The 57,671-nt window shown below is 70.2% G+C and carries 51 protein-coding genes (1 of these 51 running past the window's edge); 32 read left to right on the top strand and 19 right to left on the bottom strand.

The window, feature by feature from the left end:
* Positions 1–190, bottom strand: partial view of a LacI family DNA-binding transcriptional regulator gene (locus ACFE76_RS15470; RefSeq protein ID WP_375432664.1) — the start only. It extends 779 nt beyond the left edge of the window; the window shows 190 of its 969 coding nt (coding positions 1–190); it begins with the start codon at positions 188–190; the stop codon falls past the left edge of the window.
* 220 nt (positions 191–410) lie between these two features.
* Between ACFE76_RS15470 and ACFE76_RS15465 the strand changes: the two genes are divergently transcribed.
* Genes ACFE76_RS15465 through ACFE76_RS15450 form a run of 4 tightly spaced genes read left to right on the top strand, consistent with a single transcriptional unit; the run spans position 411 to position 5,414 of the window.
* A complete protein-coding gene (locus ACFE76_RS15465; RefSeq protein WP_375432663.1) occupies positions 411–1,709 on the top strand; it encodes an ABC transporter substrate-binding protein in 1,299 nt (432 codons plus the stop codon).
* 2 nt (positions 1,710–1,711) lie between these two features.
* Positions 1,712–2,602, top strand: a complete 891-nt coding sequence (locus ACFE76_RS15460; RefSeq protein WP_375432662.1) for a carbohydrate ABC transporter permease — start codon at positions 1,712–1,714, stop codon at positions 2,600–2,602.
* A complete protein-coding gene (locus ACFE76_RS15455; protein ID WP_375432661.1) occupies positions 2,602–3,468 on the top strand; it encodes a carbohydrate ABC transporter permease in 867 nt (288 codons plus the stop codon). The genes ACFE76_RS15460 and ACFE76_RS15455 overlap by 1 nt, the downstream gene beginning before the upstream one ends.
* A complete protein-coding gene (locus ACFE76_RS15450) occupies positions 3,465–5,414 on the top strand; it encodes a beta-L-arabinofuranosidase domain-containing protein (protein WP_375432660.1) in 1,950 nt (649 codons plus the stop codon). The genes ACFE76_RS15455 and ACFE76_RS15450 overlap by 4 nt, the downstream gene beginning before the upstream one ends.
* Before the next feature lie 253 nt (positions 5,415–5,667).
* On the opposite strand, the gene ACFE76_RS15445 is transcribed toward ACFE76_RS15450, so the two are convergent.
* The 4 genes from ACFE76_RS15445 to ACFE76_RS15430 all read right to left on the bottom strand — a co-directional run bounded on the left by ACFE76_RS15445 (position 5,668) and on the right by ACFE76_RS15430 (position 10,740).
* Positions 5,668–8,016 (bottom strand): beta-glucosidase, encoded by a 2,349-nt coding sequence (locus ACFE76_RS15445; protein WP_375432659.1) that lies wholly within the window; start codon positions 8,014–8,016, stop codon positions 5,668–5,670.
* 134 nt (positions 8,017–8,150) lie between these two features.
* Positions 8,151–8,813, bottom strand: a complete 663-nt coding sequence (locus ACFE76_RS15440; RefSeq protein ID WP_375432658.1) for a TetR/AcrR family transcriptional regulator — start codon at positions 8,811–8,813, stop codon at positions 8,151–8,153.
* A 389-nt stretch (positions 8,814–9,202) separates the two neighbouring features.
* Positions 9,203–9,841: an NAD(P)-dependent oxidoreductase gene (locus tag ACFE76_RS15435; protein ID WP_375432657.1), complete on the bottom strand. Its 639-nt coding sequence runs from the start codon at positions 9,839–9,841 to the stop codon at positions 9,203–9,205.
* Positions 9,838–10,740 carry an inositol monophosphatase family protein gene (locus tag ACFE76_RS15430; RefSeq protein WP_375432656.1) on the bottom strand — a complete coding sequence of 301 codons (903 nt, stop codon included), beginning with the start codon at positions 10,738–10,740 and terminating at the stop codon, positions 9,838–9,840. Before ACFE76_RS15430 ends, ACFE76_RS15435 begins: the two co-directional genes overlap by 4 nt.
* Positions 10,741–10,847: 107 nt before the next feature.
* Here ACFE76_RS15430 and ACFE76_RS15425 point away from each other — a divergent pair, with 107 nt between their 5' ends.
* Complete coding sequence (locus ACFE76_RS15425) at positions 10,848–11,744, top strand: LysR family transcriptional regulator (protein ID WP_375432655.1); 897 nt, start codon at positions 10,848–10,850, stop codon at positions 11,742–11,744.
* A 56-nt stretch (positions 11,745–11,800) separates the two neighbouring features.
* Here the strand turns inward: ACFE76_RS15425 and ACFE76_RS15420 are convergent, their stop codons facing one another.
* Both ACFE76_RS15420 and ACFE76_RS15415 read right to left on the bottom strand, forming a co-directional pair.
* A complete protein-coding gene (locus ACFE76_RS15420) occupies positions 11,801–12,109 on the bottom strand; it encodes a hypothetical protein (protein ID WP_375432654.1) in 309 nt (102 codons plus the stop codon).
* Positions 12,110–12,793, bottom strand: a complete 684-nt coding sequence (locus ACFE76_RS15415) for a DJ-1/PfpI family protein (RefSeq protein ID WP_375432653.1) — start codon at positions 12,791–12,793, stop codon at positions 12,110–12,112.
* 110 nt (positions 12,794–12,903) lie between these two features.
* Between ACFE76_RS15415 and ACFE76_RS15410 the strand changes: the two genes are divergently transcribed.
* The 5 genes from ACFE76_RS15410 (at position 12,904) to ACFE76_RS15390 (ending at position 16,874) form a co-directional block, all read left to right on the top strand.
* Entirely contained in the window at positions 12,904–13,938 is a 1,035-nt protein-coding gene (locus ACFE76_RS15410; RefSeq protein WP_375432652.1) for a GlxA family transcriptional regulator, read from the top strand.
* Between the two features lie 367 nt (positions 13,939–14,305).
* Positions 14,306–14,722 carry a nuclear transport factor 2 family protein gene (locus ACFE76_RS15405; protein WP_375432651.1) on the top strand — a complete coding sequence of 139 codons (417 nt, stop codon included), beginning with the start codon at positions 14,306–14,308 and terminating at the stop codon, positions 14,720–14,722.
* A 104-nt stretch (positions 14,723–14,826) separates the two neighbouring features.
* Positions 14,827–15,198 (top strand): SAV_915 family protein, encoded by a 372-nt coding sequence (locus ACFE76_RS15400; protein ID WP_375432650.1) that lies wholly within the window; start codon positions 14,827–14,829, stop codon positions 15,196–15,198.
* Between the two features lie 22 nt (positions 15,199–15,220).
* Complete coding sequence (locus ACFE76_RS15395) at positions 15,221–16,069, top strand: hypothetical protein (protein ID WP_375432649.1); 849 nt, start codon at positions 15,221–15,223, stop codon at positions 16,067–16,069.
* A 124-nt stretch (positions 16,070–16,193) separates the two neighbouring features.
* Complete coding sequence (locus tag ACFE76_RS15390) at positions 16,194–16,874, top strand: response regulator (protein ID WP_375432648.1); 681 nt, start codon at positions 16,194–16,196, stop codon at positions 16,872–16,874.
* Positions 16,875–17,049: 175 nt separating this feature from the next.
* Here ACFE76_RS15390 and ACFE76_RS15385 read toward each other — a convergent pair whose 3' ends face one another.
* Positions 17,050–17,658 (bottom strand): TetR/AcrR family transcriptional regulator, encoded by a 609-nt coding sequence (locus ACFE76_RS15385; RefSeq protein ID WP_375432647.1) that lies wholly within the window; start codon positions 17,656–17,658, stop codon positions 17,050–17,052.
* Between the two features lie 116 nt (positions 17,659–17,774).
* Between ACFE76_RS15385 and ACFE76_RS15380 the strand changes: the two genes are divergently transcribed.
* The 4 genes from ACFE76_RS15380 to ACFE76_RS15365 all read left to right on the top strand — a co-directional run bounded on the left by ACFE76_RS15380 (position 17,775) and on the right by ACFE76_RS15365 (position 23,137).
* The gene (locus ACFE76_RS15380) at positions 17,775–18,932 is read left to right on the top strand and encodes an MFS transporter (protein ID WP_375432646.1); all 1,158 of its coding nucleotides are present in this window, start codon (positions 17,775–17,777) and stop codon (positions 18,930–18,932) included.
* 203 nt (positions 18,933–19,135) lie between these two features.
* Complete coding sequence (locus ACFE76_RS15375; protein ID WP_375432645.1) at positions 19,136–20,581, top strand: sugar porter family MFS transporter; 1,446 nt, start codon at positions 19,136–19,138, stop codon at positions 20,579–20,581.
* Between the two features lie 324 nt (positions 20,582–20,905).
* The gene (locus ACFE76_RS15370) at positions 20,906–21,550 is read left to right on the top strand and encodes a hypothetical protein (protein WP_375432644.1); all 645 of its coding nucleotides are present in this window, start codon (positions 20,906–20,908) and stop codon (positions 21,548–21,550) included.
* Positions 21,551–21,634: 84 nt separating this feature from the next.
* Entirely contained in the window at positions 21,635–23,137 is a 1,503-nt protein-coding gene (locus tag ACFE76_RS15365) for a PepSY-associated TM helix domain-containing protein (protein ID WP_375432643.1), read from the top strand.
* Between the two features lie 14 nt (positions 23,138–23,151).
* On the opposite strand, the gene ACFE76_RS15360 is transcribed toward ACFE76_RS15365, so the two are convergent.
* Genes ACFE76_RS15360 through ACFE76_RS15340 form a run of 5 tightly spaced genes read right to left on the bottom strand, consistent with a single transcriptional unit; the run spans position 23,152 to position 26,897 of the window.
* Positions 23,152–23,787: a hypothetical protein gene (locus tag ACFE76_RS15360; RefSeq protein WP_375432642.1), complete on the bottom strand. Its 636-nt coding sequence runs from the start codon at positions 23,785–23,787 to the stop codon at positions 23,152–23,154.
* Positions 23,787–24,665 carry a hypothetical protein gene (locus tag ACFE76_RS15355; protein WP_375432641.1) on the bottom strand — a complete coding sequence of 293 codons (879 nt, stop codon included), beginning with the start codon at positions 24,663–24,665 and terminating at the stop codon, positions 23,787–23,789. Before ACFE76_RS15355 ends, ACFE76_RS15360 begins: the two co-directional genes overlap by 1 nt.
* Positions 24,665–25,528, bottom strand: coding sequence for an ATP-binding cassette domain-containing protein (locus ACFE76_RS15350; RefSeq protein ID WP_375432640.1), 864 nt, complete (start codon positions 25,526–25,528; stop codon positions 24,665–24,667). Before ACFE76_RS15350 ends, ACFE76_RS15355 begins: the two co-directional genes overlap by 1 nt.
* Positions 25,525–26,334, bottom strand: a complete 810-nt coding sequence (locus tag ACFE76_RS15345; protein WP_375432639.1) for a zf-HC2 domain-containing protein — start codon at positions 26,332–26,334, stop codon at positions 25,525–25,527. Before ACFE76_RS15345 ends, ACFE76_RS15350 begins: the two co-directional genes overlap by 4 nt.
* A gap of 8 nt (positions 26,335–26,342) precedes the next feature.
* Positions 26,343–26,897, bottom strand: a complete 555-nt coding sequence (locus tag ACFE76_RS15340; protein WP_375432638.1) for an RNA polymerase sigma factor — start codon at positions 26,895–26,897, stop codon at positions 26,343–26,345.
* 216 nt (positions 26,898–27,113) lie between these two features.
* Here ACFE76_RS15340 and ACFE76_RS15335 point away from each other — a divergent pair, with 216 nt between their 5' ends.
* The 3 genes from ACFE76_RS15335 to ACFE76_RS15325 are packed head-to-tail and all read left to right on the top strand — an operon-like array spanning position 27,114 to position 32,276.
* Positions 27,114–28,079, top strand: a complete 966-nt coding sequence (locus ACFE76_RS15335) for an ABC transporter ATP-binding protein (protein ID WP_375432637.1) — start codon at positions 27,114–27,116, stop codon at positions 28,077–28,079.
* Positions 28,076–29,428 carry an ABC transporter permease gene (locus ACFE76_RS15330; protein WP_375432636.1) on the top strand — a complete coding sequence of 451 codons (1,353 nt, stop codon included), beginning with the start codon at positions 28,076–28,078 and terminating at the stop codon, positions 29,426–29,428. The genes ACFE76_RS15335 and ACFE76_RS15330 overlap by 4 nt, the downstream gene beginning before the upstream one ends.
* 4 nt (positions 29,429–29,432) lie before the next feature.
* Positions 29,433–32,276, top strand: coding sequence for a bifunctional YncE family protein/alkaline phosphatase family protein (locus ACFE76_RS15325; RefSeq protein ID WP_375432635.1), 2,844 nt, complete (start codon positions 29,433–29,435; stop codon positions 32,274–32,276).
* A 63-nt stretch (positions 32,277–32,339) separates the two neighbouring features.
* On the opposite strand, the gene ACFE76_RS15320 is transcribed toward ACFE76_RS15325, so the two are convergent.
* A complete protein-coding gene (locus ACFE76_RS15320; protein ID WP_375432634.1) occupies positions 32,340–33,425 on the bottom strand; it encodes an acyltransferase family protein in 1,086 nt (361 codons plus the stop codon).
* Between the two features lie 103 nt (positions 33,426–33,528).
* Between ACFE76_RS15320 and ACFE76_RS15315 the strand changes: the two genes are divergently transcribed.
* Positions 33,529–34,794, top strand: coding sequence for an amidohydrolase (locus ACFE76_RS15315; protein WP_375432633.1), 1,266 nt, complete (start codon positions 33,529–33,531; stop codon positions 34,792–34,794).
* Positions 34,795–35,034: 240 nt separating this feature from the next.
* On the opposite strand, the gene hutH is transcribed toward ACFE76_RS15315, so the two are convergent.
* Positions 35,035–36,597 (bottom strand): histidine ammonia-lyase, encoded by a 1,563-nt coding sequence (hutH, locus tag ACFE76_RS15310; RefSeq protein WP_375432632.1) that lies wholly within the window; start codon positions 36,595–36,597, stop codon positions 35,035–35,037.
* 79 nt (positions 36,598–36,676) lie between these two features.
* Here hutH and ACFE76_RS15305 point away from each other — a divergent pair, with 79 nt between their 5' ends.
* Both ACFE76_RS15305 and ACFE76_RS15300 read left to right on the top strand, forming a co-directional pair.
* Positions 36,677–37,462 (top strand): IclR family transcriptional regulator, encoded by a 786-nt coding sequence (locus tag ACFE76_RS15305; RefSeq protein WP_375432631.1) that lies wholly within the window; start codon positions 36,677–36,679, stop codon positions 37,460–37,462.
* Positions 37,463–37,637: 175 nt separating this feature from the next.
* Positions 37,638–39,452: a hypothetical protein gene (locus tag ACFE76_RS15300; RefSeq protein WP_375432630.1), complete on the top strand. Its 1,815-nt coding sequence runs from the start codon at positions 37,638–37,640 to the stop codon at positions 39,450–39,452.
* A 160-nt stretch (positions 39,453–39,612) separates the two neighbouring features.
* Here the strand turns inward: ACFE76_RS15300 and ACFE76_RS15295 are convergent, their stop codons facing one another.
* The 3 genes from ACFE76_RS15295 to ACFE76_RS15285 all read right to left on the bottom strand — a co-directional run bounded on the left by ACFE76_RS15295 (position 39,613) and on the right by ACFE76_RS15285 (position 44,681).
* Positions 39,613–40,596 carry an aldo/keto reductase gene (locus ACFE76_RS15295; RefSeq protein WP_375432629.1) on the bottom strand — a complete coding sequence of 328 codons (984 nt, stop codon included), beginning with the start codon at positions 40,594–40,596 and terminating at the stop codon, positions 39,613–39,615.
* 77 nt (positions 40,597–40,673) lie between these two features.
* Positions 40,674–41,693: a DMT family transporter gene (locus ACFE76_RS15290; protein ID WP_375432628.1), complete on the bottom strand. Its 1,020-nt coding sequence runs from the start codon at positions 41,691–41,693 to the stop codon at positions 40,674–40,676.
* 225 nt (positions 41,694–41,918) lie between these two features.
* Positions 41,919–44,681: a S8 family serine peptidase gene (locus tag ACFE76_RS15285; protein ID WP_375432627.1), complete on the bottom strand. Its 2,763-nt coding sequence runs from the start codon at positions 44,679–44,681 to the stop codon at positions 41,919–41,921.
* Positions 44,682–44,885: 204 nt separating this feature from the next.
* Here ACFE76_RS15285 and ACFE76_RS15280 point away from each other — a divergent pair, with 204 nt between their 5' ends.
* Together ACFE76_RS15280 and ACFE76_RS15275 are read left to right on the top strand one after the other, a co-directional pair.
* Positions 44,886–45,821 (top strand): hypothetical protein, encoded by a 936-nt coding sequence (locus ACFE76_RS15280; protein ID WP_375432626.1) that lies wholly within the window; start codon positions 44,886–44,888, stop codon positions 45,819–45,821.
* Positions 45,822–45,907: 86 nt separating this feature from the next.
* The gene (locus ACFE76_RS15275; RefSeq protein ID WP_375432625.1) at positions 45,908–46,294 is read left to right on the top strand and encodes a hypothetical protein; all 387 of its coding nucleotides are present in this window, start codon (positions 45,908–45,910) and stop codon (positions 46,292–46,294) included.
* Positions 46,295–46,327: 33 nt separating this feature from the next.
* Here ACFE76_RS15275 and ACFE76_RS15270 read toward each other — a convergent pair whose 3' ends face one another.
* Positions 46,328–46,819 carry a DUF4383 domain-containing protein gene (locus ACFE76_RS15270; RefSeq protein WP_375432624.1) on the bottom strand — a complete coding sequence of 164 codons (492 nt, stop codon included), beginning with the start codon at positions 46,817–46,819 and terminating at the stop codon, positions 46,328–46,330.
* 84 nt (positions 46,820–46,903) lie between these two features.
* Here ACFE76_RS15270 and ACFE76_RS15265 point away from each other — a divergent pair, with 84 nt between their 5' ends.
* From ACFE76_RS15265 to ACFE76_RS15220, 10 genes are all read left to right on the top strand, one after another.
* Positions 46,904–47,515, top strand: coding sequence for a PadR family transcriptional regulator (locus ACFE76_RS15265; RefSeq protein ID WP_375432623.1), 612 nt, complete (start codon positions 46,904–46,906; stop codon positions 47,513–47,515).
* Positions 47,508–49,037, top strand: a complete 1,530-nt coding sequence (locus ACFE76_RS15260; RefSeq protein ID WP_375432622.1) for an MFS transporter — start codon at positions 47,508–47,510, stop codon at positions 49,035–49,037. The genes ACFE76_RS15265 and ACFE76_RS15260 overlap by 8 nt, the downstream gene beginning before the upstream one ends.
* A 36-nt stretch (positions 49,038–49,073) precedes the next feature.
* A complete protein-coding gene (locus ACFE76_RS15255) occupies positions 49,074–49,946 on the top strand; it encodes a GNAT family N-acetyltransferase (protein WP_375432621.1) in 873 nt (290 codons plus the stop codon).
* An 82-nt stretch (positions 49,947–50,028) separates the two neighbouring features.
* Positions 50,029–51,903: a glycoside hydrolase family 15 protein gene (locus ACFE76_RS15250; protein ID WP_375432620.1), complete on the top strand. Its 1,875-nt coding sequence runs from the start codon at positions 50,029–50,031 to the stop codon at positions 51,901–51,903.
* The gene (locus ACFE76_RS15245) at positions 51,893–52,939 is read left to right on the top strand and encodes a YihY/virulence factor BrkB family protein (protein WP_375432619.1); all 1,047 of its coding nucleotides are present in this window, start codon (positions 51,893–51,895) and stop codon (positions 52,937–52,939) included. The genes ACFE76_RS15250 and ACFE76_RS15245 overlap by 11 nt, the downstream gene beginning before the upstream one ends.
* Positions 52,940–53,165: 226 nt before the next feature.
* A complete protein-coding gene (locus ACFE76_RS15240; RefSeq protein ID WP_375432618.1) occupies positions 53,166–54,872 on the top strand; it encodes a nitrite/sulfite reductase in 1,707 nt (568 codons plus the stop codon).
* A gap of 325 nt (positions 54,873–55,197) precedes the next feature.
* Positions 55,198–55,887: a phosphoadenylyl-sulfate reductase gene (locus ACFE76_RS15235; RefSeq protein ID WP_375432617.1), complete on the top strand. Its 690-nt coding sequence runs from the start codon at positions 55,198–55,200 to the stop codon at positions 55,885–55,887.
* Positions 55,884–56,477, top strand: a complete 594-nt coding sequence (cysC, locus tag ACFE76_RS15230) for an adenylyl-sulfate kinase (RefSeq protein WP_375432616.1) — start codon at positions 55,884–55,886, stop codon at positions 56,475–56,477. The genes ACFE76_RS15235 and cysC overlap by 4 nt, the downstream gene beginning before the upstream one ends.
* Entirely contained in the window at positions 56,474–57,400 is a 927-nt protein-coding gene (gene cysD / locus ACFE76_RS15225) for a sulfate adenylyltransferase subunit CysD (RefSeq protein WP_375432615.1), read from the top strand. Before cysC ends, cysD begins: the two co-directional genes overlap by 4 nt.
* Positions 57,400–57,671, top strand: a 272-nt coding sequence (locus ACFE76_RS15220) for a GTP-binding protein (RefSeq protein ID WP_375432614.1), incomplete at its 3' end; no start/stop codon positions are given. The genes cysD and ACFE76_RS15220, both read left to right, overlap by 1 nt.

Below are 57,671 nucleotides of genomic sequence, written 5' to 3'. Positions count from 1 at the left end.
CGACGTGGTCGGTGCTCAGCACACCGATCGTGAACCCCGTCGAGGAGTGCGGCCGCGTCGAGGTGAAGCCCAGCTCCTTCGCCGCGCGCAGCACCCGGCTGCGGGTGTCGGCGGCCAGCTGTCCCTGACCGCTCAACGCCTTGGACACCGTGCCGAGCGACACCTCGGCCTTGCGTGCCACGTCGGTCATCCGCACGCGGTCGCCGGGTCTCCCTGTCATCACCGGTCCTTCCGTCGCTTCGCCCACTTCAGCAGGTTGCGGAAATCTTTCCGTACCCGGCCGACCCGGTCAACCCGTCAAGGCACCGACGAGAGGACCTTGACGAGACTCGACTACCGCCGTAGCGTCCCCTCACGAGCAAGATTTGCTGATCGTTTCGGAAAGATTTCCGCGCTTCGAAGGAGAAGGCATGCAGATCCGTAGGTTGACGTTGGCGATCGCAACCACCGTCCTCATCAGCTCGGCGCTCGGCGCGTGCTCGAGCGACCCCGACGCGGCCGACCCCGGGTCGGGCGAAAGCCCAACGGCCCCGGGCGAGAGCACTGCGACGATCACGATGTGGGCCCGTTCGGAGAACGTGGTCACCCCCAAGCTGGTCCAGGCCTACAACGAGAGCCACAAGAGCCAGATCAAGCTGACGATCATCCCCGGTGACGACTTCATCACCAAGGTCGCCACGGCCGCCGGGGCAAAGGCACTGCCCGATCTGCTCGTGTCTGACGTCGTGTACTCACCGAACTACGTACAGCAGGGTCTGTTCAAGGACGAGACCGAGCTCGTCAACAAGCTGCCCTTCAAGTCGAGCCTGGTGAAGGCGCACCTGGACGCGGCTACCTCGGACGGAAAGATCTACGCCGTCCCGTTCGACGTCGACTCCTCGATCATTCTCTACAACAAGACTCTCTTCAAGAAGGCTGGTCTGGACCCCGAGGCCGCTCCGAAGAACTTCGAGGACATCTACAACGACGCGAAAGCCGTACGCAAGCTCGGCGGCAAGACCTACGGCTTCTACTTCGGTGGCAACTGCGCCGGCTGCTTCGCCTACACCGCGATGCCGTACGGTGTCGCCGCCGGTCAGCTGCCGATCTCCCAGGACGGCAAGACCGCCGACATCGCCGGCACCGGGATCACCGAGGCCGCGGCTCTCTACAAGCGGCTGTTCGACGAGGGCATCGCGCCGTCGTCGGCCAAGTCGGAGAACGGCTCCACCTGGCCGGCCTCGTTCCTGGCGGGCAACATCGGCATCCTGCCGCTCGGCAGCGGCATCATCGGCTCCGCCAAGGAGGCGGGCATCGACTACGGCGTGGCGCCGCTCCCCTCGCCTGACGGCACCAGCACGGCGACCTTCGTCGGCGGCGACGTCGTCGGTGTGAGCGCCACGACGGAACACACCGCGGAGGCGGAGGCGTTCCTGACCTGGTCGCTCGACGAGACCGCGCAGGTCGAGGTCTGGGCCAAGAACGGGTTCCTCACGAGCCGCACCGACCTGGCGGACAACAAGTACAGCTCTCAGGTCCCGGGCGTGTCGGAGGTCATCAAGGGCCTCGCCAACGGGTACACCCCGGCTTCCACCCAGTACGGCGACCTCTTCAACAACGCCAACGGGCCCTGGCTGCAGGGGCTGCGTGGTGCGATCTTCAACAACGACCCGAACGCCCTGGCCGAGGCGCAGAGCACGATCCAAGCCGAGCTGACCGCGGGGAGCTAAGGGTGGCGAAGCGCACTCCTCGGAGCGCGAACCGATCCTCGCTCGCGGGGATCGGTTTCGTCACGCCGCTCGCCATCATCATCGTGGTGCTGTTCCTGGTGCCGCTCGGACTGCTCATCGTGATGTCGTTCTCGAACTGGCCCCTGCTCGGCACACCGAGCCCGGCCGGGCTGAAGAACTACAAGGCCATCGCGAGCAACCGGTTCTTCCTGGGTGCTATCGGGTTCACGCTGACCTACACGGCGATCATCACGGTGCTGGTGTTCGGCATCTCGTTCCTGCTCGTCGCGATCTCGAACGCGCCGCGCCGTGGATCGCAGTTCTACCGGACCGCGTTCTTCCTGCCGTACGTCGTCGGCACCTCAGCCGCCGCCCTCATCTGGTACGCGGCGATCAACGAGCAGAACGGCATCGCGAACCTGGTGCTGGAGAAGGTGGGGCTGACGGAGGGCCCGTTCGGCTTCCTGGACACCCCGGGCAAGGCCCTCTTCACCACCGTGACGCTGGTCGTCTGGAAGTTCCTCGGATTCCAGGTGGTGGTCCTGCTGGTGGGCCTGCAGGGCGTGCCGGGAGAGCTCTACGAAGCGGCGCGGATGGACGGGGCCGGGGTGGTGCAGCGCCTGCGGTTCATCACCCTGCCGTTCCTCAGGCCGACCCTCGCGCTGCTGCTGATCCTCTCGATCACCGGCTCGCTGCTGGCCTTCGACCAGTTCCAGGTGCTCACCCAGGGCGGGCCGGACAACTCGACCGTCACCTTGGTGTTCGCGGTCTTCAAGGCGGCGTTCCAGCAGTACCGGCTCGGCTCGGCTGCGGCCCTGTCGGTCGTGCTGCTCGTCGCGCTCGTCCTGGTCAACGGGGCGCAGCTGCTCCTGCTGCGCACGAGGGAGGACTGATGGCCCGGGTACGGCCGGCAGCGGTCCGAGCGCGCAGCGCCGCCGCGACCGGGAGCTTCCACCTCGTCAGCGGGGTCATCGCGCTGATCTTCTTGATGCCGCTGCTGTGGACGCTGCTGAACTCGATCAAGTCGCCGGCCGAGGCCAACCAGCAGCCGCCGACATGGTTCCCGCAGTCGTTCTCGCTGGCGAGCTACGCCAAGCTCGCCCAGTACGGCGAGGGGATCGGCGTCTACCTCGTGAACAGCATCGTGCTGTCCCTGCTGACGGTCGTGATCACGGTGGTGATCAGCGTGCTCGCGGGCTACGGGTTCGCCCGGTACACCTTCGCCGGCAAGCGGCTGCTCTTCGGGACGACGTTGGTGATCTTGATGGTGCCGTACGCGAGCATCCTGATCCCGCTCTACATCGTGATGGGCAACCTGGGGCTCACGAACTCGGTCTTCGGGCTGGCCCTGGTGCTGGTGATGTTCCAGCTGCCGTTCGGGGTGTTCTTGATGCGCAACAGCTTCGAGTCGATTCCGCGGGAGCTGGAGGAGGCGGGCTGGGTGGACGGCGCGAGCACCCTCAAGACCCTGCGGTACATCGCCCTGCCGCTGATCGTCCCGGGGATGGTGACGGTCGGGCTCTTCACCTTCATCGCCTCGTGGAACGAGTACCTCGCGCCCCTGATCTTTCTGAACGACGGGTCGCAGTTCACCTTGCCCCTGCTGCTCGTGTCCGTGCGGTCGAATTCTTTCGGCGTCGTCGACTTCGGCGCCCTGCAAGCCGGGGTCGTCATCGCGATCCTGCCCGTCCTGCTCGTGTATGTGCTCCTGCAGCGCTACTACGTGTCCGGCCTGATCAACGGAGCCTTACGCGGATGAACACCACGACCTCCACCACCGCCGCCGTAGGCGAGACGACGCCGCCCCCGGTAGGTCAACCTGCCGAGCCCCCGGCTGGATCGTCCAGAGCAGCGCTCCGGCGCCTTGGGCTCGGGGCGATTCGGCCGGCCGGCTGGCTACGGTCGCAGCTGGAGCTGCAGGCGCGCAACATCACGGGCCGGCTTGAGCAGGTGTGGGCCGACGTCGGGCCGGACAGCGCCTGGCTGGGCGGGGACGGCGAGAACTGGGAGCGCGGTCCGTACTACCTCGACGGGTTGGTCCCGCTCGCGCACCTGCTCGGTGACGCAGGACTGCAGGCCAAGGCGGCGGTCTGGGTCGAGGCGGTCCTGGGCTCCCAGCGCACGGACGGCTGGTTCGGCCCCGACACGAACGACGACTGGTGGCCGCGGATGGTCGCCGCCAAGGTCCTCACCCAGCACGCCGAGGCCACCGGCGACGGACGGGTGGAGCCGTTCCTCGCGCGGTACTTCCGCTATCAGCTCGATCACCTGCCGGGCCGACCGCTACGGTCCTGGGGCTGGGCTCGGGGCGCAGACAACACCCTGTCGGTGCACTGGCTGCATCGACGCACGGGGGATCCCTGGCTGCTCGACCTCGCGCGGCTGCTCGACGGCCAGACGCTCGACTGGGGCCGTTACCTGACCGAGGACCTGATCCGGGGTACGGCGACCCGGTTCGACCACCACACACACGGTCCGAACGTCGCGATGGGGCTGAAGAGCGACGCGGTGCGGTTCCTGAGCGACGGTGAGCTCGACCGGAGATACCGGACCGAACGGGCGTTCGGCGAGCTCGATCGCTGGCACGGGCAGGTGCACGGCTGGTTCTCAGGGGACGAATGGCTGGGCGGACGGGAGGCGGTCGCCGGCATCGAGACGTGCCAGGTGGTCGAGCTGATGTTTACCCTGGAGACGCTGGCCGAGATCTTCGGTGACGCGCGCTGGGGTGACGACCTCGAGTCGCTCGCGTTCAACCTGCTGCCCGCCTCCTCCGATCCGGAGATGCGGGGTCACCAGTACCTGCAGCAGGCGAACCAGGTGCGGGTGTCGGTGGACCGCCGACCCTGGTCGTTCTCCGGTGACGACGCCAACATCTTCGGTCTTGAGCCGAATTTCGGTTGCTGCACCGCCAACCTGCACCAGGGGTGGCCGAAGTTCGTCGACTCCTTGTGGATGCACGACGTCGACGGCGGCCTCGTCGCGGTGGCTTACGGTCCGGCCGTGGTCCGCAGCACCCTCGGCGGCACGCCCACGTCGGTGACGGTCGACACCGCCTACCCGTTCGAGGAGACGGTTCGCGTCACCGTGGAGCCGGACGCGGCGGTCGAGGCGACGGTGTCGCTGCGGGTGCCGGCCTGGTGCACCCGGCCGGAGCTGTGGCTGAACGGCGAGCCGCGGGACGCCGACGTCGTTGAGGGTTACGTTCGGATCCGCCGTGTCTGGCGGTTCGGCGACGTGGTGGACCTGCGGCTGCCCACCGTGCCGCGAATCGTCCGACGGGAGCGTCAGGCCGTCGGCGTCCGACTCGGCCCGCTGCAGCTCGTCTACTCCCCCGGCGAGAACTGGCAGGAGGTGTCTGGTGCTCCGGGCATCGGGGAGTGGACGGTGGCGGCGCGCGGCAGCTGGAACCACGCACTGGTGATCCCCGACGACCCGGCGGACTGGACGGTGCAGCGCTCCACCCCGAGCGATGTCCCGTTCGAGCCCCGCCATCCTGCGGTACGGGTACGGGTGCGCAGCCTGCGGGTGCCCTCCTGGCGGCCGGACGGCGGCAACGCGGGCACTCCGACCCTGGGCCCGGTGTCCGAGCCGAGCGGGGCGATGGAGATCGACCTGGTGCCGTACGGCAACGCCCGCATCCGGGTGGCCGAGCTGCCCGTGGTGACCACGGGTCCAGACGGCCGGCTTCCGGTCTCGGAGCCCTGAGGACTGGGCGGGACCGGCGCGGCCCGCGCTGCCGTAGTCGTCGTGCCGGCTGCCCTGCCTCGGGTCGCCGAGCCTGGGTCAGCGAGGAGGGGGCGAGACGTGGACCGGATCCCCTGAGGGAGACCGGCATAGACAAGGTGACCGACCACTGGACCGACCTTCACCGCCGGGTCTGCTCTTGACTGCCCGTACGGCAGACACCCACGCTGGGTGCCTTCCTGGGCGAGCAGCCCCTGAGGCGATCGCAGTCCTGCTAGAGCAGGTGCTCACCGGCCTCGACCGTCGTGGAGCAACGCAGGTCGCGGGAAGATCGGCCGACGTGAACGCCGAATGAGCCGGCCGACACGTGCCAGCGGTGCTCCACCGGGTCCCAGTGGGCAAAGGCGCGGGAGTCAAGCCGAAAGGTCACCGCTCGACTCTCACCGGCGGCCAGCTCGACGGCGGCGAACGCCTTCAGCTCGAGCGGCGGACGATCGACGGCACCCTCGACGGGACTGACGTAAAGCTGCACGACCTCTTTGCCGGCCCGACGTCCGACGTTGCTGAGGACAACCTTGACCATCGCCGTGTCGCTCTCGCTGCGCACCGCTCCGCTCGCCTGCACCGAGTCATAGGAGAAGTCGGTGTAACCCAGTCCGTGCCCGAACGGGAACGCAGGCTCCAGCTGGTGCCGGTCAAGATGGCGGTAGCCGACAAAGACGGACTCGGCGTAGACGAGCTGCCGGTCCGGGTCGGGCCTGGTGCCGTACGCGGAGTACTGGTCGGGCGAGGCCGCCAGCGTGATAGGCAGGCGGCCACCAGGCTCGAGGACCCCGGAGAGGACGTCGCCGAGGGCATCAGCGAAACCGTGCCCAGCGAACCACGCGTAGAGCACGGTCGAGGCTTTCGCGATCCACGGCATCGCCACGGCCGAGCCCGCGTTCACGACGACCACCGTCCGGGGGTTCGCCTCGAGGACGGCCTCCACGAGGGCGTCCTGCTCGCCGGGAAGGGTGGTCGTGGTGCGGTCAAGGCTCTCCGCCTCCACGTCCTCGCTCGTTCCCACCATCAGCACCACCGATGAGGCGCCCTCGGCCGCCCGGACGGCTCGCTCGAGCAGGTCGGCCGGCTGCGGCGGGCGGTGACCCACCTCGAGAACAGGAATGCCGATCGGGACGTGACGCATTCGCGCTTCCAGCAGCACGGTCTGGTGAGCGGTCAGACGAACGGTTCCCTGCCCGCGATCCTCGCTGAAGAGGGCGCCATAGACGTCGGCTTCCTCCGCCTGCGCGGTCAGCGAGGCGATCTCGACGCCGTCGACCAGCAGCGTGGTCGCGCCACTCCCCCGCACTGCCATCTCGTAGTCCCCCGACCGCTGCGGCGTCCACCACGCCGACATCCTCACCTCCCCTTCGACGCCGGCCGGCAGGGCGGGAAGGCCGTCGAACCAGCTCAGGAAGCTGCTGCGTCGAACCTCGCTGGCGACAGCAGCGGCTGCGCCGTGCCCGGAGAGATAGTCGACGGTCAGGCCTTCGCTTGGTTCTGCCCCAGTGGACTGCACCTCGGCCAGCGTGAGTGGACGGAACGAGCTTCGCGGCGTGCAGCCACGCTCGTGCACGACCCGACCCGCACCCCCGTAGCGCTCGACGAGCACGGAGAGGGGGCTGACGATTTCCCCGGTGTTGACCCAGGCGCTGCCACCGCCCTGGTAGCACGGATCAGCAGCGTTCGGACCGACAACCGCTAGCCGCCCGCTGTCGAGCGCCAACGGCAGGAGGTTTGCTTCGTTCTTCAGCAAGACGAAGGCGGCCGCCGCGGACTCGATCAGCAGTCGCCGCTGGTCCGCCGATCCGGTGCCGAAGTCAGCCGACGGTGGCTGAGACCCCACCGACCGACCCGGTGCCCGTACGCGGCTGGCGAGCCTGCGCAACCGGTCGATCTTGTCGTCGAGGACTGACTCGGGCACGGCCCCCTCTATCACCGCCCGCCCCAAGGCCGCACCGAACACCTTCCCGACCGGCATCTCCAGATCCAGGCCGGCCAAGGCACAGCCGACCGTATCGTGGGCAGCGCCCCAGTCCGAGACCGCCAGACCGTCCCACGTCCACTCCTGCTTCAACAGCTCGGTGACCAGGGACCGATGCTCCGTAGCGTGGGTGCCGTTCACCCGGTTGTAGGCGACCATCAGCGTCCAGGCGCCGGCCCGGACCGCGTACTCGAACGGCAGCAGGTACAGCTCTCGCATGGCGCGCTCGTCGATGACGCAGTTGATCGTCGTCCGGTTCGTCTCGGAGTCGTTGCCGACCAGGTGCTTGGGTGAGGCTGCAACTCCTCTGCTCTGCACGCCGGTGATCCACGCCGCGGCCATCCAGCCGGACAACAGGGGATCCTCGGAGTAGCACTCGAAACCTCGACCACCCAACGGACTCCGGTGCAGGTTCACGGTCGGACCGAGCAGTACATCGACGCCCATTCGGCGCGCTTCGTCGCCGAGCAGACCACCCACGCGACGGACGAGATCGACGTCCCACGTCGCCGCGAGCGCGGTACCGCACGGAGTGCACCACGCGCTCACCCGCTCGTCGAACCGGCTGCCTCGAACGCCGTTGGGGCCGTCTGACATCCGCAAGGAGGGGAGGCCGAGCCGGGGTTCGGCGTGGGTCGTCCACAGATCTGCACCGGTGGTCAGTCGTGCGCGCTCAGCGACTGACAGCGGGATCGTCTTGGGTCGGGCCGGAAGCACGGCTTATCGTGCCGTCACGATTCGTGTGCGGCGCGGCCACCTGGTGGTTTCGCCCGTGTCGTTGATGACGTCGGTACCAGCGCCGTTGAGACGAGCTGGGAGAAAAGCTGGAAGCTGCTCAGCATGTCAACCTCGTCATCGAACAACCACTGGGTTTGCAAGCCGTCCATCACAGCGACGATGACGGGCACCAACACGGAGAGATCGACATCGTCTCGGACGGTGCCAGCCGACTGTTCGGTCCTCAGCACGTCCTCGAGCCGGCTCCGGATCTTCTGATAGCGGTGCGCGAAGTAGTCATGTCCAGGGTGACCCACGAACACGCTCTCAGCCACCAGCACGGTGAACAGTTTCACGGCCTCCTTGGAGCCCTGGTTGTGCTCGATCAGGCGCTGCAGGGTAGGGAGCAACGGCAGCCGCTCCTCGGCCAGGCCACCAGCAAATCTCCGGCCGTCATCGTGGTACCGATCCTCGAGGAGAGCAACCAGCAGCGTCTCTTTCGACGGGAAGTAATGCAGCAGCCCAGCTCGCGTGAGTCCCACCGCCGACGCCACCGAGTCGAGAGATGACCCACGGTAGCCCTGCTCGGCGAAAAGTCTTCCGGCGGCAATCAGGATGGACGCCCGGCGATCCTCACCTTTACGCGTCGTCGCTGGCCGTCGAGAGAGCTGCGTCACGACTGTGAACCGGGCCGCTCGGTGGGGAGAACCCGTCGGTGGCTCGCCGCTGACCTGCTTCCGACGACCAGCCAAGCGGAGCGGAGGATGACCGACACCATGTTCACCGCGCCCCTTCGCTTTCCGAGTTCCTGAAGACTTCACCTCCACGACACCAGCTGACCAACCGTCGGTTGCACGGCAACTTACCCGCCCCTGCCGAGCCGATCCTCCGCAGACACCCAACATGGCCGTCGACGGCACTCTGAGGCAACCTGGTGCCAGGAAATCTGACCCGACCGCCTGCATCGAAACCTCACCTTGCTGCCCGTGTGTCTACTGATCTGCCGCTAGCGCCGCCAAGCCCAAGAACTAGGGGCGACAGACGCCTAGGAGGGTGACCGTTGCCCCTAGTGGGATGTGGTGTCAGGTCCGGCGAGCGGGAGGACGATCTGGCCGCGGTGATCCCCGCGCTCAGCTTCGTCGAGCATGACGGCGGCAACAGTCGCTCGACTGATGGGTCGAGGCATCCACAGCCTCGACACCTCGGTCAGCGGCACGGCGTGCCAGTGCGAAGCAAGGGGGCCGTTGGTGAGCGGGCCGGCGTGCACAAGTACGCCCCCGGCAGCCGCGACGATGCTGTCGGCATCGGCCTTGTCTTGCCGCTCGCGCGCGAGCGCGAGCCGGAGAACCAACCGCGTGAGAGGACCAGCGACCACAGTCGACCCTCCGGTACCGAAGGCGCTGAGCCAGATGATCCGTGTCGGCGAGTCCGTTGCCACGACTCGCGCCGCCCGGGTGAGGAGATCAGGCGGACTGCCCTTCGTGACACCCAGGGCCGAGAGCACGACGTCGGCACGCTGAAGGGCTGGCGCGATCGACGCGGGCTCCATCACGTCTCCGACGACGATCTCGAGACGGGCGGAGCGGGTCAGCTCGAGGCGGTCGGGGTTACGGGCGACCGCGGTCACGGCGTGCCCTCGGTCGAATGCCCGGCGGATGAGCAAGCGACCGGTCGCGCCGGTGGCGCCGAGGACGACGATGTTCACGAGGTGCTCCCGGGCGCGCCGCCGGCTGCGGTCGCCGGCTGCAGGTCTCGGGGTGAGGTCGCGAACGGAGCGAGCACCGCGGCGGCCGACGCGTGCAGAGCGGGAGTGCCGGCGAGGAAGTCGGCGCTGGCCAGCGTCCAGGGCTGGCCGTCGATCGCGCTGACGGTGCCGCCCGCCTCGGCGACGAGCAGAGCCCCCGCAAGCAGCCCGGACCGGACCGCACTGTGCTGCCAGAAGACGTCCATCCTGCCGGCGGCCAGCTCAATGAGCTGGAGCGTGGCCGGAACGGAGACCCGGACGACCAGAGCCGCGTCCAGCATCGCGGCCACCGAACGGCCGATGGAGGAGAACGTCGTCGTGGTCTCTCGCGGACTGGCCTGCCCCGTTCCCACCAGCGCGGCTCGCAGGTCGGTCTTGGACGAGGTCTGCAGACGGCGACCGTCCTGGAACGCGCCGCCGCCACGCAGTGCGGTGTAGGTGGTACCGGTCAGGGGCAGGTGTACGGCCGTGAGTACGGCGACATTGTCTCGGACAAGGGTCGCGGTGACCGCCCAGTCGCGCAGCCCGTGGATGTGGTTGATGTTGCCCTCGACCGGGTCCACCACCCACCAGTCACCGTCGGGCAGGACTCCATCAGCCAGCTCGTCCTCGACCCAGCCCGCCGTGGGACATGCCGCCTCCAGCAGGCCACGCAGGACGTCCAGCGAGGCCGCGTCGTTGGCTCGGAGAGCCGCGACCACCTGCTCGGGCGTCGCCGGTAGCGGCAGGGGCGGGAACCGGCCGAGCAGGAGCCCCCCGGCGGCGCGCACCGCATCCACACTGGCGGCCAAGATCTGGCTGTCGTCGGGCGGGAAGGTTTGCCGGACAGAAGATGCCGAATCGGCTGGACTCAGGGTCATGGTGGTAGTTCTTTCTCGTTGCAGGAGCGGCAGGTGCCGTGCCATTGACGGTAGGCACACCCTGACATGACTACAAATGCATCCTTCGCACTTGTAGGTTTACTTGTATGCATCTGGATCTGAACCTGCTGACCGCACTCGACGTCCTGCTCGAGGAAGAGAGCGTCCAAGCCGCCGCCGACCGCTTGCGCCTCTCCAGCCCCGCCATGAGCCGCACCCTCGGGCGTCTCCGCGCCGTCACCGAGGACGAGATCTTGGTGCGGACCGGTCGGACCATGGCCCCGACCCCGTACGCCGCCGCGGTCCGCGACCAGGTGCATCACCTCGTGCAGCAGGCGCACAGCGTGCTGAAGCCACGTCAGGACCTGGACCTCGCCACCCTCGAGCGCACCTTCACCCTGCAGGGCCACGACGCACTCACCACCGCGCTGGCCCCTTCGCTCGTCACGGCGGTGCGAGCAGCCGCCCCGGGCGTCACGCTGCGCTTCCTCGCCGAGCCAGCCGCGGACACCAGCGACCTGCGGCGAGGACGTGTCGACGTCACTCTCGGCTCGACGCCGCCAGACCAAACCGACACCAGGTACGAAAACCTCGGGGCGGGCCCGCTGGTGGTCGTGTTCCGAGCCGGTCACCCCGGTGCGGCCGACGAGCTGGACCTGGCCCATTACGCCGCCGCCGACCACGTGCTGGTCTCACGCCGCGGTCGGCTGTCCGACCCGATCGACATCGCTCTCGCCGAGCACGGTCTGCGGCGGCGGGTCATCGCGTCAGCGCCGACGTCAGCAGTGGCCATGAGCATCGTCTGTGGTTCGGACGCGATCGCGGCTGTTCCCGAGCTCGTCTGTCGAACAGCGACGACGCGGGCGAACGTCCGCCACGTCCCTCTGCCGCTCGACCTGGAGCCCGTCCGAGTCGTTCTCGCGTGGCATCAACGCCACGACAACGACCCCGCTCACTCCTGGCTGCGCCAACGGATCCGCGAGGTGACCACGGCCCTGATCTGACCGCGGGTGATCCAGACGTCAGGTTGAGCTGGCCAACCTATCGCCCGCCGGGTCACTCACGATCGGGTTCCCGTTACCTGGGAGGCTGGAAGTCGGCCGGCGCGAGCGGTGCCCTCCAGCGTGTCGCCGACCAGCAGGACGTCAAAGCTCAGGGTCAGCCGGAGCGGCTTCGTCACCTTCTGGGTCCAGGTCACGTGCTGGCCAGCCGAGTCGTGCGCCTGAACGATCTCCGGAATCACGCTCTCCTGACCGTCGCTACGAGCGAGGCCGGTCAGGGCGCCGCCTGCGTCGGTCACGATCAGCTCCACCGGGATCGACCCGACCGGGGTCCGGATCACCAGCTGCCACGTACCCGCCGGCGTCACCTAGACCGCCACCGCAGCAAGCCCGCCGGTCCGCCAGACGATCCCGCGACGCTCGTAGGCGAAGAGCCGCTCGACCGCGAGCGGCACCTCGGGCCCGAACGCCCGCTCAAGCAGATGAAGGGCGAGGTCGAGACCTGACGTCACCCCTCCTGAGCTGACGAGATCGCCGTCGTCGACGACCCGCGCCTCGACGACCCTCACCCCGAGCGCTTCCAGCATCGCCATGCCCTCGGGGTGGGTGACAGCGGTCCGCCCCTCCAGCAGCCCGGCCATGGCCAGCGCCAACGATCCGCCGCAAACCGTCGCCACCGTGACCTGTTCGGCGGCCAGCGCCTCCTGAATCTGTGCGGGCAATCCGGTCGAGCCGATGCGGGCCAGGAGCACCGGGATGGTGTCCACCACGTCGGGGTCACCTTCGAGCGGCCCCGACGCTCCTGGCAGCACGACGAAACCGGCCAGTGTGGGGTCGAGCCACGCCGTCGCTTCCAGCGTCAGGCCGCCGGTCCCCGACACCACCCGGCGGGGCCCCTCAGCCGAGACCAGCCGGACCGACAGCGCGCCCTGAGCCAGATCGCCACCAGCCGACAGCACTTCGAATGGAGCCACGACGTCCATGGGGTCGAAGCCGTCGAACAGCACGATCTGCGCGGCCAACGGCTCACGCGGGAGAAGAGTCACAGCCATGATGAGACGGTACGAGACCGGAGGAACGTCCCCTAGTGGCTCAAATGCCGTTACTGATGTAATTTCGGCCATCCGCTCGGCCCGGCTCGGCGCAGCACAGAGGAGGCCAGATGCACAGCGTGGTCATCGTCGCCCTCGACAACGTCATCGCCTTCGACCTCTCGACTCCGCTCGAGGTCTTTGGGCGCGCCCGCGGACGAGATGGGCTGCCTGTCTACGAGACGCTGGTCTGCGCTGCTAGCCCCGAGGTCTCCGCTGGGCCGTTCCGGATCCGCGCCCACCACGGCCTGGAAGCCCTACGCGACGCGGACACGGTCATCATGCCTGGCCGACTCGATGCCTTCGCCGACCTACCCGTCGCCACCTCGGCGGCACTGCGGGCGGCCGCCGCACGCGGCGCCCGGATCGCATCGATCTGTGTGGGTGCCGTCGCGCTGGCACAGGCGGGCCTGCTCGACGGGCGTCGAGCCACCACCCACTGGGTCATCGCTGACGAGCTGGCTCGCCGTTTTCCCCAAGTCAAGGTCGACCCCGCGGTGCTCTTCATCGACGACGGTGACATCCTCACCTCCGCCGGAGCCGCAGCCGGACTTGACCTGTGCCTGCACATGGTGAGCTCCGACAACGGGGCGGCGGTCGCAGCGGATACAGCCCGGCTGGCAGTGATGCCGCTGATGCGCGAAGGTGGCCAGGCTCAGTACATCCCGGACCAACCGTTGCCGACCGACGAGGTCTCCCTCGCTCCCGTACTGGAATGGATGCAGACCCAGCTCGACCGACCGCTGCCCGTGACCGCTATCGCCGAACACGCCCACCTGAGCGTACGCACGCTGGCGCGACGGTTCCGCCAGCAAACCGGGACGACGCCGGCCAACTGGCTCCAGGCCGCGCGGATGCGTCGGGCGCGCAGCCTCCTGGAGACCACGAGCCACTCGATCGACCAGATCGCCACTCGGAGCGGGTTCAGCTCCACCGTCCATTTCCGTACAGCGTTCCGCAAGGCTGTCGGCTCGCCTCCGGGCCAGTACCGCCGGGCCTTCGGTGCCACTCCAGTGCGATCGCCGGACAGCGCAGCGCCGAGTGTCACCGCAGGACCGGCGTCAGCCCAGGCAACGAGCTTGAGCGCGCCACCAAGTGGTTCGTGATCTGAGCATGGCTCTGCACCTGTGTGGTCAGACGGTCCCATCAGCTGACCAGCATCGTCGCCGGTGTGACCGAGCGGGGTGCCGAGGGTCATCGCGGCCTGCTGGGTGACGATCGCCGGCGCAGGTCATCCCCGATGACTCGGTTGAGCACGGGCAGAGGAGTCGGTGTCGCGGCCGAGGTCAGGACGAGAACCAACTGTCGTCGTCTCGATGGTCGCGGCTTGACGTCGGCATCCCGCCCGCGGCGATGATCTCGGTGGGCTGGTCGACCTTCGACTCCTGAGCGCGTCGAGACTCGGACGGCGAGAGAAGGCAAAGCTCCCCAGGCCAGCAGACAGGGCCGCCTCGGCGCGGTTGAATGGCTTGGATGAACTCCGACAACCTGGTTGCCACCTACCTCCGAGCGCTCTCGACCGCGGACGCCGCCTTGGCCGTCGGCCTCTTCACTGAGGACGCGGTGATCCACTCGCCGCTCTACGGTCCAAGCTCGCCGGCAGTCTTCTACCCTCAGCTGTTCTCGGACACGAGCGAGGCCCGCCTCGAGCTCCTGGCCACGATGCAAGGCCTCGACAGCGCTGGAGCCACGACGATCAGCTTCTTCTTCCACTTCGACTGGCGTCTGCCCTCTGGAGAGGCGGCGCCGTTCGACGTCGTCGACGTCGCCCGGCTGGACCACGACGGACTCATCACGAGCCTGCACCTGGTGTATGACACCGTTGACGTCCGGCCCGCTTTCGAGACGGCCACCGGACGTCGTTCCTGGCGAGGACACGCGAACCGTTGACCGCGGATGGGCCTATCCGCGGTCAGCGCTAATTCGGTGTCAGAAGCCGTTAATTCTGTATGTGTAAAGTACACACCTCTCGCGGCCCGCCGCAGCCTTGAGGTATGAGCTACGTCGGAGGCCATGTGCCCCCCCACCATCACCAAGCCGCGCTTCCCGTCCGATGGCGTGTGCCGGTCCAGTCCCACGACGACTGGGCGGTTCTCAGGATCTTTCGCACTCCGTCCGGTGAGCGCACAGCAGTCGCCTTCACCAGCGAGGCACTGCTCGCCGAGGTCCTTGGCGACGGGCAGGCCAGCACGACCCTGAGCGAGTCACGGTTACGAGAGCTGATTGCACCGTTGGGGATCTCCCTCATCACGGTCAACCCGACGCTCACGGTTCCACAGCGCGACCTCCGCAATCGAGGAGCGCAGTCAGCCCAGGCCGCTCACCGGCGCCCCCGGAGGTTCGACCACGACCACGTGGCGGCGTGACCGGCAACTCGCGTCTACCTCGGTGCTGCCTCCTGTGAACTGGGAGCGCTGCCTGGACGAGACCGCTCTCGGGCCGCCGACCAGCACCTTGACCCGGACCCAGGCGAGGAGAGTGTTCCTCCACGAGACTGGCCTCGTGGACGGGTCCCAAGAATCTGTGCGGCCGCCGATCGACCAGCCCGTGGCTCACGGTCCTCAAGCCCCGCCGGCGGTCGAACCCTCGGCCTGGCTCGGGGACGAGAGCGCCAGCCTGCACGTCCAGTCAATGGAGGACCTCAGCACGGCACTCGCACGGGGAATGCCTTCGGAGCGTCTCATGGTCAGCTACGACCCGGACCATCCGGCACTGACCCACCTGGCCGTCTCGCTGGGGGCGGCTCGTGTCGTCCTCGATCGGGCGCTCGAGCTGCACCGGTTGTCCAGCTGGGTACCCGCCGGTCTACGACAACCAGTCCTGTTGAGTATCAGCACCGGGCTCGGCGCTGCCTCTTCCCTCGGGAGCACGGCCGGAAAGAGCCCGGCGCGCTACCTGTCGTCGATCCTGGACGGGTCTGCGGAGTACACGGCTGGACGCATTCTTTCCGAACCGAGGCTCCGCCTGATCGGTCTGCATTGCCGCTTGGACTCCCTTTCTGCCGTGTCGACGAGCCACTACGAGTGGGTCGTACGGCAGCTGGCAGGCCAGGTCGCCAGGATCCACCGGCGGTTCAACCTGGAGCTCGACGAAATCGTCGTCAGCGCGAGCATCAACCTACTGCACCAGCCGCCGGGCCAGCCGAGGTCGCGTCCCCAGATCGGGCTGAACTCTGGACCCCGCGCTATCCGAGGGCCCGCCGGTGAGAGTTCGTCAAGAGACCATCAGGGGCCGTGACGACACCACAGCAAGGGCGCTCGGCGAACCTCGCGTCGACGTCGTCGAGCTCACCACTGCTCTCGCTGCCCGGGCCTGAGCGTTGAGCAGCGGTCAGACGGGTCACCCCTGCAGGCTCATCCTCGTGGTGGACGATGACCACGCCCTCCTCCGTACCCTGGCCTCCAGTCTTCACCGCAACGGCTACCAGGTGGAGACCGCGTCCAGTGGGCGTCACGCCCTCGAGATCGCGGCCAGGCAGAGGCCGAGCCTCGTCCTGCTTGACCTCGACCTCGACGGTGCCGACGACCTTGATGGCCTCAGCGTTCTCGTTGAGCTCCGTACGGGACTAGACCTGGCCGGTCCCGTTGTCGTCCTGTCCGCCCGTACGGCGTCCGAGGACAAGGTGGAGGCCCTCGACCTTGGCGCCGACGACTACGTGACCAAGCCCTTCGGCATGGACGAGCTTCTCGCACGCATCCGCGCCACGCTCCGTCATGAGCTCGCCCAAGAAGGCGGCTCTGCCCAGACGCTCGACACTGGTGACCTACGGATCGACCTGACGAACCGGATCGCACTTCGCGCCGGCCATCCCGTTCACCTCACCCCGACCGAGTGGCGACTACTCGAAGTCCTTACTCGTCATCCAGGCCGGCTCATCCGTCAGCGCGACCTCTTACACGAAGTCTGGGGACCCAGCTACCGCCACCAGAGCAACTATCTGCGCGTCTACCTCGCTAACCTCCGACGCAAGCTGGAGGACGAACCCGCCCGACCGCGTCACTTCCTGACCGAGGTCGGTGTCGGCTATCGCTTCGTCCCTTGATTTCTTCCTGCTTCTGAGCGTTCCGGGTGGATCGGGACGGCTCAGATTCAAGCGGTCCCGAAGGTCGGCAACAAGAGCGGTGCGTACGGATACAAGCTCGCCCTCGAGAAGGAGTAGTTTGTCGTCCGGCTTGGTCTGGGCCCACCCCGCCAGCCAGGCTGGCCGCTGAGGCGGATCAACGGTCAGAGGAGACGGTCGAAGCCAGATCGGCAGCGGATCGGATCAACAGCTGGGCGGCTCTGCGAGCGTGGGTGACCGGGTCGGTAGGCGTGCCGCGAAGCAGGCTGCTGAGCACGCCGTTGTAGAGCACAAGGATGGTCGCAACTAGCGCGGAGGGATGGGGGCAGCCGAGCTCATCGACCAGCTCCGCCAGTCTCTCGTTCACCAACCGGCTGTCTTGACCGACCACCTCGAACACTGGATCACTCGTCCCAGCCTCAGGCACCGCACGTTCGGAGGCGGTGGCCAAGAAGCAGCACCACTGGGTCGAACCACTCGCGGCCCGGAAGCTCTCCACAGCGTCGAAGATGGCCAGCAGACGTCTCTCAGACGAGCCAGCGGCAGCGATGGCGGCATCCCAGTGCGACACCCACGCATCAAGCCGTCGAGCGAGGACCTCCCGTAACAGGTTGTCCTTGGAGCCGAAGTGCTTGTACAGCGTCGCGATCGCCACGTCAGCTGTACCTGCGACCTTGTCCATGCCGGTGATGGCGATGCCCTCCCGGAAGAACAGCGTCTCGGCCGCGTCGAGGACGCGGTGATGGGTGACGTCAGCACGGGACATGTCTGTACTGTATAACGATCGTTATGCACAGAACGACCGTTACACCTAACGGCTTCGCCATCCATCCGCCTGTGAAGGCACACCGGGCGTCGGATGCTGGTGTCGCGGCGGCCGGCATGCTGCTGATCGCTACCACGTACGGGATGGCGCGTTTCGGCGTCGGCCTCTTCGCGCCGTACCTGGCTGCGCAACGACCAGAGCTGGCCGAGGTCCTCGGCTGGGCAGCGGCCGCACAGTTCACCGCCTACTGTGCGGCCGCCGTCGTGGCGGCACGCTGGGTCGACCGGCACCCTCGCAGCGGGTTGATCGCTGCCGGTGTCACCGCGGCCGCAGGGTGTCTGGGGATAGCGGTCGCCGTACATCCGGCGCCCTTCGTCGTTGCGGTCATGGTCGGCGGCATGGGAGGAGCGTTCGCTTCCGCTGCCTTGGTTCCCGTCATCGATGCCGTCGCTACCCAGGAGGGGAAGGCGACGGCGCAGGCTGTGGCCAACACCGGAACGGCTGTGGGAGTCATCTGCGCGGGCTTGTCGAGCTTCGCGACAAGCCAGGTCGGTCCGGCATGGACGTTCATGGCTCTCGCGTGTGCTGGGACGGCCGTGGCCGCGTTGTCCCCGTTTCGGACCCGCGCCGCCTCGCCCGCACCCCGTCGAGGGACCGAGGACAACACCCGGAAGGCTTCGAGCCCGGCAGCCAAGCGGTTACTCGTCGTTCCCGCCGCCGCAGCGGTGGTCGCCGGTAGCGGATCGGCGCTGATCTGGACGTTCGGCCCAGCCCTGGCGACCGGGTCCGGCTCGGTGAACCACGAGCGGATCGGCTGGTTGTGGATCGCACTCGGACTGGGCGGTCTTCTCGGCACATTCACCGGAACCTTGGTCAACCGCACCGGACGACGGCCTGCATGGTGGGTGTGTACAGCTGCTCTCGCCCTGGCCAGCGCCGGGATCGCAGCGTCCACAGCCCAGGAAAGCGCCGCGCTGGCCTACATCAGCATGGCGATCTTCGGCGCCGGCTACATCGGGCTCTCTGGGGTCCTCATCTTCTGGGCCCGCAACGCTTGGCCAACACAGGCGGGCTCGGCAACGTCAGTTCTCTTCATTGCCCTGGCAACCGGACAAGCCTGCGGATCCGCCGGGTTCGGCCTGTCTGAACCGGTCCTCGGTCCGGCGGGCATGGGGATGGTCGCCGCAGCTCTCTGCGCCGCGGGCGGTCTTGTCGCGACCATCAGACCCCGGGCCGCCCGCCACGCAAGCGTGAAACCTGACACCACTCCCTAGGATGGTGGTGTCAAGCGCCTACCGACACTTTCTGACGAGGCAAGTCCGGCGGGCAACCAGCGCAGCGTGGCCGCCCGCCGGCCCGTCGCCGAGGTGCGAGCCGCGAACGAGGAGCCCACGTCGGCGGCCGACCAACACGTCGGTAGAGTCACCGTTGTTCCCACAGCAGTGGGCGCGCCACACATTGACGTGGGGAGCCTCTCATGGCTGGATCATCAGTTGCACAGGACAAGGACCAGAGCAGCCGTCTGACGGGATCTATCGTCGTCGTCGCTCTCGTATCGGCGATCTCGGGCCTGCTCTACGGCTACGACACCGGCATCATCTCAGGTGCGTTGCTGCAGATCACCGACGAGTTCGGCCTAGCCGACAGCATGAAGCAGGTGATCGCAGCGGCGATCCTGCTCGGAGCGGTGATCGGTGCGCTGACGTGCAGTCGGCTGTCGGAGTCTCACGGCCGGCGTAAGACGCTGCTGCTGGTGGCCGCCGTCTTCGTCGTCGGCGCGCTGTGGGCAGCACTGGCGCCGAACGCGGTGATGCTCATCGGAGGGCGCCTGGTGCTCGGTTTCGCCGTCGGCGGTGCCACCCAGACTGCTCCGATCTACGTGGCTGAGCTTAGCCCGACCAAGTACCGCGGTCGCCTGGTGCTGTTCTTCCAGATCGCCATCGGCGTCGGCATCGTCATCTCCACGATCGTCGGAGCTACTGAAGTGGTCGACTGGCGGATCGCCGTCGGAGCGGCCTCTGTACCCGCCGCCCTGATGTTGGTGATGTTGTTGCGCCTGCCGGAGAGCCCGCGTTGGCTCACCAAGACCGGCGACGTCGAGGGAGCGAGGTCTGCCTTCGAGCGGGTACGGCCGCACGGCTCCGACGTCGGGCCGGAGCTGGACGAGATCCGCGAGGCAGTCGCCGCCGAGGAGGAGCAAAGCACGCGTGGATGGCGGGGGTTGCGCGAGGCGTGGGTGCGGCCCGCTCTGGTCGTCGGCTGTGGGGTGGCCATCTTCACGCAGCTGTCCGGTATCGAGATGATCATCTACTACTCGCCCACCATCCTCACTGACAATGGCTTCTCGAAGTCTGCGGCGCTGGACGTCTCTGTCGGGCTCGGGATCACCTACCTGGTCACCCAGCTGATCGGGCTAGCCATCATCGACCGAGTCGGGCGGCGGCGCCTGACTCTGATCACCCTTCCTGGCGCCGCACTCGCTTTGATCGTGCTCGGAACCTTCTTCGTCACCGGAAACGACGGCCCGGCACAGGTGCCGTACATCATCGCCACGCTCATCGCCTTCATGGCCTTCACGGCGGGGGGTATCCAGCTGATGGGCTGGCTGACCGGCTCAGAGATCTACCCGCTCGCGACCCGGGCCGCCGGTGCGGCGGCTCAGTCGGCTTCGCTGTGGGGCACGAACCTGCTCATCACCCTGACCCTGCTCACCATCATCAACGCGATCGGCACCGGACAGACCTTCTGGCTGTACGCAGGGTTCAACGTGATCGCCTTCGTGGTCTTGTGGCGCAAGATGCCCGAGCTGACGGGCCGAAGCCTGGAACAGATCGAGTCCAACTTGCGCGCCGGCAAGTTCACACCCGCAGACTTCGCCAAGCAGAGCTCAGACGAGAGCGTAGCCAGCCCGGAGCGGCGTTGAACCACCGTGCAGCCGGTGTCGACGCTGTAACCGTTTCGACAGCAGCCTCGGGCGGCGGGCTTTCCCCGGGGCCACGGGCAAGGGTACGAGCCGGCGGGTCTTCGGACCCGGGGTCTCGCCGGCCTGGCACCTCCCCAGGACCGCCCCAGTCGCGCCGCCACGTCCTCTGGCCCTCGCCGCGCGCGCCGGTCCCCAATCCACCTGGGTTCTCCGCGTCAGCAGCTGATGGTCGACCAGCTCGTCACGGGGGGACTGCCGCCAGGTCGGGCCGACAAGGTCGTGGAGAAACGGTCCCCACTCCGACGGGGCTCTACGATGATCCTCGTGGTGACTAGCGAGGCAGCGCGTCAGACGCTGCTGCGCACGCCCGGTCAAGGGGCCGGGCGGCTCGGCAGGGTCGCCCTGCTCGCGGCTGTGCCGTTGCTGCTGGGCAGCGGTGCGCACCTGCTCGGTGGCGGGGCGCTGCCGTTGCTCGGGGTCCTGCTCGCCGTTGCCGGGCTGGTCCCCGTTTCGGTCGCGGCCAGCGGGCGGCAATGCCGGTTCCCGCTTCTGGTCGCTCTGCTCGGCGTCGACCAGGTCGGGCTGCACCTGCTCTTCACCGCTGCTTCGACGTCGGCGATGTGCATGCCCGGCGGGTCGATGCCGAACGGGCACGTCAGCCACCCCGGAGCGGGCGGAACGGGACTGACGTCGGTGACTGCGCTCCCGGCGTGCGCGCAGGAGCACGCGATGACGACCGGCTGGCTGATGATCGCCGCCCACGTGCTGGCCACCGTCTTGGCGGCGTGGCTGCTGGCGCGGGGCGAAGCCTGGTGGTGGCGCACGGTCGCCGAGCTCACCCGGATCGTCTCGGCACGCCCGACCCGGCGCCGTGCGCGGCTGGTACCGATCATGGCTCGGGCGTCTCGGGTCAACGTGGCGATGGCGATGGCGACGGCGTCGCCGCGCGGTCCTCCGCTGCCATCCTGAGACCCCCCTTTCTTGGCGTCCGCGGCTCCCTCCATGTGTGGTCGAGCCGCTTCTTCGCCGTTTCGTCGTCCCCAGGAGCACACCATGACTACTACCGTTGGCGCGCCCGACCGCCACATCGATCCACCCTCCCCGCCTGTCCAGGACTCGGGTCGAGCCCGAAGGCCTCGTACGCAGCTCTTCGCCGGAATGTGGCGCTGGCACTTCTACGCCAGTTTTCTCGTCGTCCCGGTCCTCGCCCTGCTGGCCGTCACCGGCCTGATCTATCTGTTCCGGTTCCAGCTCGAGCCTGCGCTGCACCCCGACCTCATGCACGTCGATCCGCGACCCGGCGTGGGCGCGGCCACCTACGACGACCAGCGTGAGGTCGTCGAGCAGTCCCTCGACACCGACGGCTTGACGGGCGCCTACATCGCGTCGATGACCGAGCCCCGCGACGCCGAGTCACCGACCCGGTTCACCGTCACCCTGCCCGATGAGTCGAGCCGCGACTACTTCGTCGACCCCTACCGACTCGAGGTCCTCGGCTCGCTCAACCCCGACACCACGCTGTCGGGGACGGCGGTGCGGCTACACGGGGAGCTGATGACTGGGAAGATCGGCGACGCGGTCGTCGAGCTGGCCGCGTGCTGGGCGATCGTGATGGCCCTCACCGGCTACTACCTGTTCGTGCGCGGCTGGCGCTCTCGGCGCAGAGCCACACAGCAGGCCCGCGCCGACGCTGATGCGCTGCGTCGGACGAGCACGTCCTCCCTGACCAGTGCCCGGCTCCGGCAGACTCACGCGGTCGCCGGCGCGGTCGCCGGCATCGCTCTGCTCGGCCTACTGGTCAGCGGGCTGCCGTGGACCGGCTTCTGGGGCGAACGGGTCCAGCAACTCGCCACCAGTCAGGGGAGCTCGCTGTGGGCTGACGACCACGGTGGGGCGTCGGAGCCGACGACGACAATGGACGAGTCCTTGCCGCACAGCCACGCCACCGATGTGCCGTGGGGCCTCGGTGAGAGCCAACGTCCGACCTCCGACGTGGATGGCTACCAGGGGACCGTGGCCAACCTTGACACTGCGGCCGTGGTGGCCGATCGGGAGGAGCTGCGGCACCCGTACACGGTGCTGATGCCTGATACCCCCGAGGGCACCTTCGCCGTGATCGGCTACGCGTTCGACGATCCCGGACAGGAGCGGACGATTCATGTCGACCGCTACACCGGCGCAGTGGTGGGCACGTACGGCTACGCCAACTATGCCGGAGTGGCGAAGGTCGTCAGCCAGGGCATCGCCCTGCACGAGGGCCGTCGTCTCGGGCCGGTGAACATGGTGCTCTCGGCGGGGATGTGCCTAGGGATCCTGTTCCTCTGCCTGAGCGGGCCGATCATGTGGTGGCGCCGTCGGCCGCGGGCTGCGGGACGCCTCGGCGCCCCCCGTGGCCGGCTGCCCTTGGCTGCGACGCCGGCGCTGGTGCTGGGGCTGGTCGTGCTCGGGGTGTTCCTCCCGCTGTTCGGCGCCTCTCTTGTCTTGCTTGCGCTGCTCGACCAGCTCCTGCTCCGTCGGGTGGCGCCGCTCGCGCGCTGGCTCGACGTCAAGCCCTGACCGGCGCTGCCTCCTCACCGTCCGTAGGGAGCCACTCCTGGTGAACCCCGGACCGACCACCACGGGGCATCGGAAAGCGCGGCGGCCAGTGCCACCAGGGCGAGGCCGCCGAGCACGACCCACCCCACCGTGCTCGTCGACCAGTCCCCCGCCGAGCTGGTGCCGTAGGGGAAGACGGGCAGCCGGGTCTCCCAGGGCCGCACCAGAGCCCAGGCGGTGGTGAGCGGTACCACCGCCGTGGCCAGGGCCAGACCCGGCGTCGGCTCCCCCCATGCGCGCCGCCACCCGGCGTACCCGGCTCCGACCGCGATCGCGACCAGGCCCTGGACAAGGACGTTCCCGCTCTGGTCGAACAGAGCGCGGTCGCCGGCGTGCGACACGACCGCGCACCACACCAGGACCAGGCCGAGCACGGCGGGCATCCGCGCCGACGTACGCCAGGCAAGGCTGCGTGGCGCCACATCGACGACGACGGCCGCGGACTCGTCGAAGCACCATGCGCTCGCACCGGCCAGCACCCCGATCGCGGTCCCTTCGAGGGGCCAGAGCACCCACGGTCGCCAGCGCACGAGCTCCATCAGCAGCACGACCAGGACCGCAGCCAGCGCGACCCGTACCCACGGGACCGCCCTGGCGGCGTAGCAGACCATCAGCAGAACTCGCAGACCCCGGGGCTGATGACTCCCTCGGTGTAGCCGAGGACCATCGTGAGGACACCCAGCACGACCGCGAGGGCGATCAGCCCCAGCGCGACCTTGGTCAGCGCGGCCCGGTCGGACTCGGGATCGTGCCGGACGGCCACCACGACGCCGAGCGCGCAGAGGGTCAGGAGGTACAGCACCCAGAGGAACGGGTTGCCGGGCAGGGTCCCCATGTGCCACACGTCGCCTACCGTGCGCTGGGTCAAGAAGTAGGTCCAGAACCAGAGGACGCGGTACGGCTGCTCGCCCCCGACGAGGCCGCCCTGCATCAGGATGGTCACGATGACCAGGAGCACCGACGCGACGGGCGCGGTGCCGCGGCGCGGCAGGTAGCGCGCGAGCAGCAGACCGAGGATCGGTCCGCCGATGGCGCAGACCACGCCGTCACCGAACTGCTCGGCGTGGACGAAGGCGTTGGAGATCCCGGGCGGGACCACGTAGGCGGCCGGCGGGTGCACGTACCAGGTGATCACCGCCAGGACGAACGAGAGCAGGGCGACCGAGAAGGGTACGACCGTGGCCGCGGCGAGAGCGAGGGTGCGGGTGCGCTCGGGCACGGCCACGACGCCGGCCGCCTCGGCGGCCCGGTCCGAGCGACGGGTCAGACCGAACATCACGACCAGACCGAGCACGCCGAGCAGGGCGGCCGGAGCGATCATGTAGGACCCGCTGGAGCCGGGGTCGTGGTCGAGGTGGAACAGCTGGACCACGTTGAGCGCGAGCACGAGCGCGGCGCCGATCCAGAACAGCTTGTGCTGCAGGTAGTGGCGGATCTCCTGCCGGGCGAGCACGCCCAGGGTCGATCCGGTGGCCGTCATGGAACTCATCAGGTGACCCCTTGTCTGGTGCGCCCCTCGGAGCGGAGCAGCAGGTAGGCGTCCTCGACCGACGGGTCGACGACGAAGGAGTCGGGAGCGGGCTGTCCCCCGACGGACCGGACCAGCCCGGTTCCGGTCTTCCAGGTCTGGACCGCGCCGCTGCTGGCGGTCGGTCCGAGGTGCACACGGCCGGCTGCCGTGGCGAGGAGCTCGGGCACCGTGCCGTCGAAACGGATCGCTCCGTCGTCGATGACGAGCACCCGGTCGCACAGGGCCGAGACGTCCTCGGTCTGGTGCGTCGAGATCACGACGGTCCCGGCGAGGCCGGAGAGCAGGCCTCGGAGGGACGCGCGCTGCTCCGGGTCGAGCCCGGTGGTCGGCTCGTCGAGGATGAGCAGCTCGGGCGCCCCGATCAGGGCCTGGGCGACGGCCAGCCGGCGGCGCTGCCCGCCCGACAGCTTCGACACCTTCATTGCGCCACGGTCGCCGAGGTGCACCAGGTCCAGCACCCGACGTACCTCGTGGTTCCGGGCCTCGGTGTTCCGCCACTCCTTGAGGACCGCGAGGTAGTCCAGGAACGACGCCGCGGTCATGCCGCGCGGGAACACCACCTCCTGCGGGCAGTAGCCGATCCGGCGGCGGGCCTCGACCCGGTTGGCGTGGGACTCGGTGACGTCGAGCCCAGCCACCACGATCCGGCCGCCGCTGGGCGGCAGCGAGGTGGACAGCAGCCGGAGCAGCGTGGTCTTGCCGGCGCCGTTGGGGCCGAGCAGTCCGACGACTCCGGGTCGCAGGTCCACCGAGACCGGACGGACCGCGGTGCTGCCGCCGAACGCCTTCCACACTCCGTCGAGCACCGCTGTCGTCGTCACAGCTCGCCTCCCGGCAGCCGGAGGGTGGAGGTGCGTAGGTGCAACAGGGCACACCAGACCACGGCGAGTCCGATGCAGGCGAGCTGCGCCGGCGCGGACGTGAGCACCAGGACGTCCCAGCCGAACCTCAGCACGACGACCAGGCCGACCCAGGTGCTCGCGACGGTCGCGCCGGCGGCGGGCGCCGGCAGCCAGGTGAGCAGCGCGAGCACGCCGGTGGTCAGGCCCAACGCCGGCAGCAGCCAGACGAACGCGAGGTCTTCCATGCCCGGGATGACCAGGCCGAGAGCCAGCGTCACCGGTGCCGCGACGGCGAGCGTGGCGGTGGCGCGCAGCAGGGCGAGCCGCAGCTTGCTGTACGGCGTGGCGAGTGAGACCTCGCGCAACGGGTCGAGGGCGTCGTAGGCCATCACGACGGCCAGCACCGGTACCAGCGGAGCGAGCGCGAGGAACGCCACGTCCTGATTGGTCGGGCTCAGTCCCGCGAGCCCGACCAGGCAGGCCGTCACCAGGGCGAGGCCGACCGAGGCCGCCCAGGGGACGACGAGGGAGTTGGCCGCCGAGACCACCACGAGGTCGTGGGTCGGCGTCCCCAGGCGGCGCAGCAGCCGGAGCGGCGCGGGGAGCACGGGTTCGGCGATCGAGGTCCGGACGGCGTCCCAGACCGCCATGGTCTGCGCAGGCGTCGCGGTCGACCTCGCGGCATCGCGGCACTGCGCGCAGCCGGCGACATGGGCCTCGACGCTCGCTTCAGCCACGGGATCGAGTCGCCCGGCGGCGTAGGCGTCCCAGGTGTGCTTTGCCACGTGCCAGCTCATGACCATCCCTCCACCGAGATCAGCTGCTCACGTAGCCGTGACTTCGCGGTGCGAGCGCGGCTCTTGACCGTGCCTTGGGGGATACCGAGCAGCTGCGCGGCCTCCCTGGTGGAGAGCCCGTCGATCACCGTCGCCTGCAGGACCTGCCGGAGCTCCGGTGACAGTGCTCCGAGCGCCTCCCCGACCGGGCCGTGCTCGACGGCGAGGAACAGCTCGTCCTCGGCGCTACGCATCGTCGGCGACAGCGCCGACATCACCTGAGCCGTGACGGGAGTGGGCTGGGCGCGCTTGCGCAACCGGGACGCCAGCTGCCGGATCGCGATGCCCCACAACCAGGCACCGAGGTCACCATCGCCACGGAACGCGCGCGGCTTGCGCCAGACCGCGACGAACGTGTCGTGCAGGGCTTCCGCGACCAGGTCCTCATCGGCCGTACGACGACGCAGCCGAAGCCGAAGCCACGCCGAGTGCCGTTCGACCAGCTCGCGCAGGGCGAGCGTGTCGCCCTCGGCCACCAGACCGAGGAGCTGCCCGTCCGTGAAGGTCTCCACGCACGTACTGTCGCGCGTCCGGGCCCGATCGGATCACTGATCGAGCAGGAATCTGCCGCACCACGTCCAGCGGCAGACTCAGGGCCGCACCGGACGGTTAGGTCGACTATCTGAAGTCGTCCGCCGTTCGCCTGCCGTTTCCCGGACCTGCCCTCCGTTGCCATCCCGTGAACCTAAGTTCCGGGTGAGAGATCCACAGCAACGGGGGAGGTTCGGATGAGTTCAGACGTGGCCGTCCGAGCCCGCGGGATCACCAAGTCTTTCGGCGACGTGGTCGCGCTGGAGCAGATCGACCTCGACGTGCTGGAGGGCCAGGTCCACGGACTGGTCGGGCCGAACGGAGCGGGCAAGTCAACCCTCCTGGGCCTGCTGCTCGGGCTCGCCGTCGCCGACCGCGGGCAGCTGGACCTGCTCGGTGCCCGCGTCGGTCGGCGGCTCGCCACCCCGGACGGCGTCGCCGGTTTCGTCGACGGGCCGGGGCTGTATCCCGCGCTCACGCCCCGGCAGAACCTCGCCGCCCTCGCCTCGCTCCGCGGACGGGGCGCCGAGAACGTCGGCCCGGCGCTGGCGCAGGTGGGGCTCAGCGACGTCGCCGACGACCGGGTCCGCGGGTTCTCGCTCGGCATGCGGCAACGGCTCGGCCTGGCGGCGGCGATCCTCACCCGGCCGCGGCTGCTGGTCCTCGACGAACCGGCCAACGGCCTCGACCCCGCCGGCAGCCGGCACGTCCACCGGGTGATCGCCCAGCTCGCCGCCACCGGTACCGCCGTCGTCCTGTCCAGCCACCGGATGGACGACCTGGCCGCGCTCTGTTCCGAGGTGACCATCCTGGCCACGGGTCGCGTCGTCTTCTCCGGCCCGGTGGAGAAGCTCGCCGCCGAGAGCGGCACCCTGGACTACGCCCTCCGCAGCACCGACCCGGCCACCGCCCGCCGGCTCGCGGCCAAGACGCCGGGGATCAGGCTGTCGCCTGAGGACGACCACAGCGGTCGAGGCGACACCGACCTGCTCGTCGTCCGCGGTCCGGTGCCAGCGCTCGACGATCTGGTCGCCCGTCTGGTCGGCGCGGGTGTGGCGATCCGCGAGCTCCGACCGGTGGTCGCTCCGCTGGAGGCCGCGTTCCTCGCCCTGACCGGCGACGAGGACGAGCCGACGAGCCCCGACGCGACGGACCCCCGATGACCGCCGTCGCGCTGCCCGTCGTCGCCCCCCGCCCCGCCCCGCGGTGGCGCAGCTACCGCTTCGAGCTGCTCAAGCTGGTGTCCCTCTGGCGGGTGCGCGTCCTGCTGCTGGCGTGCTGGATCGCGCCGGGAGCCTTCGTCGCGGTGGTCGGCCAGCAGAGCGCGCTGCCGGCCGACACGGTCTTCGGCCGGCTGATGCACTCCAGCGGGTGGGCTGGGGCCCTGGTCGTGCTCGCGTTCGCCTGCAGCTGGGGACTTCCCCTGCTGACCGCCCTCGTCGCGGGCGACGTCTTCGCGGTGGAGGACCGGCTCGGGACGTGGCGGCACCTGCTGGTCGCCGTCCGCTCGCCGCGCCGCATCTTCGTCGCCAAGACGCTGGCCAGCCTGTCGGTGATCCTGCTGCTCGTGACTGGCCTCGCCGTCTCCGGCGTGGTCGGCGGCCTCGCGTCGACGGGCAACCGCCCACTGACCGGACTGGACGGCTACCGCTTCAGCGGCGCGGAGGTCGCCGGCCGGTTGCTGCTCGCCTGGCTGTGCGTCCTCGCGCCCACCCTGGCCTTCGCCGCCGTCGGGCTGCTCGGCTCGGTGGCCCTCGGACGGTCCCCGATGGGGCTGGTGATGCCGGCCGTGCTCGCCGTGCTGCTCACCCTCGTCGAGCTGCTGCCGCTGCCGGTCGCCGTCCGGCTCGCCCTGCCCAGCCAGGCGTTCATCGCCTGGCGCGGGCTCTTCACCGAGGACCCGCAGACCGGCCCGCTGGTCGTCGGGGTCGTCGTCGCCCTCGCGTGGGCGGCGGTCGCCACCACCGCCGCCTACCACCTCTTCCTGCGCCGCGACTTCACCGACCTGGCCAACGACGGGTCCGGCCGCCGCGTCCTGCTCGCCGGCGTGCTCCCGCTGCTCGCCCTCACCGCCGGGTCCGGACTGGTCGTCGCCGTGGCCACGCCGGCCAGCGGCTCGGGGATCGACCAGGCCAAGCTCGAGACGTCGCTCGCGACGGCGTACGGCCACCTCTACCGGCTGCAGACCGATGAGCTGCACCGGCCGGCGGTGACCGAGGCGCAGCTGGCGACCAGCGCGGCCTGCGACAAGGGCGGCTCCCTGGTGGCCGACGCAGGGCCGGGGACCGACTGGCGCTGCGTCGTCACCTGGCACCTCCCGGGCACGACTGCCGTCGGCACCGCGATCTACCAGCTCGACGTGACCGCCGACGGACGCTACGTCGCCGACGGTGACGGCCCGCAGGAGGTCAACGGCTTCTTTCAGGTCCGCGCACCGTACGGGGACGCCCCCAACCCGCTCTGGCAGTTCGACGGCTCTGTCGACCTGCTCTCTCCCCCACGAAAGGACTGATCCCATGCAGGTCAGACGCGTACGTCGACCCACCACTCCAGACTCCGCAGGGCTGCTGCGGCACCGCCGTCCCGGACGCCTCGCCATCACCGGCCTCACCGCCCTCGCCGTCGCGAGCAGCGGAGCCGCGTACGCGAACACCACGGTGTTCGGCACCCGGCAGGTCGGGTCGACCTCCGCCAAGGGTCTGCTGGTCTCCTCCGACCAGGTGATCAAGCCGCTCGGTGACCGCGTCTTCACCAAGTACGGCAAGTTCATCGGCTCCGCGGTCAGCCCGGACGGACGGTTCCTGGCCGCGACCAGCACCGACAAGAAGGTGGTCCTGCAGGTCTTCGACCTCTCCACCTACACCCCGATCTCGTTGGCCGGCAGCGCTCCCGGCGTCAACCAGAAGCTGCCTGACGGCAGCGTCGGCCAAGAAGGCCCCACCTACTCCCCCGACGGTGCGTTCCTCTGGCTGCCGCAGGCGAACGGGCTCGTCCGGTTCCCGGTGAACCCCGACGGCACCCTCGGCACCCCGACGTCGATCCCGCTGCCGACCAAGACCATCACCGCGCCGGCCACGTCGCCGACCTTGACCGCGCTGTCCGCGCTGCCCGGCAAGTCGGTCTTCTCCGCCGACGGCACGACGCTCTACGTCCCGGTCAACGGTCAGAACACGGTGGTGGCGCTCGACGCAGCGACCGGTGTCGTCCAGCAGACCTGGAACGTCGGCATCGCGCCGCGAGCGCTCGCGCTGGTCGGCAGCAAGCTCTACGTCAGCAACGAGGGCGGCCGTTCGGCTGTCCCCGGGGACACCACGATCGAGTCCTACGGCACCCAGGTGCCGGCCAACCTGTTCAAGGGCACCGCGACCACCGGCACGGTCAGCGTCATCGAGCTGGCCACCCCAGGTGCCCCGGTGCGGTCCATCGGCGTGGGTCTGCACCCGACCGCGATGTACGTCGCCGACGACGCGCTCTTCGTCGCCAACACCTTCGGCGACAGCGTCTCGGTGATCGACACCGACATCGACCAGGTCGTCCAGACGATCGCGACCAAGCCCTGGCCGTCGTCCAAGGTCGGCTACGGTCCGAACAGCATCGCCCTGACCGGCGACGGCCACCTGCTGGTCACGCTGGGGCGCGCGAACGCGGTCGCGGTCTATCGCTATCACGGGAGCCCGCAGGAACCGGTGAACTACCTCGGTCTGCTGCCGACGGACTACTACCCGGCCGAGATCGCGACGGCCGGTGGCCAGGTCGTCGTCACCAACACCCGCGGGATCGACGCGCGCGGCCCGGAGCTGGCCTTCGACAAGGGCCAGGGCACGGTGCTGGCCACCGGTCACGGCACCCACAGCACCACGGGGTCACTGACCCGGTTCAGGCTGCCGAACGACCAGCAGATCGCGGCGTCCACCAAGACGGTCTTCGCGCAGAACGGCTGGACCAGGTCCGACGTGACCAAGGCCGCCGGCAAGAAGGCCGCCGCCGTACCGGTGCCCAAGCGGATCGGCGACGCGTCCAAGATCAAGCACGTCTTCCTGCTGGTGAAGGAGAACCGGACCTACGACCAGGTGTACGGCGACGACCCTCGCGGCAATGGTGACCCGACGCTCGCGCAGTTCGGTAGCAAGGTCACGCCCAACCAGCACGCGCTCGCCAAGCAGTTCGGGCTGTACGACAACTTCTACGACATCGGCACCAACTCCGCCGAGGGCCACAACTGGGTGATGCAGGGCGACAACCCGGAGTACACCGAGTCCAGCGCCGGGGCGTACCTGCGCAGCTACGACACCGAGAACGACGTGCTCGGCCACCAGCGGTCCGGCTTCTTGTGGAGCGCCGTCCAGGCCGCCGGCGGGACGGCCCGCAACTTCGGGGAGTTCATGGCGTTCGAGAACAAGCCCGTCGACGCGACCTGGCAGCAGTACTACTGCGCCAGCAGAAGCGTCGAGGCGGGCGGCGACCCGGCGCAGCTGATCGACCCGGCGATCCGGGTGAACGACCGCTCCCCCATCCCCTCGCTGGACGCGATCTCGAACCACGACGCGCCCCAGTTCGACACCGCCATCCCCGACCTCTACCGCTACCAGATCTGGAAGCAGGAGTTCGAGCGGCAGGGTCCGGCAAACCTCAACATGATGTGGCTCTCCAGCGACCACACCGGCGGCCCGGCGTCGCCGGAGGCGCAGGTCGCCGACGGTGACGTCGCGGTGGGCAAGATCGTCGACGAGATCTCGCACAGCAAGTACTGGAAGAACTCGGCGATCTTCGTCGTGGAGGACGACAGCCAGGACGGCGCCGACCACATCGACGGTCACCGCGCGCCGGTCCAGGTGATCAGCCCGTACGCCAAGCACGGCAAGGTGGTCCACACCTACTACTCCCAGATCACGATGGTGCGCACCATCGAGCAGATCCTCGGCGCGCAGCCGCTCAACCAGAAGGTCGCCGCCGCGACGCCGATGTTCGGCGCGTTCACCAAGACGCCGGACTTCACACCGTTCATCTCCGTCCCCAACCGGGTACCGCTGACCGAAGGCGTCGTCACCCCGCCCGCCTGCGGTCTGGACACGCTCGGGCTCAGGGGGACGGCGGCCAAGAAGCTGCGCAAGGCGCAGGCGAAGGCGAAGGCCGTCCCGACCGCGCAGCAGCAGGTCGCCCAGGCTTGGGAGGAGTGGAGCAACAGCCAGCACTTCACCGGCAACGGCGCGGTCCCCGACTACGCGCACCCCGCGCAGATGAACCGCTACACCTGGTACCAGACGCACGGCTGGCGCAAGCCCTACCCCGGTGACCCGACGATCTACGCCCCCGACGACGTCCCCGGCGGCGCCATCCCCGGCGTCGACGGTGACCGCTGACCGCCTCTGACGGGTCGCGCTGCTCCAGTGATCGATCCTGACGCGACTACGCGTCAGGATCGATCAGCGTGGCCTCGACAGGTCGGGATCCTCCAGCGACCGGGCGACGGCGCGGCGCAGCGGCCGAGCGAGGCGTCGCTCCACCAGCACGTGGATCAGCGCGGCGACCGCGACGCTGGACAGCATGGCAAGGGCCAGCACCAGATAGCTGTTGCGACTCTCGTGCAGCACGTCGATGACGAAGAAGCCGAGCTGTCCGTGAACCAGGTAGAGCGGATAGGTCAAGGCTCCCAGCACGGTCAGCCAGCGCCACTCGACACGGGAAAGCCAGCCGTTGCTGCAGGCGATCACCGCCACGAAGATGACCGCGATGATCAACGCGACCACCAGGCCGTTGACCTGGCTGCCGGTCACCTCGGGCGTGCGCTCACGGCCGTACCGGACGGCCTGCAGCGTGCAGAGGACGTAGTTCATGGCGATGCCCAGCCAGACCAGCAGGTTGTGGCCGTGCCGGTGCGCGACGTAGAGCAGCATCCCGGCCGCGAAGTAGGGCGCATGGCTGGGGACCAGCAGCGAGATCAGCAGGGACGTGTGGGTGGCGGCGGCGATCGCGGCCAGCAGCGGCCACAAGAACGCAAAGGCGATCACCCGCCGCCGCGTCATCCCGACCAGCACGAACACCCCGATCAGCAGGTAGAACTTGAGCTCGACCCACAACGTCCAGAACGCCCCCTGGATGCTGGGGACGCCGACCGCGGACTGCAGCATCGTCAGGTTCACCAGCGTCTGCAGCGCGGTCGAGCTGCGGTCGCCGTGCCAGAACGACTGCAGCACGAAGGTGCCGAGGACCGCCACCCAGTACGCGGGGAAGAGCCGGGAGAATCGGGACGCGACGAAGTCCTCGATCCGGCGGCCGTAGGCGGTCATCAAGATGACGAAGCCGCTGATCACGAAGAACAGCTGCACCCCGAGGTAGCCGTAGCGGCTGACGTGGTTGATCGTCGGGAACTCCAGCCGCGACGGGTTCCCCCACAGCAGCTTCTCGGCTGCGGTGTAGTGGAACAACATCACCGCCACCGCAGCGATCAGGCGAAGGCCGTCGAGCGCGGCCAGCCGCGGTCGGGCGCGTACGGTCTCCCTCGAAGTCACGGCCGGTAACCTATCCCGCCCCGCACGGAGGCCCTCGACGCGGCGGCGCGAGTCGCGTGTCGGCTCGCGGCGACCCGCTCGAACCCCGCGCTAGCGTGAGCAGGTGCCCTCCACCCCAGACACCTCAGCCCCCGCTCCCCGGCGACTTCCCCGCGGCGGCGACCTCGCCGTGGTGGGCGGACGCGTGGTCCCGGTCGTCGGCGACGTGATCGAGCAGGGCACGGTGCTCGTCCTGGGCGGCACGATCGCCGCGGTCGGCACCGACGTCGAGGTGCCCGAGGGCGTGCCCGTGGTCCAGGCCGAGGGACGCTGGGTGCTGCCCGGCTTCGTCGAGTCACACGCCCACGTCGGGGGGCACGAGGAGGGGGTCGGCTGGGCCGGCCAGGACACGAACGAGCTGACCGACCCGGTTGGCGCCCGGTTCCGTGCGTTGGACGGGATCAACCCCGCCGACGAGGGCTTCCGGGACGCGCTGGCCGGCGGCATCACCGCCGTCGTGGTCAAGCCCGGCTCCGGTAACCCGATCGGCGGTCAGACCGTCGCGCTCAAGTCGTGGGGCCGGATGGTCGACGAGATGGTCTTCGCCCAGCCGTGCAGCGTGAAGTCAGCCCTCGGGGAGAACCCGAAGCGCGTCTACGGGGAGAAGAAGCAGACCCCCTCGACCCGGCTGGGCGTGGCCTCGGTGATCCGGGACGCGTTCCGGGACGCCCAGGACTACGCGGCTCGGCGGGCGGTGGCCGCCGCCGAGGGCAAGCCGTTCGACCGGGACTCCAACTCTGAGATCCTGGTCCGGGTGCTCGAGGGCGAGCTGCCCTGGTGCCAGCACTGCCACCGCGCCGACGACATCGCCACCGCCCTCCGGCTGGCCGAGGAGTTCGGCTACCGGCTGGTGGTCAACCACGGCACCGAGGGCCACCTGCTGGCCGACGTGCTGGCCGAACGCGGGATCGGCGTGATCATCGGTCCGCTGTTCACCTCACGGAGCAAGGTCGAGGTCAACCTGCGCGACCTGCGCAACCCGGGTCTGCTCGCCCGGGCCGGCGTGACCATCGCGATCACCACCGACCACCCGGTGGTACCGATCAACTTCCTCGTCTACCAAGCGATCCTGGCCGTCAAGGAGGGTCTGGACCGCGACACCGCCCTGCGCGCGCTGACCGTGAACCCCGCCCGGCTGCTGGGCTTGGACGCTCGGGTCGGTTCGCTGCAGGTGGGCCTCGACGGCGACCTCGTGATCTGGGACGGCGACCCGCTGGACATCATGAGCCGGGCCCAGACGGTGGTCGTCGAGGGCCGGCGGGTCTACGACTACGACGAGTCGCTCGGCCGGGGCGTCACCGTCAACCCGTACGAGGCCCTTGCCCGCTGATCACAAGGCTGAGTGCTGTGCCGCCGCGGGCGCTACCAGCATCATCGAGGGCTGGGACTGCGCGTGCCCGGCAACCAGCTCGGTCCCGGCCCGGGTGCCGTGCTGGCGGTCGATCTATGACCTCGGCCGCTGCGGCCTTGACGTCCGTTCACCCGCGGGGCGGACCCCGACCTCGTCCGGGCCGCGGGCGTCCAGCGAGGCGGTCACCGAGCTGGGTACGGCGTTGACGCCGTCCGGGCGTCAGAGGAGGGGGCCGGTGACGGCCTCGACGGCGGCGAGCAGGCGGCCGTCGGCGACGACCTGGACCGACGTCTCGATCTCGGGGGCGAGCCAACGGTCCGGGCCGGGGCCGGGAACCCCGGCGGCCCGCAGCGCGGCGACCGCGGCGGCGGTGGCGGGCGCCGGGGTCAGCGGGGCGCGCAGGTCGAGCGAGCGGGCGGCGACCATCGCCTCCACCGCCAGCACCCGGGTGAGTCCGTCGACGGCCCGGCGCAGCTTGCGGGCGGCGGACCAGCCCATCGAGACGTGGTCCTCCTGCATCGCCGAGCTGGGGATCGAGTCCACCGACGCGGGTACGGCCAGCCGCTTGAGCTCCGACACCACGGCGGCCTGGGTGTACTGGGCGATCATCAGCCCGGAGTCCACGCCGGGTTCGTGGGCGAGGAAGGGCGGCAGGCCGTGGCTCCGGGCCGCGTCCAGGTGCCGGTCGGTCCGGCGCTCGGCGATGCAGGCCAGGTCGGCCACGGCGATCGCGAGGAAGTCGAGCACGTACCCGACGGGCGCGCCGTGGAAGTTGCCGTTCGACTCCACCCGGCCGTCGAGGGTGACCACCGGGTTGTCCACCGCCGAGGCGAGCTCGACCCCGGCGACCCGGTCGGCGTGGTCGACGGTGTCCCGGACGGCCCCGGCGACCTGGGGCGAACAGCGCAGCGAGTACGCGTCCTGGACCCGGGTGCAGCCGCCCGGCTGGCCGGGGACGAGCCGGTGGCTCTCCCGGATCGCGCTGCCGGCGAGCAGGGTCGCCAGGTTCGCGGCCGAGGAGGCCTGGCCGGGGTGCGGTCGCAGCCGCTGCAGGTCGGCGGCGAAGACGTCGTCGGTGCCGAGCAGGGCCTCGACGCTCATCGCCGCGGTCACGTCGGCGACGCGGAGCAGGGCGCGCAGGTCGACGACGGCCAGCAGCAGCATGCCGAGCATCCCGTCGGTGCCGTTGATCAGCGCCAGCCCCTCCTTCTCGGCCAGCGTGACCGGCGGCAACCCCACCGCAGCCAGGGCGTCGCCGGTCGGCCGCCGGCGGCCGGTGGCGTCGCGTACCTCGCCCTCCCCGGTCAGGGCGAGCGCGCAGTGGGCGAGCGGGGCGAGGTCGCCGGAACAGCCGAGGCTGCCGTGCTCGAAGACCACGGGCGTGAGACCGGAGTTGAGCAGGTCGACGTAGGCCTGCAGGGTCTCGACCCGGATCCCGGTCCGGCCCGTGGCCAGCGTCGCGATCCGCAGCAGCATCAGCGCGCGGACGACCTCGCTCTCCACCTCGGCGCCGGAGCCGGCCGCGTGCGAGCGGACCAGGCTGCGCTGCAGCGCGACCCGCTGGTCCGCCGGGATCTGCCGGGTGGCCAGGGCGCCAAAGCCGGTGGACACGCCGTAGTGCGGCTCGACGTCCTCAGCCAGCGCCTCGATGATCGTGCGGCTGGCGGCGACCTCGGCCAACGCATCGGCTGACAGCCGGACCCGTGCGCCGTAGCGGGCGACCGCCACCACGTCCGCCGCCGACACCCCCACTGTCCCGATCTCGATACCCGGTTGCTCCATGCCTCCATCGAACCGCCGCGAGCAGCCACGCCACAGAGCCGCACGACCATCGCTGTCCCACTGGCGAGACACTTGCGTGGTGCCCGATGCTCCCGCCGCCGCCCAGGCCCTGCGGCTGCTCACCCTGCTGGCCGGTCAGGCCGAACCGCTCGCTGCGTCCCGGATCGCTGCGGGTCTCGGCGCGGCCCGCTCGACGACCTACCGGCTGCTCGGCGTGCTGGTCGACCAGGGCTTCGTGACCTACCTGCCCGACAGCCGGACCTACGGGCTGGGCGTCGCCGCGTACGAGCTCGGGTCCGCCTACTCCCGGCAGGCTCCACTCGCCCGGATCGCCCGGCCGCTGGTCCGGCGGCTGGTGGACCGGACCGGTGAGAACGCGCACCTCGCGGTGCTCTCGGGCCGTGACGTGCTCTACGTGGTCGAGGAGCGGGCGCCCGGTCGGCCGGTGCTGGTGACCGATGTGGGCGTCCGGCTGCCGGCTCCGCTGACCGCGAGCGGGTTGGCCCTGCTCGCCGCCCTGCCGACCCGGCAGGTCCGCGCGCTCTTCCCCGACGGCGGCGCGTTCGTCGCCAACGATCTCGGACCGGCGACGCCGACGGCGCTGCGGCGGTTGCTGGTCGACGTCCGCCGCCGCGGCCACGCGACCGAGGACGGGTCGGTGACCTCGGGCCTGTCCTCGGTCGGGCACGCGGCGCTCGACCACGCCGGGCACCCCGTCGCGGCGGTCGCCAGCACCTTCGTCGCGGCGGACCTCGCGGGTCCGGAGCGGCTGGAGCTCACCCGTGCGGTGGTCGCTGCGGCCGACCAGCTCACGCGACGACTCGGCCTGCCCAGCCGGTCCGAACCGAGCCAACCAACTTCGTGACCATCTTGTGACGTCCCTGAGAGCCCGTTCAGGTAGTTGGGGCAGCCCCCACACCGTTAGGTTCTCGGTGTCGACCCAACGTCGGGCGCGCGCCCGGTCGTCGCGAGGTCGGCCAGACCCGGAGGGTGCACGCATGACACGAGGTGGTCGGTTCTTCAGTCGCAGAGCGGCGGTGATGAGCAGCGCAGCGGTGCTCGCGCTGCTGGCGGGGACGCTTGCCGCCCCCGCGCACGCCGCTTTGCCCGACCCCACGGTCACGGCCGTCGAGTGCCCGACGGCGGTGCCCCTCAGCCAGATCCAGCCGGGGTTGCAGGGGGAGGCCCTGACCGTGGTCAGCGGCACCGAGCCCTCGCCGATCAACGTCGAGGTGATCGGGGTGCTCAAGAACGGCATCGGCGCGGGCAAGGACATCATCATGGTCACGCTGTCTGACGTGCCCGGCAGCAACATCATCGAGCAGTCCGGGGGTGGCTGGTCAGGCATCTCCGGGTCGCCGGTCTACGTCGGCGACCAGCTCCTCGGCTCGCTCTCGTTCGGCTTCACCTCCTCCCCCTCCCCGATCATGGGGCTCACCCCGGCGGCCTACATGACTCCGCTGCTCGGCCTGGCCGGTACGGCCGCCGCACGGACGCCCCAGCCGGCCCCGAAGAAGTCCGCCCTCAAGCTCTCGGGCGCCGCCCGCGCCCGGCTCGCCGCCGAAGCCGGAACCGCGGCTCCCCGCGGGAGTCTGCAGCCGATGCCCACCCCGCTGGGCGTGAGTGGCGTCGCGTCACGGCGGATCGACCGCCTGCAGTCCCAGCTCGAGCACGCCGGACGGCCCTACCGGGTCTACGCCGCCGGGGGCGGCACGGGTGCCGCGGTCGGCACCACGCCCACCGTCCGGCCCCAGGGCGGCGGCAACTTCGCCTTCAGCCTGGCCACCGGCGACGTCGACGCCTGGGGCGTCGGGGCGACCACCTTCGTCTGCGGTAACCAGGCCGTCGCCTTCGGCCACCCCATCGACCTCGCGGGACCGGTCAGCTATGCGGCCAACGACGCCGACACGGTGGCGATCATCAAGGACGACGTCTTCGGACCGTTCAAGCTGGCGAACCTCGGCGCCAGCATCGGCACCCTGGACCAGGACCGGACGACGGGAGTGCGGGCCGACCTGACCCGGACGCCCGACACGACCACCGTGGTCACCAACATCGACAACGGTGACACCGGCGCCTCCCGTACCGGGACGACGCAGGTCTCGGACACGAAGTCGCTGTCCGGACTGCTGCCCTACATCGTCTTCGCCGGTCAGGACGCGGTGTTCGACGAGTGGGGCGACGGCGTCGCGACCAGCGACTGGACGATCAGCGGAACGCGCGCCGGCGGGGTGCCGTTCTCGGTCAGCCGGGCCAACTCCTGGGCCTCCCAGGATGACGTCACCATCGATCCCGCCGTGGACGTCGCTCGCGCGGTCGACCAGCTGCTCACCAACGATTACGAGAACGTGACGATCGACAACGTCACCTTCAGCTCGACCATGAAGACCAAGTACCACCAGCGCCACATCACCTCGATGTCGGTCTCGGTCAACGGTAAGAAGTACAGCAGCGCGAAGCGGCTGAACCTGAAGGTGGGCGACAAGCTGAAGGTCAAGGTCGGTCTCAAGGAGTACCGGGGCGTCGGCACCAAGTACACGACCCTCGCCCTGACCGTGCCGAAGAAGGCCCGGGGCCAGGTCGGGAGCCTGTCGGCGATCGGTGGGGTCGACCTGGCCGGCTTCGAGGACTTCGACGAGGACTGCCTCTTCTTGGACGAGTGCGACAGCTCGGCCAGCTCGAGCTCGTTGACCAAGATCATCAGCTCGATCAGGTCCGCCCCGCGCAACAATTCGGTCGTCGCCCAGCTCAGCTACGACACCGAGGACGACGACACCGTCACCGCGGCCAAGGCCACCAAGCTGAACACGCTGACCGTCACCGGCAGCAAGGACATCCTGGTCCGCATCCGCTGACCTTCGCGGCCCCGTCCCGCGCGACTGCTCGGGACGGGGCACGAGGCTGTCCGCCGGTAGCGTGCCCGCTCGTGAGTGCTGCACGTCCGCCCCCTGATACGTCCGACTTGTCAGCGTCAGTGGTCGCCATAGCCGCCACTGACGCTGACAGGTCGGGAGATCAGGGGATGGGTGCGTCCGGGCGCAGCAGTCCGGCGGCCTGCAGGTCGGTCCAGAGGGCAGCTGGTGGCGGGTCGGCGTGCAGGGCGAGGTTCTCGGCCACCTCGGCTGCCGTCCGCATGCCCAGCGTGACGTTGACGACGTTCGGGTGGGCGAGCGGAAAGGCCACGGCGGCGGCAGGCAGGGTGGTGCCGTGCCGGGAGCAGACGTCGGCGATCCGGCGGGCCCGGTCGAGCAGCTCCGCCGACGCCGGCGCATAGTCGTAGGTCGCCCCCGGGACAGGCCAGGGCTGCGCGAGCAGCCCGGAGTTGAAGACCCCGACGGCCACCACGCCCTTACCGGTCTCCGTCGCCGCGGGCAGCACGTCGTCGAGCGCGCTCTGGTCGAGCAGGGTGTAGCGGCCGGCCACCATCACCAGGTCCGCCGCAGTCTCCCGCAGAAAACGGGTCAGCAGGGTGGTGGAGTTCATCCCCGCACCGATCGCGCCCACCACCCCGGCGTCCCGCAGCTCCGCGAGCGCGGGCATGGCCTCGTCCGCAGCCTGGGTCCAGTGCTCGTCGGGGTCGTGCACGTAGACGACGTCGATCCGGTCCAGCCCCATCCGCTCGAGGGTGTCGGCCAGCGAACGCCGTACGCCGTCCCGGAGGTAGTCGCGCTGCCGGCGCAGGTCGTCAGGCACCGCGAAGATGTCAGCGTCGCGACCGGTCGGGTGTTCGTTGGGAACGAGCAGCCGGCCGACCTTGGAGGACACGACGTACTCGTCGCGCGGCCGGTGCCGCAGCGCCTGGCCGAGCCGCCGCTCAGAGAGCCCCAGCCCGTAGTGCGGCGCGGTGTCGAAGTAGCCGATGCCGGCGTCCCAGGCGGCGTCGACGGCCGCCGCTGCCTCGTCCTCGGTGGACGCGCGGTAGAGGTTGCCGATCACGGCACCCCCGAACCCCAGCTCGGTCAGGCACACCGTCGTGCCCGGGATGCCCTGTCGGCGCACTCGTGCTCCTCACCCTCGGCGACGCTGTCACTGTAGCGAGGACGACCGTTCGCGAGCGGTCCGGGACGCGGGAGGCTTCAGGCCCTGCGGCGCTGGCTGAGTCCGACGACGGCGGCGCCGGCGAGGCTGACCAGGACGGCGAGCCAGGTGGTCAGCGGCGGCCCGGTCGGCAGGGTGAGCACACTGATCAGGGCGGCGGTCAGCACCTGACCGGCGACGGCGAAGACGCCGACGACGAGCACACCGTGGATGCGGACCGTGACGCTGGCGGCCCAGATGAAGCCGATGCCGCAGAGCCCGCCCAGGTAGAGCCACGGCTGGCTCGGCGGCCCGGCGATCCGGCCGGGGACGAGCAGGGTGACCAGCCAGAAGACCAGCAGCCCGAGGGTGCCGACGAAGAAGTTGTTCCAGGTGGTCACCCACGAACCGAAGCGGGCCGCGACCCGACCGTTCATCCCCTGCTGCAGGCTGTTGACCGCGCCGGCGACCAGCGGCAGCGCGGCCAGCACCACGAACACCACGGTCAGCGGCAGGTCCGCGAGCAGCCCGGCGCCGGAGACGCCCACGGCCAGCACCGCCATCGCCGCCCCGACGACCCGGCCCGCCCGGAGCTGCGCGGGCGGGCTGGGCCCCCAGCCGCGGTGGTCGACCAGCAGCGCCATCACGGCCTGACCCGCGACGAAGCAGAGGACGAAGAAGGTGATCCCGAGGGCCCGCGCCGCCACCCCCTGGGAGGCGACGAAGAACGCCCCGCCCAGCCCGCCGATCACCAGCCAGAGCGGGACCTGCCGGCGGACGACCGCAGTCATCAGCTGCCGGACGCCGCGGCCGACCGAACGCCGGACCACCGCCAGCACCGTCAGCACGAGCAGGCCGCCGCCGAAGCTGATCACCGCCGCCAGCGCGCTCGCTCGTAGCCCCGTGCCCAGCCGACCGGCGAGGTCACCGTTCACCTCCGACTGCAGGGCGATCAGCGCCCCGCTGCCGAGCATCATCGGCAGCGTGAGCAGCCATCCCGGGCCATCCTCAGGGGCGGCTATCCCGGCGTCCGGACCAGCGTTCGCGGGAGACGGCCGGCCGGCCGGCGCGTGCGGCATCGATCTGCTCCTGAACGGGACTCGGGGTGGTCGGCACGCTGGTGGACCGAGGTCTCCCCCATCGTCGCAGAGGCGGACGAGACCGACTCGACGGCTGCCCAACCCGAGACGTAGCCCTCGAGCTGGTAACGCTCGAGCTGGAGCTGGGCTACCTGGATCCGCCGCTCAGCCTCCCAGACCGACCTGAGCGGCTGCGGATCCTTCTCGACCACGCCTCCGGCCGCCTCAGCTGCCCGAGAGTGCCCGCTGCGCGTCGACCAGGCCGTAGCCGTCCAGGGCGGTGTAGCCGGACCCGAGGTCGTTGACGATCCTGCCGGTGATCTTCTTGCCGTCGGTGCGCTTGGCGACGAAGGTCATCCCCTTGGGCTGCGCCACCCCGGAGGGCAGCCTCGTGGCGCCGCCGAGCTCGTCGGCGCCGTTGCCGTCCCGCGAGGTGCCGAGGCCGGAGACGGCAAGGTCGCGATCGACGCCGAACCGGACGACCTGGCCCTTCTTGAGCCCGCGGCTGAAGTCGATCTCGACGTGCCTGTACTGGCCCTTGGACGTCCCGGCCGGCAGCGAGTACTTCGCCGAGATGGTCTTGGTGGAGACGCCGCCCGACGTGGGGCCGACCTTGAACGGAAAGCCCTCGTTGGTGAACGGCGGCCGGCGGTCGAACCTGCGGGGGTCGAAGACGACGCCCGCGGACCGGGCCGAGCTGCTGGTCCCCAGCGCCGTCGGGCTGGCGGTCTCGCCGTAGAAGCGGATCCAGCGCAGCGGCACCTTGCCGGTGTAGGAGGCCCGGAAGAAGCGGGTGTCGTACATCGCGCTGGCCACCAGGTCGGCCTCGCTGCCCTGCGGCCCGGACGCGGCGACGGTCAGCCCGCTGACCGTGCCCGAGGAGTAGTTCGGGTCGAGGTCGTGGGCGAAGGTCGACGTCTGCAGCCGGCTCCGCATCGCGGCTGGGCTGATCGAGCCAGGTCCGCCGGCCTTCTGCAGCGCCAGCGCAGCAATCGCGGCGGCGTGTGGGGCGGCGGCGCTGGTGCCGAAGAAGTTCGGCCGGCTATCGGCGTCCCGCTTGGTGTCGGAGCCGAAGAACGTGGTGTTCCCACCGTCCGCACTCGCGATCTGGGGCACCTTGCGGCGCTGCAGGGTCGGGTAGCGGTTACCGGCCGAGTCGAAGAAGATGGCCAGGTTGCCGCCCGGTGAGGTGTAGAACTCGGGCAGGTACGGCTTGAACGGGTCGTACGCCGCGACCGCCGTCGCTCCCTTCGCGTCGGGATGGCCGAAGATGGCCGGGGCGAGCGGGTTGGCGTACTCGTTGACGAAGGCGTTGCCGAAGAGCACGGTCCGCAGCCGGGTGGCCCCGACCGGACCCTTGCCGGCACGGGAGATGACCATCTGCACATCGGTGGTCTCGTCGAGGCCGGCCAGGTCGGCGATCTCGCTCGGCCGTCCGGTGGCGGTGTTGAGGTCGGCCGCCGAGCCGAAGAAGTTGCCGTCCGCGTCGAAGAAGAGCGCGTTGTAGTCGGTGGTGATCTTGGACGGCGACGTCTGGGGCCGTACGTCCACGGTGACGGGACCGGTGGCGCCGTCGTAGCCGGAGACGGTGATCGTGTAGGCGCCCTTCTGCGTCAGCGTGGTCGCGAGCACCTCCGGAGACGTCCCCGTGTCGACCGTGCCGAGCTCGGCGCCGTTGGGTGCGGTGACCGACAGGATCAGGTCCTTGCTGCCGGAGGGGACGGCGTCGGTACGGAAGGCCACCGTCTTGCCGCGCTGAGCGGAGGTCGGGGTGAAGGAGAAGGTCGCGTCCTGGTCGTCGGTGACGGCGCCGGAGGCCGTGAAGTACGGAGCCCCGTAGCTGGCGCCGTCGACGTCGATCGGGTCGTCCCACTGCAGGTCGACCGTCCCGCCGTCGGCACCGACCCGGAGGGTCTGCGCCACGTCGACGCCGCTGCCTGGCTTCATGTCCTGCAGCCCGCCGGTGTAGAGCGCGGGGTCGACGTCGGAGAAGTCGAGGTTGGTGCCCTTCAGTCCCGTCTTGAGCGAGACCAGGTGGGTACGGGAGTACCAGGCCTGCTGTTCCCCGCTGTTGCCGGCGGCGCTGAAGTAGTGGGCGCCGTCGGCGGCCACGTCGTCGATGGCGTCGGTGAGGACCGAGTCGGAGTACATCGGCTCGTCGAGGTAGGTGATGTCGTCGACGATGACGTCGGCACCGCAGGCGCCCGACTTGTCCGCCAGCCGACGGATGTTCTCCGCGAAGCCGACGATGCCGGTGTAGGCGGTGGCGAAGCAGAGCTTGGCGGCCGGAGCGACGTCGTGCGCGATCTGCAGCATCCCGCGGCCCTCGTCGGTGCCGGCACCCTGGTCCACGGGCTGGTCCTGGAGCACCACGACGGGCTGGGAGTTCTGGGGGTTGCCGACGCCGGGCAGGTCGCCGGAGGCGACGTCGTCTCGGGCGTGGATGCTCAGCGGGTCGCCCTCGACCGTCTGGGTGGCGGTGTCGTAGGAGTCCGACAGGGCACCGATCGTGACGCCCGCGCCGGTGGCGCCGGCCGCCTGCACCTTGTCCACGTTCTGCAACGCAACCCCCTGGGAGGTCGCGTCGCCGACGTGCACCTGCGGCTTGACGGCCTGGGCCAGGCTGCCGGTGCCGGACAGTGCCGCCAGCGCCTGGACGGCGTCCAGCGCGATGTAGCCCTCGAGGGTGCCGCGGCGGGCGTCGACCGCCTGGACCTGCAGGCCCAGCGTCTCGGCTCGCCGGCGGTAGTCGGCCCGGTCGACCCCGGCCTGGGGCGTGAGGTCGACGAGCACCCGGCCCTCGGCGTCGCGGATGGTCAGCGACTCGCTGTCGATCCGTGGCCCGCTGGACACCCGCCGGCTCTGAGCTCTGGAGGACTGCTGCACCAGCCGGCCGAGACCGTTGCCCAGGGCACGGTCGACACTCTTGCTCGTCGTCGGACCCAACGGCGCCGCCTTCACCTGCGTCGCCGGCAGGACAACCGTCATCCCCACCGCGATGGCGATGACCAGCGTGCCTGTCGTCCAGCGTCGAGACCGCCCTGTCGTCCAGCGTTGAGACCGCATGCCCACGTCCCCTTCGTGTCGTCGGGACCTGTCTGAGCCCTCCGGGGACCCTAGTACGGTCCGAAGCCCAAACCGAACTGTTCCGGTCACGTTTGGGTGTCAGCCGCAGCGGGCAGAGTGGGGCGGGTGAGCGACCCCGACGTGCTGCTGGTCCTCGGGCTCTCCTGGTCCGAGCGCCAGGCCGCGCTGCGGGTGAGCGCCCCGCCGACGGGTGCCGTCCACCGGCTGCCGCTGCTCGGTTGCCGGCTCGGGTTCACCACCGTCGCCCCCGGCCCGTACTGCACCGGGTGGCACGACCTCGACCCGGTCCACGGGGGCTGGCGTCCCTGCCGGGCGCAGCGGCTGGCCACCACGTCGGGCCAGTGTGCCGACTGCGCGCTCCTCGACCAGTTCCGCTTCGTCCACCAGGGCCACCTCGGCGGCTATGTGCCGGCGGCGCTCGAGCACGTGCTCACGGCTCCTCATCGGCTCTACCTCGCCACGTTCGCCGACGGCTTCACCAAGGTCGGGACCTCGGTCGAGCACCGCCGGACGGCCCGGATCGACGAGCAGGGCGCGGTCATCGCCGACTACGTCGCCGCTGCCGTCGACGGTCGTCTCGTCCGCGAGGCCGAAGACCTGGTCACCGCCGAGCTGGACGTGCCGCAACACCGTCGGCGCGCCGCGAAGGTCGCCGCCCTGGCCCACCCGGCGCCCCGGGCCCGGGTCGTGGAGCGGCACGCCGAGACGGTCGCCCAGGTCGCCGCCCTGCTCGACCGAGCCGGCTTCGGTCCCGGTCTGGTGCCGCTGCAGGAGCGCTGGGCACCACCGGCGGCGATGGGTGCGCTGGCCGCCGAGCCGCCGTCGGGCAGCTGGCTGGACTATCCGCACGACCTCCGGGTCGGCGCGCACGGGCTCGACGTCGAGGCCTGTGCCGGGCCGGCCGTGCTGGCCCGGACCGGTCCGGACGTGGGCGCCGGGACCCTCCGCTACCTGGTCGACCTCGGTCGGCTCACGGGGGCCCGGATCGTGCTGGGCGACGTCACCTCACCCGAGGCGGAGGTGCAGGAGACCTTGTTCTGAGGCCCCGCGCGATTGCCGTCGGACGTGCGAGACTCCCCGCCGGGCGTCACCGCGGCGCGCACGTCGTCAGCCGAGGAGAGAACACCATGGCGTTTTGGTCCCGCCGTCCCAAGCAGGCGCCCACCGCTGAGCCCACCGTTGCCGTGGCCGACTGGGCGTCGGTGACCACGGCCGAGCACCAGCAGTTCTTCATCGACGAAGGAATGCTGGAGCCGCTGCTGCTGCTGCCGGCGACGTACGGGGGCACCGAGCTGCCGATGAACGTCGTCCACGTGCCGCGAGGACTGGTCGCCCTCCGCGAGCAGACCGTGCTGTCCATGGTCGACCGGATGATCAGCGACGGCACGGCCAACACGTACACCACGGACGTGGAGTACCGGGGCGACAGCCTCGTGCCCTCGGCGCTGCACATCCACGTCACCCACTCCGGCGGCGAGGGCGGTGGCTTCCACCCCACCCTCACCATCTGGTGAGGGCGGGTGCCTCGACCGGCAGCTAGACCTCAGCTAGACCTGGGCCTTGCCCTCACCGAGGGTCCGACGCCAGCCGCGCCCGGGGTCGAGCACGACCGACAGGATGATCATGCCGATGCCGAGGACGAGGTGCAGGACGTTGTCGGCGTCGTCGAACGGGACGAAGTTCGCCGCCGACTGGTACTCCACGACGATGCCGTAGAGGAACAGCGCCAGATAGACCAGTCCGCCGTAGAGCAGGAAGTTGCGCGCGCGGAGCGGGCTCCGGGAGAAGAGCAGGCCGAGCACCCCGAAAGCCAGGTGCACCAGGTTGTGCAGCACGGACACCTGGAAGATGCCGAAGAGCTGGGCCCCGGACATGTGCGAGGCGAACGCCAGCTGCGCATAGCCCGTGGTCACGCCGGGCACGAAACCGAGTACCCCTACGAGCAGGAAGACGAAGCCGACCAGCGCGGCACCGACTTGGATCGGACTCCGGCCGCGGTCGGCGGGCGCTCGGGTGGCGGTCCTCTTGGCGATGGGCACGACGGTCCCTTCTGCGGTTCGGGGGGCTGCAGATGCGGTTCGACCCACCTTGACGACACAGGCTACTCCTGTGAGAGTACTCCCGTGTCTTCGATCCGGCTGTTCATCCTCGACGCGCTCGCGCGTCACGGTGAAGGGCACGGTCACCAGCTCCGGTTGCTGGCCGAGCAGGAGCACGTGCACCTGTGGACCGACATCTCCGTCGGCGCGCTGTACGGCGCGATCAAGCGGTTGGCGGCCGACGGACTGGTCGTCGAGGTGCGCACCGAACGCGAGGGTTCCTATCCCCCGCGCCAGGTGTACGGCCTGACCGAGGCAGGCCGAGCGTCGCTGGCCGAGCTGCGGCGGGGCATGGCCGAGCAGGTGGTGTTCAAGCCGGACCCGTTCGACCTGGCCCTCAGTCGACCCGATCCTGACCGCCTCGACCAGCTGGGCGAGGCCGTCGCCGCCCGCCTCCAGACGCTGGAGGCCCTGCACGTGGAGACCCAGAGCGCCCACGAGCGCGCCCGTCCCTACCTGAGCACCGGCGAGGCCCATGCGCTCCGGCACCGCGAGCAACGGCTACGCGCCGAGATCAGCTGGCACACCGAACTGTTGTCCGACGTACCTGCCGTCATCGCCGACGAGCGGGCCCGCGCCCTCATCCCGCAGTCACTGCCGACGGCCACCCTCTCGAAGGAGTCCAGCCATGACTGACCAGACCCGGACGCTGACGGGCGGCGCCCCAGCCACGGGAGCCACCGCGGCCGGCCCGCCTGCGTTCGTGATCCCCCGCCGGTCCTGGCAGGTCCTGTTCGTGCTGCTCGCCGGCATGAGCATCGCCCTGCTGGACACCACGATCGTCAACGTCGCCCTGCCGACCATCCGTACCAGCCTCGACGCGTCGGAGTCGACGCTGTCCTGGATCATCTCCGGCTACGCGCTGGCCTTCGGTCTCGCCTTGATCCCGGCGGGCCGCCTCGGTGACCGGCTGGGCCACAAGTGGGTGTTCTTCGCCGGGATCGCCCTGTTCACCCTGGCCAGCGCGGCCTGCGGATTCGCCCAGTCCGACACCCAGCTCGTCGTCTTCCGCGTCGTCCAGGGGCTGGCCGGCGGCATCTTCGTGCCGGCCGTCACCGCCTTCATCCAGCTGCTCTTCCCCGGCCCCGTCCGCGGCAAGGCGTTCGCGATCATGGGCGCGGTCATCGGCGTCTCGTCCGCGCTCGGCCCGATCGTCGGCGGCCTGATCATCCAGGCGTTCGGCGACACGAGCGGCTGGCGCCTGGTGTTCGGCGTCAACCTGCCGATCGGCGTGGCCACCCTGGTCGCGGCCGCGGTGCTGCTGCCGGGCCGGCACGAGGGCGCCGACCAGGCTCCCGCCGGTATCGACTGGACCGGTCTGCTGCTGCTGAGCGCCGGCCTCGTCGGGCTGCTGGTGCCGCTGATCGAGGGTCAGGAGAAGGGCTGGCCGCTCTGGACCTACCTGACCATCGCGGCCGGCGTCGTGCTGCTGGTCCTCTTCGCCCTCTGGGAGGTCTCCTACTCCCGGCGCGGCCGGAGTCCGCTGGTCCCGCCGCGGCTGTTCCAGCACCCGGCCTTCACCGGTGGCGTGGTGCTGGCGCTGGTCTACTTCGCCGCGTTCACCAGCATCTTCTTCACCATCTCGCTGCTGTGGCAGAGCGGGCTCGGCCACACCGCGCTGCAGTCCGGCGTCGTCTCCATCCCCTTCGCGATCGGCAGCATCGTCGCGTCCTCGCAGAGCAACCGGCTCAGCCGCAAGCTCGGCCGCAACGTGCTGGTGATCGGGACGGTGCTCGTCGTCGTCGGCCTGGCCTGGATGTGGCTGCTGCTGACCCAGACCGACGCGGCGAACCTGACCCACTGGGACCTGCTGGTGCCGCTCCTGCTGGCCGGTCTGGGCAACGGCGCGTTCATCGCGCCGAACGCAGACTTCATCATCGCCACCGTCGACCGGCCCGACGCCGGCGCGGCGAGCGGTGTGGTCTCGACCATGCAGCGGGTCGGCAGCGCCGTCGGCATCGCGATCATCGGCAGCGTGCTCTTCGGCTCGTTGACCGTCCGCGGGCCGGGGCCGGACGCCTTGGCCACGGGCTTCATCGACGCCGCGGCCGACGCGATGGCGGTCAGCACCGCCTTCGCCGTGGCCGCCCTGCTGCTGGTCTTCGCCCTGCCCAAGCGCACCTCGGCCGGCGGCCCGCAGCCCCGGCGCGCCAAGTAGGGCTGGCCCGACGGCGGGTCGGGTGAGGATCGCCGGGTGGAGTTCCGGCCGCTGACCGACGAGGACGTCGCCGCTCCGCCGGCGTGGCTGGCCGCCGAGGCGGACCTGCGTCCGGACCGGTGGCGCGACGACTGCACCCGAGCGATCGTCGGTCTGGAGGGCGGCGTACCGGTCGCCGTCGGCCGGATCTTTCCCAGCCGGGTACACACGAGCCGCTTCTGGACCGAGATCGTCGTCGACCCGGGGCGGCGACGCCAGGGAGTCGGCACCGACGTCGCCGCCGAGCTGGCCCGCCTGCGGCCCGACGACCGGCCGATGTGCGCCCGCGGCTCCCTCTCCTCGGCGGCGGTGCTGTTCGCCCGCAGCCTCGGAGCTCGGCCGTACCAGACCTGTCCGCCCGAGCAGGTCCGCACCTCGAGCGCCGCGAGCCTGGCGGCTCAGGGAGGTGTCGTCGTGGTCGCGGGCGCTGACGTCACCCTTGAGGAGCTGCGGCGTGCGTGGACCGACACGTACGCCTGGGCGCACGAGACGTGGTCTCCGGTGGCCGACGGCTTTGAGGAGCCACTGCTCGCCGGCTTTGACGCCGACCTCGACCGCACGCATACCCGGGTCGTCGCCGACCCGGCGATCCGGGCGGCCGCCTTCGTCTTCCGCGACCAGCCGCACCCGGTCCTCGTCGCCGAGTGCCGGAGCCGCCACCAACCGGACGGCCTCGGTCTGCTCCGGGCCTGCGTCCGTGCCAGCCTGCTCTCACTCGCAGCCGACGGCACGGAGGAAGTCATCTTCGACGGCCACGACACCGACCCGCACTTCCGGCCGCTGCTGGACGAGCTGCCGGCCACCGGCGAACCGTTCGTGCTGCTCGAGTGGGGCCTGACCGCGACTGTCGGTCCCCGGCGGTCGCCCTGAGAATCGACCCCCAGACACCCCAATTCGCCCGATCCGAGCCCCGCGAGCCCGTCTCGGGGTCGATTCCCAGGGCCGTAGGTTGATGACCACCATGGACACCTACGCGGCGCCTCTCCCGCCGGCTCAGGTCGGCACGACCAGCCTGCACTGGCGCGGCGGCGAACCGGTGGAGGCGGCGTTCGACGAGCGGGACGCGGACGGGTACGCCGACCTGCGCAGCTACGCCACCATCGGGGATGGCCGGACCATCGGGCTGGTCGCCCGGGATGGCCGGATCGACTGGCTGCCCATCCCCGACCTGAGCAGCGCGGCCGCGTTCGGGGCGCTGCTCGACGCCGGCCGAGGCGGCTACGTCAGCCTCAGCCCGACGACCCCGTTCCGGGTCAGCCGCCGCTACCACGAGGGCACCAACGTGCTCGAGACCACGTTCACCACCGCGACCGGGGTGGCCCGGGTCACCGACTCGTTGAACACCGGCGTGGCCGGCCGGCTGCCGTGGGCCGAGCTGGGCCGGCGGATCGACGGGATCGCCGGCGAGGTCGAGCTGCGCGGCGCGGTCGTGCCCGGCACCTGCTTCAACACGGCGTCGCCGTGGGTGCACAGCACGGCGCACGGCCAGGTGCTGCGGCTCGACGGGCTCACGCTGGCGGTCCGGACGCTGAACGACGAGCGGGTCGAGATGGGTGAGCGCGACGTCGTGGTCCACTACCGGACCGCCGAGGGGTCCCGGCACCTGCTCGGCCTGGTCGGCACCGAACGCGAGGCGCTCTATCTCCCGCGACCGGAGGAGATCGACACCGGCATCGACCGGACGGTGGCCAACTGGCAGACCTGGAGCGACACGTTCGCCTGGGACGGACCCTGGTCCGAGGCGGTCGAGCGCAGCGCGCTGATGCTCAAGCAGCTGATCTACGCCCCGACCGGGGCGCTGGCCGCCGCGGCCACGGTCGCCCTGCCGGAGTCCCTCGCCGGCGGCAAGAACTGGGACTACCGCTTTGCCTGGATCCGCGACGTCGCCTACAGCCTGACGGCACTGTTCCGCTTCGGCGTCCGCGAGGAGACCCACGCCGCGATCAGCTGGCTGCTCGCCACCATGCGGCGTCACGCCGACGAGCCGCAGGTCCTCTACACCCTGTCCGGCACGCTCGCGGCCGACGACCCGAAGGACCAGGACGTCCCCGGCTGGCGCGGGATCGGGCCGGTGGTGACCGGGAACGGCGCCCGTGACCAGCTGCAGCTGGGCGTCTTTGGCGACGTGTTCAGCATCGTCGCGCTCTACGTCGACAACGGCAACGTCCTCGACGACGAGACAGGCCGGCTGCTCACGGCGCTGGCCGACCGGGCGTGCGACCGCTGGCGTAGCCCGGACGCCGGCATGTGGGAGCTGCACGAGCCGCGGCACTACGTCACCTCCAAGCTCGGCTGCTGGCAGGCCCTGAGCCAGGCCGTCCACCTGGCCGAGATCGGGCAGGTGCCCGGGTCGGCGGACCGGTGGCGCGGGGAGGCGGCGGCGATCCGCGCCTGGGTGGACGAGCACGGCTGGTCCGAGGAGCTCGGCGCCTACGTCTGGTACCCCGGCAGCGACCAGGTCGACGCCTCGATCCTGCTGCACGCGATCAGCGGCTTCGACCGGGGCGAGAAGATGTCGCGGACGATCGACGTGCTGCGCCGCGAGCTGGGCTCGGGGCCGCACCTCTACCGCTACTCCGGTGTCGCCACGGAAGAGGGGGTCTTCCTCGCCTGCTCCTACTGGATGGTGTCGGCGCTGCAGCTGGTGGGTCGCGGCGAGGAGGCCCGCGCACTGATGGACGAGCTGATGGCCGCGCCCAACGACGTCGGGCTGCTGGCCGAGATGATCGACCCGGACTCCGGTGCCTTTCTCGGCAACCTGCCCCAGGCCCTCAGCCACCTCGCGTTGCTGAACGCGGCGATCTCCGTGCACACCGATGACCGGTGACCAGCGCCACCGGGCGCCCGTGACCGCGACGGCGCTGCCCCGACCTCGGCTGCAGCGGCTGCGGGCGGGCGCCTGGCGGCTGGTGGTCCTGACCCTCGGCGCCTGCTTCCGACACCGGGTGACTGGTCTGGCCGCCGAGGCCGCGTTCTTCACGATCCTGTCCCTCCCGCCGCTGATCTTTGGCTTGGTCGGCGCCACCGGCTTCGTCGCGCGGACCTTCGACGTGCGCACGGTGGCGAGCTTCCGCGACCAGATCCTGGCCCTGGCCGCCCGGGTGCTGACCCGTGACGCGGTCTCGACCGTGATCCAGCCAACCCTCGACGACGTGCTGTCCGGCGGCCGCTTCTCGGTGATCTCGATCGGGTTCCTGCTCGCGCTCTGGTCCGGCTCGCGCGCGCTCAACGTCTTCGTCGACACCATCACGATCATGTACGGCCTCGCCGGCCGACGCAGCATGGTCAAGACCCGCGCGCTGTCGTTCGGCCTGTACGTCGTCTTCCTGGTGGTGAGCACGGTCGCGATCCCGCTGGTCCTCGCCGGTCCCGGCCTGGTCGACCAGCTGCTGCCCCGCGGGCTCGATGCGCTCGGTGCGCTCTACTGGCCGGTGGTGCTGCTCAGCTCCGTCATCTTCCTGGTCGCCCTCTACCACCTGGCCACACCCGTGCGCACCCGGTGGCGGGCCGACCTGCCGGGAGCCGCGCTGACCCTGGTTTTCTGGGTCGCCGGCAGCGTGGTGCTGCGGCTGGTGCTGAGCGCCAGCTCGGGGTCGAGCACGATCTATGGCCCGCTGGCCGCTCCCATCGCCGTCCTGGTGTGGCTGTACCTCATCTCCATCGCCGTGCTGGTGGGGGCTGCGTTCAACGCCGCTCTCGACCAAGTGTGGCCGCGGCTCTCCGGCATCGAGCACCCCGACCGTGCGGCGGCCGACGAGCCGTCGGTGACCCCGAGTACGGGGCGCGTGCACCGCGGTCGATGGTGGCGAGCCCGCCCCCCGCGCTCAGCGTCTCGAGATTCGGACACGGTTCTCAAGGAATGAGATCTGGATTTGATCACGGCGGACGGTCGGACGACGCTGGTCAGGTGTCCACCGCTTCGGAGTCCGTGCGCGTCCGCCCGTCCGGGCTGACCGAGCGGCGCTACCTGGACCTGGGTCACACCGCGTCGATGATGTGTCGTCGTCCCTGCTGCTGAACCCCCACACCGCGGCGGCCGGCTCGACAGCGAGCCAGAGCTGACCCGCGCGCACCTCGACGAAGGACACCATGACCGCCCAGACCACTCCCCAGCCCGCCGCCCGTCCGACGGCCGCGCCGCGGCCGAAGACCCGGCGCACCAAGGGTGAGGGTCAGTGGGCGCTCGGTTACCGCGAGCCGCTGAACGCCAACGAGCAGGCCAAGAAGGACGACCCGGCTCTGAACGTCCGGGCCCGGATCGAGAACATCTACGCGCACCGTGGTTTTGACTCCATCGATCCCAGCGACCTGCGAAACAGGTTCCGCTGGTGGGGCCTCTACACCCAGCGCAAGCCCGGCATCGACGGCGGCAAGACCGCGACGCTGGAGCCGTACGAGCTCGACGACAAGTACTTCATGCTGCGGGTCAGGATCGACGGCGGCGCGCTGACCACCGAGCAGCTGCGGGTGATCGGCCAGATCTCGGTCGACTTCGCCCGCGGCACCGCCGACGTGACCGACCGGCAGAACGTGCAGCTGCACTGGATCCGGGTCGAGGACGTGCCCGAGATCTGGCGCCGGCTCGAGGCCGTCGGGCTCAGCACCACCGAGGCGTGCGGCGACTGTCCGCGGGTGATCCTCGGCTCGCCCGTGGCCGGCATCGCGGCGGACGAGATCATCGACCCGACCCCGGCCATCCGCGACATCGCCGAGCGCTACATCGGCGACCCTCAGTTCGCGAACCTGCCACGCAAGTTCAAGACCGCCATCACCGGCGTGCCCAGCCAGGACGTCGTGCCCGAGGTCAACGACATCGCCTTCGTCGGCGTGGTGCACCCCGAGCACGGGCCCGGCTTCGACCTCTGGGTCGGCGGCGGCCTGTCGACCAACCCGATGCTGGCCGTGCGGCTCAGCGCCTGGGTGCCACGCGAGGAGGTGGCCGACGTGTGGGCCGGGGTCTGCGGGTTGTTCCGCGACTACGGCTACCGCCGACTGCGCACCAAGGCCCGGATCAAGTTCCTGGTCGCGGACTGGGGGCCGGAGAAGTTCCGTCAGGTCCTCGAGACCGAGTACCTGCACCGCACCCTGGTCGACGGGCCGGCACCCGCCGTCCCCACCGTCAGCGGCGACCACGTGGGCGTCCACCAGCAGCAGGACGGCCGCTGGTTCGTCGGGCTGGCCACCGCCGCGGGGCGGACGAACGGCGCCAACCTGGTCCGGCTCGCCGAGATCGCCGAGGCGCACGGGTCCAGCCGGATCCGCACCACCCCGATGCAGAAGCTGCTCGTGCTCGACCTGGAGGAGTCTCAGCTGGACTCGTTGCAAGCCGCCTGCGAGGAGATCGGTCTGTCCGCCCGTCCGGACGGCTGGCGCCGGTCAGTGATGGCCTGTACCGGGATCGAGTTCTGCAAGCTGGCCATCGTCGAGACCAAGGCACGCGCGGTCCGGCTGGTCGAGGACCTCGAGACCCGGCTCGGCGCGCTCGACTCCCCCATCACCGTGCACCTCAACGGCTGCCCGAACTCCTGCGCGCGGATCCAGGTGGCCGACATCGGGCTCAAGGGCCAGCTCGTGCCCGGCCCGGACGGTCGCCAGGTCGAAGGCTTCCAGGTCCACCTCGGCGGCGGACTCGGGCTCGACGCCGGATTCGGCCGCAAGCTGCGTGGCCACAAGGTCACCGCCGACGAGCTGGCCGACTACGTGGAGCGGTTGGCCAAGGCCTTCGTCGCCGAGCGCAGCGAGGGCGAGCGCTTCGCCCAGTGGGTGGCCCGCGCCGACGAGTCGGTGCTGGTGTGACCACCGTCGCTTCGCGACCGGCTGCTTCGCAGCCAACAGGCGAGGAAAGCGCAAGCGCTCACGACTCATCGATTCCGTCGAACCAGGCTCCTCCTTCGTCGGAGCGGTCCGACGGTCGGACTGCGTCCGAGAGTGGGAGGTCGGGTCCGAGCGAGATCACGCGCCAGGCGGTCATGCATTGTCCTTATTGCGCGGAGGAGACACTGTTCCCGCGGGAGCAGGGCTGGGAATGCCGCAGCTGCCTCCGGGCGTTCTCGGTGACGTTCCATGGCCTGATCTCGGGTCGGGGCACCGACCAGGAGGCTCCCGTGAGCAAGGCGACACCGTGAGCACCACCCTTGACCTGGCTGACGTCGCGGCCGAGGCCGGCCGCGTGCTCGAGGGCGCGAGTGCGTTGGCGATCATGACCTGGGCGTACGAGCAGTTCGGCACCGGGCTGGTCGTGACCTCCTCGATGGCCGACACCGTGATGGTGTCGCTGGCCGAGCGGGTCGCCCCGGGGATCGACGTCGTCTTCCTCGACACGGGCTACCACTTCGTCGAGACGATCGGCACCCGCGACGCCGTGGCTGCGGTCCACAACGTCAACGTGATCAACGTGACCGCCGACCAGACTCCTCGCCAGCAGGACGCGACGTGGGGCAAGGATCTGTTTGCCCGCAACCCCGACCAGTGCTGCGCGTTGCGCAAGGTCGCCCCGCTGAGCAGGGCCCTGGAGCCGTACGCGGCCTGGGCCACGGGTCTGCGCCGGGCCGACTCCGCGGCGCGGGCCCAGACCCCGGTCGTCTCCTGGGACGCGCGCCGGCAGATCATCAAGGTCGCCCCGATCGCCAGCTGGAGCGACGCGGACGTCGCCGACTACATCGAGCGGCACAGCCTGATGGTCAACCCGCTGCTCGACGACGGATACACCTCCATCGGCTGCGAACCGTGCACCCGGCGCAGCACCGGCGACGACCCGCGCGCCGGACGCTGGGCCGGCCTGGCCAAGACCGAGTGCGGGATCCACCTGTGAGCACCACGACCGGCACGGACGCCGACGTCGCCGACGTCGGCGTCAAGACCTCGACCGGCGCCACACTCTGGTTCACCGGCCTTCCGTCGGCCGGCAAGTCGACCGTCGCGCACGCCCTCGCCGAGCGGCTGCGCGCCGACGGCCGTCGCGTCCAGGTCCTGGACGGCGACGAGGTCCGTCCGCACCTGTCCGCCGGTCTCGGTTTCAGCCGGGCCGACCGTGACATCAACGTCGCCAGGATCGGCTGGGTGGCGCGGCTGCTCGCCTCGCACGGCGTCATCGTGCTGGTGCCGGTGATCGCCCCGTACGCCGAGGCCCGCGCGGTCGTCCGCGCCGACCACGTCGCGGCCGGGGTGCCGTTCGCTGAGGTCTACGTCTCCACCTCCCTCGCCGTCGCCGAGGACCGCGACGTCAAGGGCCTGTACGCCCGGGCTCGCGCCGGTGAGATCAGCGGCCTGACCGGCGTCGACGACCCGTACGAAGCACCGCGCGACGCCGAGCTGGTGCTGGACACGGCGACGGTCGACCTCGACACCGCCGTCGAGCGGGCCGGCGCCCTGCTGTCGCACCTCCAGGAGAACCAGCCATGACCGAACCGTCCCTGGCGCCCGACGTGCTGCGCCCGCTGAGCGAGCTGCAGGCGTTGGAGTCGGAGTCGATCCACATCTTCCGCGAGGTCGCCGCGACCTTCCGGACCCCGGTGATGCTGTTCTCCGGCGGTAAGGACTCGGTGGTGATGCTGCACCTGGCGGCCAAGGCCTTCTGGCCCGCACCGATCCCGTTCTCGTTGCTGCACGTCGACACGGGCCACAACTTCGACGAGGTGCTGGAGTACCGCGACCAGGCCACCGCCTTCTACGGTGCGGCGCTGCAGGTGGCCTCGGTCCAGGACTACCTCGACGACGGCCGGCTGCGGGAGCGGCCGGACGGCCAGCGCAACCCGCTGCAGACCGTGCCGCTGCTCGACGCCATCACCTCCGGCAAGCACGACGCCGTCTTCGGCGGCGGTCGCCGCGACGAGGAGCGGGCCCGGGCCAAGGAGCGCGTCTACTCGATGCGCGACGAGTTCGGCCAGTGGGACCCGCGCAACCAGCGGCCCGAGCTGTGGTCGCTCTACAACGGCCGGCACCTGCCCGGCGAGCACGTCCGGGTCTTCCCGCTGTCGAACTGGACCGAGCTCGACGTCTGGGACTACATCGAGGCCGAGAAGATCGCGCTGCCGACGATCTACTACGCCCACGAGCGCGAGGTCATGCTGCGCGACGGGATGTGGATCGCGGTCACGCCCGTGACGCCCGCCGGTGACGCCGACACCGTGGAGCGGCGGTCGGTGCGCTACCGGACGGTCGGCGACATGTCCTGCACCGCAGCCGTGCTGTCGGAGGCGACCACGGTGGCCGACGTGATCACCGAGGTCGGGCTGAGCTCGTTGACCGAACGGGGCGCCACCCGGGCCGACGACCGGCTGACCGAGGCCGCCATGGAAGACCGCAAGCGAGAGGGCTACTTCTGATGAGCGTCCCAGGCCTGCAGACCCGACCGCGCGCCGGCCGCTGGGTCACCCCCGGCGGTACCGGCCGACGCACCCTGCTGCGGCTCGCCACAGCCGGCTCGGTGGACGACGGCAAGTCCACCCTGGTGGGTCGGCTGCTTTTCGACACCGACTCCGTCCTGACCGACACCCTCGACCACGTCGAGCAGGTCAGCCGGCGCAAGGGTCTGGCCTCGGCCGACCTCGCGCTGCTCACCGACGGCCTGCGCGCCGAGCGCGAGCAGGGCATCAC

Source organism: uncultured Friedmanniella sp., assembly GCF_964244005.1.
Classification (GTDB): domain Bacteria; phylum Actinomycetota; class Actinomycetes; order Propionibacteriales; family Propionibacteriaceae; genus Microlunatus.
The sequence above is the reverse complement of the archived record's forward strand: the minus strand, read 5'-3'. Positions and strand labels throughout refer to the sequence as shown.

Coding starts and splice junctions, on each gene's coding strand:
- ACFE76_RS15465 (WP_375432663.1), top strand. CDS start 411: ATGCAGATCCGTAGGTTGACGTTGGCGATCGCAACCACCGTCCTCATC.
- ACFE76_RS15455 (WP_375432661.1), top strand. CDS start 2,602: ATGGCCCGGGTACGGCCGGCAGCGGTCCGAGCGCGCAGCGCCGCCGCG.
- ACFE76_RS15450 (WP_375432660.1), top strand. CDS start 3,465: ATGAACACCACGACCTCCACCACCGCCGCCGTAGGCGAGACGACGCCG.
- ACFE76_RS15445 (WP_375432659.1), bottom strand. CDS start 8,016: ATGTCAGACGGCCCCAACGGCGTTCGAGGCAGCCGGTTCGACGAGCGG.
- ACFE76_RS15430 (WP_375432656.1), bottom strand. CDS start 10,740: ATGACCCTGAGTCCAGCCGATTCGGCATCTTCTGTCCGGCAAACCTTC.
- ACFE76_RS15425 (WP_375432655.1), top strand. CDS start 10,848: ATGCATCTGGATCTGAACCTGCTGACCGCACTCGACGTCCTGCTCGAG.
- ACFE76_RS15415 (WP_375432653.1), bottom strand. CDS start 12,793: ATGGCTGTGACTCTTCTCCCGCGTGAGCCGTTGGCCGCGCAGATCGTG.
- ACFE76_RS15410 (WP_375432652.1), top strand. CDS start 12,904: ATGCACAGCGTGGTCATCGTCGCCCTCGACAACGTCATCGCCTTCGAC.
- ACFE76_RS15405 (WP_375432651.1), top strand. CDS start 14,306: ATGAACTCCGACAACCTGGTTGCCACCTACCTCCGAGCGCTCTCGACC.
- ACFE76_RS15400 (WP_375432650.1), top strand. CDS start 14,827: ATGAGCTACGTCGGAGGCCATGTGCCCCCCCACCATCACCAAGCCGCG.
- ACFE76_RS15385 (WP_375432647.1), bottom strand. CDS start 17,658: ATGTCCCGTGCTGACGTCACCCATCACCGCGTCCTCGACGCGGCCGAG.
- ACFE76_RS15380 (WP_375432646.1), top strand. CDS start 17,775: ATGCTGCTGATCGCTACCACGTACGGGATGGCGCGTTTCGGCGTCGGC.
- ACFE76_RS15375 (WP_375432645.1), top strand. CDS start 19,136: ATGGCTGGATCATCAGTTGCACAGGACAAGGACCAGAGCAGCCGTCTG.
- ACFE76_RS15365 (WP_375432643.1), top strand. CDS start 21,635: ATGACTACTACCGTTGGCGCGCCCGACCGCCACATCGATCCACCCTCC.
- ACFE76_RS15360 (WP_375432642.1), bottom strand. CDS start 23,787: ATGGTCTGCTACGCCGCCAGGGCGGTCCCGTGGGTACGGGTCGCGCTG.
- ACFE76_RS15355 (WP_375432641.1), bottom strand. CDS start 24,665: ATGAGTTCCATGACGGCCACCGGATCGACCCTGGGCGTGCTCGCCCGG.
- ACFE76_RS15335 (WP_375432637.1), top strand. CDS start 27,114: ATGAGTTCAGACGTGGCCGTCCGAGCCCGCGGGATCACCAAGTCTTTC.
- ACFE76_RS15330 (WP_375432636.1), top strand. CDS start 28,076: ATGACCGCCGTCGCGCTGCCCGTCGTCGCCCCCCGCCCCGCCCCGCGG.
- ACFE76_RS15325 (WP_375432635.1), top strand. CDS start 29,433: ATGCAGGTCAGACGCGTACGTCGACCCACCACTCCAGACTCCGCAGGG.
- hutH (WP_375432632.1), bottom strand. CDS start 36,597: ATGGAGCAACCGGGTATCGAGATCGGGACAGTGGGGGTGTCGGCGGCG.
- ACFE76_RS15300 (WP_375432630.1), top strand. CDS start 37,638: ATGAGCAGCGCAGCGGTGCTCGCGCTGCTGGCGGGGACGCTTGCCGCC.
- ACFE76_RS15290 (WP_375432628.1), bottom strand. CDS start 41,693: ATGCCGCACGCGCCGGCCGGCCGGCCGTCTCCCGCGAACGCTGGTCCG.
- ACFE76_RS15285 (WP_375432627.1), bottom strand. CDS start 44,681: ATGACGGTTGTCCTGCCGGCGACGCAGGTGAAGGCGGCGCCGTTGGGT.
- ACFE76_RS15275 (WP_375432625.1), top strand. CDS start 45,908: ATGGCGTTTTGGTCCCGCCGTCCCAAGCAGGCGCCCACCGCTGAGCCC.
- ACFE76_RS15260 (WP_375432622.1), top strand. CDS start 47,508: ATGACTGACCAGACCCGGACGCTGACGGGCGGCGCCCCAGCCACGGGA.
- ACFE76_RS15250 (WP_375432620.1), top strand. CDS start 50,029: ATGACCACCATGGACACCTACGCGGCGCCTCTCCCGCCGGCTCAGGTC.
- ACFE76_RS15245 (WP_375432619.1), top strand. CDS start 51,893: ATGACCGGTGACCAGCGCCACCGGGCGCCCGTGACCGCGACGGCGCTG.
- ACFE76_RS15240 (WP_375432618.1), top strand. CDS start 53,166: ATGACCGCCCAGACCACTCCCCAGCCCGCCGCCCGTCCGACGGCCGCG.
- cysD (WP_375432615.1), top strand. CDS start 56,474: ATGACCGAACCGTCCCTGGCGCCCGACGTGCTGCGCCCGCTGAGCGAG.